This window comes from Rossellomorea sp. RS05, from assembly GCF_039822645.1.
GTDB classification, from domain to species: Bacteria; Bacillota; Bacilli; order Bacillales; family Bacillaceae_B; genus Rossellomorea; species Rossellomorea marisflavi_B.
Map to the genome: position 1 here is coordinate 57,672 of NZ_JBDKWY010000001.1, position 55,470 is coordinate 113,141.

The following is a 55,470-nucleotide window of genomic DNA, read 5'->3' on the forward strand; positions in this document are numbered from 1 at the left end:
GGCGCAGGAAGCCCTGTCAGAAATGAGGGCATTGATCTGGCAATTGAAGCCTCACGGACTTGAGAATGGACTTGTCCAAGCGGTCAGGGGCTATGCGGATATGCTCGGGCTGAAGTTAGATACGGAGATTCAGGGTCTGGCATGTTTGGACTCCAAATATGAAGAAGCGCTTTGGAGGGTAAGCCAGGAAGCACTGAATAATTGCAAGAAGCATGCAGGTGTCCAGTCAGTGCGATACCGGTTGACGAGATTGCCAGAACTTGTGGAGCTGAACATCGAGGATTGTGGCTATGGTTTCCATTACGATCCATCCAATTCCCTGCCGTCCGTGGGCCTTCAGGGAATGAAGGAGCGGATCAAGGCGGTCGGGGGCAGCCTCACAATCGATTCAGAACTCGGAAAGGGTACGGTCCTCTCCGTGAAGATACCATGTTAGGAGGTAGAAGGGATTGATCAAGATATTGATTGTTGATGATCACCACGTTGTCAGGAGAGGGCTTGCCTTCTTCTTGAAAACGCAGAAGGATATGGACATCATCGGAGAAGCGAAAAACGGGAAGGAAGCTGTTGAAATGGCATCAGCCCTTGATCCAGATATCATCCTCATGGATCTAATGATGCCGGAGATGGATGGAATCGAAGCAACTAGAAGAATCAAGGCTGTCCACCCTGGAATACAGATCATGATGCTCACGAGCTTTTCTGATCAGGACCAGGTTGTTCCCGCCATCGAAGCAGGGGCAGGAGGATATCAACTCAAGGATATTGAGCCTGATGAGCTGGTCAAAAGCATCAGAAAGCTCTTATCCGGAGAAAATTCCCTTCATCCGAAAGCAACGAACCATCTTTTGACTAGAATCACCAAAAAAGAACCGCCCAATAAAATCCATGAGCTCACAAGAAGGGAATCAGAGGTGCTCAAGGAACTGACCAAAGGGAAGAGCAATAAAGAAATCGCCTCGAGCCTGTTTATCACAGAGAAGACGGTGAAGACCCATATCTCCAATATCTTCTCTAAGCTTGAGGTGACCGACAGGACGCAGGCAGCCCTCTACGCCGTTAAAAATCAGCTTGCATGGAAGGATGAATGAATTTTGAATATCACAGTCATCAACGGAACACCCCGGAAACATGGAAGGACAGGCATCGTTGCCCGTTACATAGCAAAACAATACGGATGTAGCATGATCGACCTCAGTGACGGAACCATCCCACTTTACACCGGTGATCGAGAGCAGTCCGAGCTTGAAGCGATACGGTCGTTGAAGCAGGAGGTCCAGGAGGCGGATGCTGTCATCCTTTGCTCTCCCGAATATCACAGCGGAATGAGCGGTGCCCTCAAGAACGCCATGGACTTCATGGGTAGCGATCAATTCGCCCATAAGCCCGTCGCCATCATCGCATGTGCAGGTGGTGGGAAGGGGGGAATCAACTGTCTGACGAATCTCCGAACTGTGAGCAGGGGCGTGTATGCCAACGTTATTCCGAAGCAACTGGTTCTGGATCCTCACTGTTTTGACCGTGAAAAGGATACGCTTTTACCAGATTCTGAAGTATTGGTAAAAGACATGATGCAGGAACTGAAGGTTTATGCAGAGGTTCATGTATCCATCCGTGAGAAGCTCATTAAGCCTTAAAGAAAAAACCGGCCCGTAGTGTCAGGCCGGCCGGTGGAATTCCCTTATTTACATTTTGACAACATCGACTTCGAGTGGTTGCTCTTCACTGTAGGTGATGTTGGCATGTTCGATATAGCGTAAAAGCGTATACAGGTTGCGTTCGACAACCGTATAGTCGTGCGAAAAGTGATAGGCATGCAGGAAATGTTCGATCCTCTTTGAGAGAAGATCATCCTTCGACCTCACCATCAAGATCAGGAGGTTATCCCATTCCGATCGGTGAGTGTAGTACAACGCCCTGTCGTAGTCCACTTTATCCACTCCGGTTCCCTCCTTCTGAAGGGGTACTGTTAGTGTATGGAGAGATGCAAGGAACTTCCTCAGCAAAACTTGGCACTGTGGATTCTTCTGGTTCTCCTTATATTGGGTGAATAAAGATCCCTTCCTACCCTCATTCTAAAGGGAAAAGGAACAAGAGGTGAAACACATGAAGAAGCCCTTTCTCATCCTATGCCTTCTGTCTCTTCTGCTTCCAAGCGTAGCCCATGCAACAGAAGTGGATTATAAAAAGTTCGGCAGGATCGCAACTGTCGTCGTCAAAGAAGACTACCCGGGTCAGTCCGTCAAAGATTATCTTTACTTGGGCAGGAAGCAGCTGACGAATGAAAAGGTGTCCGATACATTCGAGTTCACCGTACAGGAAAATAACAGGGACAAAAGGGTATTGATCATCATCGTACATGACCTTACAAATGAGAAAACGCTGAACATCACGGTGCATGAATGAAATTCCTCCCATTTCGGGAGGTTTTTTTTACGTCTCCTAATAGGTATTCAGGAAAAATAATCCTGCTTTGAGAATAGAATGTATGATATAATGGTCGTTATCAATGAAAAGAAGGGAGATTGGCAATCCGATGTGAGTTCAGCTTTTTTTCTAGCCTGAAAATTGAATAATGGGAGGAAAAAAGATGAAATCCATCGCATTTCGACATCTCTGGTTCGGTCAGGCGTTAGCCAATCTTGGCGACGTCTTATATATTGTGGGACTGATTTCGGCCGTCTATACCATGACGGGTTCGGCCGTTTATATGACTGCTGTTCCACTGATCATCACCTTTTCACGTTTCGTCAGTTCAGTGGTGGCACCGCTCCTCATGAACAGAACGACACTCAGGGCATTGCTTGCCTGGTCGCAGGCTGCAAAGACTGCTTTGTTGTTCATTGTTCTGTTCGCGCTCCAAAGTCTTTCCGTTTGGCCGTTGCTTATGCTGGGTGCAGGGATCGCCTTCCTTGATGGTTGGGCCCTACCGGCGCGGAATGCATTCGTTCCCTATCTTGTTAAAAGGGAAGAGTTGATGGGGGCAAACGGTTTTTTATCCACCGTCGATCAGATCATCCAGTTCTCTAGTTGGGCCCTTGGGGGAGTGTTGCTCTCGCTTATCGGGGTTGATTATCTCTTTGTCACCGTGTTCATTCTGTTCCTTGTCAGTACGGTCTATATGTTCCGGCTCCCTGCAGCCCTGAGGACCAACCTGGAAGAACGAAAATCATGGTGGGCGCAGCTCGGTGAAGGCTGGGTTCTGGTGAAAGAGAAAAGAGGGCTTGTATCAGTGTTTTGTGTGTATGCCCTTGAGTCCATCGCCGCCACCGTGTGGATCGCGGCTGTTCTCTACCTGTATGTCGATCGCCAGCTTGGTAAGGGGGAAGAATGGTGGGGATTCATCAACAGCGCCTTCTTTATCGGTCTGCTTCTTGCATCCATCGTCATCTTCCGCTATCACGGGCTGTTCAGCAGAAAGCGGGCATCGATTCTTCCACTGACCATCATTATGACATCGGTCATCACCCTTTTCTTTGCCTGGAATGAACTGGCCATTTTGGCCCTCGTCCTTTCTCTGTTGTTCGGTTTATTCGATCAGCTGAAAACGATCATACTCCAGACGTATCTTCAGGAGAGTGCACCACCAGATGAATTGGGCAAAATCTATGCAGCCCAGGGAACGTTGACGACCTTGCTGTTCGGTCTTTCTTCCGCAGGTGCAGGTTTACTCGTGGAGAAATGGTCGATACCGGCGGTCTTCACTGTCTCAGGCATCCTTCTTGCTCTTTCAATCATTCCGATGACGGTATTCTTGAAGGATGAATAAGCTTCACCCACGTGTCGTGTCGGCACGTGGTTTTTTCGTCTGTCAGAGGTCAATTGCTCCCAGTTCCTTTCATCAAATGGCCGACCTTATCATACAGTTAGATAAGAGTGATATTAAGGGGGATGGCGATGAATTTAGAGGAACAGCGACAGTTGCAGTATGCAATCGCTGAAATTACCGAGATTGCTTCTGGATTTGGATTGGACTTTTACCCAATGAGATACGAAATTTGTCCTGCCGACATCATTTATACATTCGGTGCTTACGGGATGCCGACCCGTTTCTCCCATTGGAGCTTCGGCAAGCAGTTCCATAAAATGAAGCTTCAGTATGATCTGGGGCTGAGCAAAATTTATGAGTTAGTCATCAATTCGGATCCATGCTATGCCTTCCTGCTCGATTCGAATGCTTTGATACAGAATAAATTGATTGTCGCTCATGTGCTTGCACACTGTGATTTCTTCAAGAACAATGTGAGGTTCCGAAACACGAAGCGGGATATGGTCGAGAGCATGTCGGCGACGGCGGAGCGCGTGAGACAGTATGAAATCGAACACGGGAAGCAGGAGGTCGAGAACTTCCTTGATGCAGTTCTTGCAGTGGATGAACATATCGATCCTTCCCTTATGCGGCCAAATCTTTCATGGACGATGGATGATGTGGAATGGGTAGAGGAAGAATCGGCCCCTGTCACACCCTACGATGATCTTTGGTCCCTGGATGAAAAGCCAAAAAAGATCCAGACGAAAAAGGTGAAAAAGAAATTCCCGCCTCAACCCGAAAAGGATATCCTGCTCTTCATTGAACAGTACAGCCGTGAGCTTACCGATTGGCAGCGTGATATCTTGACGATGATGAGGGAGGAGATGCTCTACTTCTGGCCACAGCTCGAAACGAAAATCATGAATGAGGGCTGGGCTTCCTATTGGCATCAGCGCATCATCAGGGAAATGGACCTCACATCGGGTGAATCCATCGAGTTTGCCAAGTTGAATGCAGGGGTCGTCCAGCCGTCACGGACTCAGATCAACCCTTATTACCTCGGCTTAAAGATCTTTGAAGATATCGAGGACCGCTATGATCATCCGACAGAGGAGATGAAGAAGCGGGGTGTGAAGGAAAACTCGGGAAGGGAAAAAATGTTTGAGGTGAGGGAGATCGAATCCGACATCTCATTCCTGAGGAATTACCTTACGAAAGACCTCGTGACAAGGGAGGATATGTATCTCTTCCAAAAGCAGGGTAAGGACTACAAGATCGTAGACAAAGAGTGGACCCATGTAAGGGATCAGCTTGTCGGGATGAGGGTGAACGGTGGATTCCCATACATCACAGTCGATGACGGAGATTATATGAAGAGCGGCGAGCTGTACCTGAAGCACTGGTTTGAGGACGTGGAACTCGATATTAAATATTTGGAGAAAGTCCTTCCCTATCTTCATCAGCTTTGGGGAAGACCGGTCCATATGGAAACCCGGGTGGAAGGAAGGAATATGCAGTTCACCTATGATGGTCGGAGCGTACAGAGAAAATACCTATAAGAGATTGGGACAAAACAAAAAAGATCATGACGAACAATATCAGTATGGCTTCTTTATACCGCTCATGATTTCCGTGCAAGACTTCGCTTTCCGCAGGTAGCCCGTGAGCCTCCTCGGCAAGCCTGCGGGGTCTCACATCCGCTACTTTTCCCGCAGGAGTCTTCGTCTTGCATTCCAATCAACCGCTAGGAACAAATAAATAGTAATGGTCATGAAACAAATCAAAACCCGAACTATCTCAGGCAAGATAGTTCGGGTTTTACTATAACTAAAACACTCTTGTCCCAGCCTCTTATTCCATATCATCATGCACAGACCGACCTGGATTTTTGTTCTAAAACCATGTCCTCCTTTATAAAATGAATCAAGGAGGCGATTGTATGGCTGAAGTCGAAGTATTCATTGGAGACCTGGAAGATCCTGCTTTTCAGTATGAAGGCGGTGATTGGAATCATAATTATCCGAAAAGGATCAGTCCGTTTCTTCCTGATGGATCCGATCTTTTCTACAAGATCCTGGATGGTATTTACAAAAAAGAGTTGGTGGGAAGACAAACGGATTGGGGAAGCCACACGTGCCTGCTCTATCCTTATGAAATGATCCAGGTGCTGTCAGGCCATTACGCCCACAGGAGAAAAGGGGAAGATGTAGAAAGACTGTTCAGGATGATACTGGATCTTGATCCGGGAATCCAATACGGGCTGGTAGCCTGTGAAATGGGGTAAGGTGAATCTTTTCACCCAGTGGAAAATCAACCTCTAATAAGTTCGGAGAAATGAAGGGATATTTTACTCCACCAATCCATATTGCTTGGTTTGAAACCTTCCATAATTGGGGTATACACCTCAATTGGAGGGGTTGAAAATGTTACACCAAGAAAATGAACTAAGTACAATCAAAAATTCAAAAAAAGACTTCTACATTCAACAGCTCTTACGAATTGGAGTTTATAAATATAAAGATAAACAGCTGTATGAATTGCCAATGGGAGAGCTTCAGGAAGTGTATCTCGACTTCTATGTAGCTCCTGATAATATTAGGAGGAAATAAAAATGACGATCTGTAGAGATCGTCATTTTTATTTTGGTTTTTCGTCTTATGCTTGTCGGGTCAGAACGAGCCCCCTCCGCTTTTCTTCTTGTCTAGCTCCGGGGCTTGAGGCTCGAGGTCATAAGCCAAGCCACCCAAAAAGGCAAAGAACGCCTTTCTGGATGGCTCGACTTATGCTTGTCGCCTCAGAACGAGCCCCCATCCGCTTTTCTTCTTGCCTAGCTCCGGCGGGTTGACCCTCGAGGTCATAAGTTAAGAACCCCAAAAGGCAAAGAGGGCCTTTCAGGGTTCTCGTCTTATGCTTGTCGGGTCAGAGCAACCCGTCTCCGCTTTTCTTTATGTCCAGCTCCGGGGGCTTGAGGCTCGAGGTCATAAGCCAAGCCACCCAAAAAGGCAAAGAACGCCTTTCCGGGTGGCTCGTCTTATGCTTGTCGCCTCAGAACTAGCCCCCTCCGCTTTTCTTAAGGTACTTCGTGGCCCATTGAGGCGTGGAGGATTTCGAACCACTGGTCGTGGTTTAAGGTGATGTTCAGTGAGTTGATGGCTGATTGGATTCGTTCTTTTTTGCCCGAACCGACGATCGGCATGATGCGGGCAGGATGGGTGAGAAGCCAAGCATAAAGGATTTCGTCGATTCCGTTGGCGTCTGTTTCGCCCTGTACTTTTTCAAGTGCAGCACGCAGGCGGTCGGCTTTTTCATCGCCTTGCTTGAAGATGGCTCCTCCAGCAAGAGGTGACCAGGCCATTGGCGGCACCTTCTTCTCCTGACAAAGGTTCAACGTGCCGTCTTCGATGTTTTCAAGCTCGTAAGCAGATAGTTCAATCTGGTTAGTCACGAGAGGGAACGGAAGATGTGCCTGCAACATGGACCACTGGTGATGTTTGAAATTCGAGACACCGAAATGTTTGACCTTACCGGCGTCTTTTAACTGAGTGAAGGCGTCTGCTACTTGTTCCGGATCCATGAATGGATCGGGACGGTGAATCAACAGGACATCGATATAGTCAGTTGACAGGTTCTTGAGTGACTGATCCACAGATTCAAGGATATGGGATTTAGACGTATTGTAATGGTGGGTACGATGCTGCGGTCGTTGTTCGGAAGGAATGACGATTCCGCATTTAGTGACGATCTCCATGTGGTCCCGCAAAGAAGGCTTCAGTGAAAGGGCCTCTCCGAACAGCTCTTCACATTTGTACGAACCGTATAGATCTGCGTGATCAAATGTCGTAATGCCTTGTTCAAGATCATGCTCGATCAATGAAAGGGTTTCTTCTTTTGTATAATCCCAGTCTGCAAGTCTCCAGAAACCATGGATGATCCTTGAGAAACTTAGGTCTTCTGTGATTTTGATTCTTTCCATCGCGCATTCCTCATTTCATGCAATTGGTATGTATGGTGGTTAGACAGTCATACTAATGAATATCTTACTACACAGACGGGTGGAACACGAAATGCTAGACTTTTTTACCGCATTTTTTTCTGAAGAAGATGCAGAAGAGTTCAAGGTGAAAAAGATAAGTGGAAGCGTGTGGGCTGCTCATGGTCCCGAGGGCATCTTTTATATCAAGCGGAGGACGCAGATGAAGTTGGAAGAGAAGCTCACCTCCTATCTTCATGAGCGGTCCATCCGGGTGGAGATGCCTCATCCCGCAAGGCATGGAGGAAACATGTTCTGGGCGGATGGATGCGGGTACGCCTTATACGCATGCATTCCCGGAATCCGACCGGGATGGGAAGTTCCGATCATGTCAGCTGTCGGAAACACGTTGGCCAAGCTTCATTCAAGTTTCATGCACTTTCCGTTCGAAGGAGTCAAATCGTGGGATATTTCCCTTCATACGTGGGAGTGGATCCTTCAATGCAGCCATTCTCCTGTTGCCAAGTGGGCGCGGTCCGTTGTGAAGCATTTTTGCAGTTTGGACCTTGAAGGAGGAAAGCAGCTGGTGCACGGTGATGTTCACCCCGGGAATCTCCTTGTCGATGAAGAAGGGAGTGTTGGCATCATCGACTTTCAGCGGCTCCGTGTTGCCAACCGCATGGCTGACATTGCCTATTTCTGCGCACACCTCATCATTCATAACGGTATATCATGGCCGTTGATCACCGCATTCTTAAAGGGGTACGGTGCTGAGTCAACATTCAGGGAGGGAGACGGCGCACGATTCATGCATCATCTTACCATGTTCATCGTTCAATATACCTTTTATCTACGTAGGGAACCCTTCGTTGCATTTTCCCAGCTCATAGAGGTATCCGAAGCGGTTGAAGATCTGATGTCCCCCTCAAGAAATGCTTGAAAACCATAAGATACTATGGCAAAGTAGGAATGAAAGATAACGCCCGATATCGTGATTATTGTAGGGGGACCGGTGTGGCCGGTTGAGAGTGCATCCATCAGATGCTGACCCTTTGAACCTGAACTGGCTCATACCAGCGTAGGAAACAGATCGTAGACAGAATTCTTGTTTAATGATGCGTCCTAGGCTCATGAGCCTCGGGCGTTTTTTTTCTGTACATATTTTGTGAAGGGGCGTATGCATCTTGAGAAAATGGCTCATGGTCGTAAGTTCAATCCTTCTGCTGACTGCTTGCAGTGCAGGAGGAGCTGAAAAAGACAAGCTCAAAAAGGTATCGGTCGTCCTTGATTGGACTCCGAATACGAACCATACCGGTTTGTATGTGGCAAAAGAAAAAGGATATTTTGAAAAGCAAGGACTGGATGTCGACATCATCATGCCAGGAGAGGCTGGTGCTGACCAACTGGTGGCATCGGGAAAGGCGGACTTTGGTGTAGGGTATCAGGAAGGTGTCACACAGGCAAGGGTACAGGATGTACCGATCGTCTCGATTGCGGCCATCATCCAGCATAATACATCCGGATTCGCAGCACCGAAAGACAAAGGGATCACCAAGCCTGAAGATTTCGAAGGCAAGACCTACGGTGGATGGGGTTCTCCCGTAGAGGAAGCGGTCATGGGCTCGATCATGAAACAGGAAGGAGCCGACGTGAAGAAGGTCAACTTCGTGAATATGGGGGACACAGACTTCTTTACGGCTGTAAAAAGGGATATCGACTTTGCCTGGATCTTTTATGGCTGGACGGGAATCGAAGCCGAACTCCGGGGGGAAGAACTTGATATGATGTATGTCAAAGATTACTCGGATAAACTTGATTACTATACTCCTGTCCTCACGACGAACGAATCCCACATAAAGGATGACCCTGACACGGTCAAAGCATTCCTGAAGGCAGCAACGGAAGGATATGAGTACAGTGTCGAGCATCCGGATGAAGCAGGCAAGATCCTTCTGAAAGAAGCACCCGACCTTGATGAAGAGCTCGTCATGAAAAGCCAAGAATGGCTTGCACCGAAATACAAAGACGATGCGGATAGATGGGGAGAGCAGAAAGCGGAAGTATGGAAGAACTACGCTGATTGGATGTTCGATAATGGACTTCTCGAAAAGAAACTTGATAGTCAAAAAGCATACACAAATGAATTTTTACCTGGAGAGTGAGCATAAATGGCAAATGCATTGGTCAGTATTCAAATCATCCCGAAAACGAAGAATGGTGAAGATGTCATCCCTTATGTGGACGACGCGATCGCAGTCATAGAAGAATCGGGAGTGAACTATGAAGTGAATCCTTTAGAAACGACAATGGAAGGTGAACTCAGCGAGTTGTTCAAGATCGTGGAGCGCATGAATGAGAAGATGATCGCAAGGGGAAGCGTGAATGTCATCTCTCAGATCAAGGTTCTCTATCAGCCTCAAGGAATCGAAATGACGGATCTTACCGGTAAATACCGTTCATGATGAACGGAATCAGGAAGGGATGGCGGCCGGTTTCGGCCCTCATCCTTTTATTCATCTTCTGGCAGGTGGCGGTAACGGTGTTCACCATCCCCCAATGGCTGCTGCCATCCCCTATGAAGGTCATTTCCGAAGGCTTGTCTTCCTGGGACTCCTTCCACATCCATCTTACTTCGACAGTCGGGCTCTCCGTTTCCGGGTTCTTGATCGGATGTGCGGCGGGGATCGCTGTGGCTGTCACACTGCATCTTCTTCCAGGGGTGAGGGAGGCAGTCTATCCGCTGATGATCTTATCGCAAAACGTCCCCATCATCGTCCTTGCACCTCTACTGGTCATATGGTTCGGTTTTGGCCTGCTGCCTAAATTCCTGGTGATCACGCTTGTGTGCTTCTTTCCGATAGCAGTCTCCACCATGGACGGGTTCAGGCAGACGCGACGCCATTATATTCACTATATGAAAATGGCTGGGGCCACCAAGGGGCAGATCTTCAGGAAGGTGGAGTGGCCCCATGCCCTTCCATCCATCTTCTCAGGTCTGAAGATTGCGGCTACATACAGCGTCATGGGAGCTGTCATTTCTGAGTGGCTTGGGTCTCAGAAGGGAATCGGTGTCTATATGACGCTTGCTTCCTCGGCATTCAGGACCGATCGTGTATTTGTGGCGATCTTCGCCATCATGATCTTGAGCTTGTTGTTTTTCACGTTCATCGTCCTACTGGAGAGATGGTGTGTGAAAGGGAAGAAGGAGGAGTTGAAATGAGTCAGCTACACATCAAGTCTTTATCGAAGCAATTCGATCATCACCCTGTCCTTCGGGATCTATCCCTTCAGGTTGAAGAAGGGGAGTTCGTGTCCATCCTTGGCCCTTCAGGCAGCGGGAAAACTACACTCTTTCATTTGATCGGCGGGATGATGGAACCTGAAGAAGGCTCCATCATTCTCAACGGGAAGAATATCAACGGTAAGACCGGGTTCATCAGCTACATGCCGCAGGATCATGCGTTATTACCGTGGAGAACGGTTCTCGGAAATGTGATCCTGGGTCAGGAAATTCACGGGAGGAAAGACGAGGAACAGGCTAGAAAGTGGATCGGGCGTGCAGGACTTTCAGGTTATGAGGGGGCGTATCCCGATGAGCTCTCCGGTGGGATGAAGCAAAGGGTCGCTTTCATCAGGGCCTTGATGAGTCCGCAATCCCTGCTGTGCCTTGATGAGCCGTTCTCCAGTCTGGATGAGTTCATAAGGCTCGACATGCAAAAATGGCTCATGGATATCTGGGAAGAGGATAAGAGATCAGTTCTCTTCATCACCCATAACATTGACGAAGCCCTTTTCCTATCCGACCGGATTATTGTTTTATCAGGTAAACCGTCAAGCGTACAGAAGGAATTCCGGGTGCCCTATCTACGCCCAAGGGATGAACAAATTATTTTAAGCGCGGAATTCCTCGAGTACAAAAAAGAAATCTTCCGGGAGTTGACGAAGTATGTTCAACATGATTGATGCACACATCCACTGGGATGCCTATTCTCCCGGGAAACGCACGGGAATCCTTGATTCTCTCGATACACATGGGATTAGAGCGATGATTGCCGTGTCGATGAACTTGAAGTCGAGCCGGGAGACGCTGGATCTCTCCGTGATGGACAGCCGGGTGAAAGCGGCAGCCGGGTTTCATCCGGAACAGGAGCTGCCTTTCGAGGAAGAAATTGAGGAATTATTCACCTTCCTCGATCAGCATGCCAGCTCACTGGTGGCTGTGGGGGAGGTGGGTCTTCCTTATTACAGGATGCAGGATGATGTCGATCTTGAGCTCAAACCTTATGAAGAATTACTGGAGAGGTTCATTGTGAAAGCGAAGGCCCTTAAAAAGCCTATTGTGCTCCACTGCATCTACGAGCATGCCGACATTGCTTCCGATCTGTTGGAACGTCATTCTGTCGAGAAGGCGCACTTCCATTGGTTTAAAGGGGACGAAGCGATTCTTGAGAGGGTGCTCTCCAATGGATATAAAGTATCGGTCACACCGGATGTGATGTATGAAGATGGAATTCAAAAGATCGTGCAAAAATCTCCGCTTGATGCCATCATGGTGGAAACCGACGGCCCCTGGCCGTTTGAAGGGCCATTTAAAGGGCAGATGACCCACCCCGGTATGATGGGCCGGACCATCAAGTGCATCGCTTCAATGAAAAATATGGACGAAAGCGAAGCTGCCGAGAGGATTTTCACCCAAACAAAACGATTTTACGGGCTCTCCATTTGAATGGAGAGCTTTTTTGGCATAAGCAGGTATTACCAACATATTTGATCCCGGGTAGGAAAAAATGAAAAGGAATACGAAGGAAATGGGTGAACCCTATGGAAATCAAAAATCAGGATTCCGTCTATCAGGCGGGGGATGTTGTCTATGTGATCTACCGCAATCCCCATACTCAAAGTGTGGCGAATGTCCAGGCTGCAGCAGTGGTGAATGATCCGGACCATCCCGAAGAACTTGCTCTGTTCATGTACGAAACTTATTATCCTTTGACGAATGAAGTTGCAGTTTACGCATCGGAAGCAGATGCTGAAGCGGCCTACACACAATCATTCGGTCAGATGTAGGAGGACAAGATGCTGAAACCATTCATGCCCCAGCTGGTCTACTTTGAACCGGGCGCTCTAGAGTACCCCCTTGGGAAACAGCTTAAAGAGAAATTTGAGAAATTGAACGTGGAAATCCGCTACACCACTTCCCACAACCAGGTGCGGAATTTGCCGGGGGATAACCACTTCCAAAAATACAGGATCGCAAAATCCACCTTGGTAGTCGGGGTAAGGAAGACCCTGAAGTTCGACACCTCGAAACCTTCCGCAGAATATGCGATCCCATTTGCCACAGGGTGTATGGGGCACTGCCATTATTGCTATCTTCAAACGACGATGGGGAGCAAACCGTATATCAGGACCTACGTGAATGTGGATGAGATCTTTGAAGCGGCTGATCAATATATCAAGGAGCGCACGCCTGAATTCACCCGTTTCGAGGCTGCCTGTACGTCCGATATCGTGGGTATTGACCATATTACGCATACACTGAAGCGTGCAATCGAGCACTTTGGGCAATCAGAACACGGTAAGCTGCGATTCGTGACGAAATTCCACCATGTGGATCACCTTCTGGATGCGAACCATAATGGGAAGACACGCTTCAGATTCAGCATCAACGCCGATTATGTGATCAAGAATTTTGAACCCGGTACATCGAGATTGGATCAACGAATCGAGGCCGCTGCGAAAGTAGCAGAAGCAGGGTACCCGCTAGGCTTCATCGTAGCGCCCATCTATCTTCACGAAGGATGGGAAGAAGGGTACAAAACCATGTTTGAACATCTTGAAGCCACTCTGCCCTCATCGGCTAAAAAAGATCTCACATTTGAGTTCATCCAGCATCGATTTACAAAGCCGGCTAAACGGGTGATCGAAAAAAATTACCCAATGACGAAACTTGAACTCAATGAAGAAGAACGTCGCTATAAGTGGGGGAAATATGGCATAGGAAAGTATATTTATCAGAAAGACGAAGAACAGGATATTAAAGATCATCTATACGGTTATATGGAAAAGGCTTTTCCTCAAGCAAAACTGGAATACTTCACATAAAAAATGAGATTGGGACAAAACAAAAAAGGTCATGACGAACAATATCAGTATGGCTTCATTATACCGCTCATGATTTCCGTGCAAGGCTTCGCTTTCCGCGGGTAGCCCGTGAGCCTCCTCGGCAAGCCTGCGGGGTCTCAGATCAGCTACTCTTCCCGCTGGAGTCTTCGTCTTGCACTCCAATCAACCGCTAGGAACAAATAAATAGTAATGGACATGAAACAAATCAAAAACCCGAACTATATCAGGCAAGATAGTTCGGGTTTTACTATGACTAAAACACTCTTGTCCCAGCCTCAATTCATTCGGATGGAAGGTAGAAGGGATTCAAGATCCCTGACCTTCATGGCAATCTCGTCACAGATTTCTTGGAAAAATACCCACTCCTCCAATTCGGAGGTGGAACGTTTTTCCGGGTTGGGGAGATTCCAATGGATGACTTTTTCGTCCCATTCTTCCGGGAACTTGATGGCGTCGTCCAATTCTTCGTCGTAGATCGTGACGATCAGGGAGGCACCAGCGAGTTCGTCAATTTGAATGGGGTCCCTTTTTAGGGTGTCTATATCAATGTTATATTCCTTCATGGCAAGGGTACTAAAGCTTATTTCATGGTGTTTTCTCGTTAATCCAGCACTTTTAAAAGCCCAGCCGGACATGTCAAGCCTTCCAGCCCAACCTTCAGCGATGGAGCTTCGATCCTGGCCAGGTGAAAGAAAGTAAACGGTATTTTTCATTCTATCATGTTCCTTTCTCGAATCATCATGCTGTTAGTATAGAATATACCCGATTAACCTAAATTTAATCATATCCGGTGTTTTGTATATTATTCCAATGATAAAAGGTATATTGGAATATTTTTGTGTGCATCCATCCGTGTATGGAAAGTCAATAGGGATAAGGATTTATTGGTTGTAATGACAGATGAAGTGATGGTGGATGGTCAATTATAGTAATTTAGTATAGTTTCTCCCAACATTGCATTTCCCTATGGAATGTTAAAGCGGTTTCAGATAATATGAGGTGGGGTAAAGAAATTAGAATTATCTTTAATTTATGTTTGGGAGGCAGAAAATGAAGCTGAATCTAACCGCAAAAATCATCATAGCCCTGATTCTGGGTGCAATTGTAGGATTGATATTAAACATCTTTGCAAAGGATCTGTTTAACATACTCGATCCTTACCTATTAACTCCGTTAGGGAAGATATTCCTTAACCTGATCAGCATGCTTGTCGTACCGATTGTATTCTTGTCCATCGTCCTTGGGACCGCGGGTCTGGGGGATCCGAAGAAACTCGGGCGAATCGGTTTGAAAACCGTAGTATTCTTCCTTACGACGACATGTATTGCTATCATCATCGGTTTGGCACTTGCTTATGCCATTCAGCCTGGTTTGGTAGACGGAATCGATAAATCACAGGCCGAAGGGTTTGAAACCGAGGAAGCTCCACCTGTGAGCGAAACTCTTCTCAATATCATACCGCGGAATCCGATCGCCGCCATGAGCGAAGGGGACATGCTTCAAATTATTGCCTTTGCCATCTTCATCGGCCTTGGGCTGACGGCACTGGGTGATAAGACAAAAGGGATATTAAAGCTTTTCGAGCAGGGAAATGACTTGATGATGTATCTTGTGGGAATCGTCATGAAGTTTGCGCCCTATGGAACATTCGGCCTTATTGCATCTGCCATTGGAAGCCAGGGGACGAGTGCATTAAAAGCCATGTGGCTGTATTTTGTCGTGGTACTCATCGCCCTGATTGTTCATGGTGTCGCTGTTTACGGTTCGGCAGTCGCTGTTCTTGCAAAGAAGAATCCTTGGTGGTTCTTCAAGAACTTCAGTCCTGCCATGAGTGTCGCATTCAGTACATCCAGCAGTAATGCAACACTTCCGGTGTCAATGGAAACAGCTCAGAAAAATCTAAATGTCTCCAAGAGCATCAGCTCTTTCGTTCAACCATTAGGTGCAACAATCAACATGGATGGTACAGCCATCATGCAAGGGGTAGCAACCGTATTTATTGCTCAGGTATATGGGATTGATCTGACAATGACGCAGCTGCTAACTGTCGTCTTGACTGCTGTTTTAGCAAGTATCGGAACAGCCGGAGTACCGGGTGTCGGGCTCATCATGTTGACCATGGTACTGAGCAGTGTGAACCTTCCGGTTGCGGGTATCGGGTTGATCCTCGGGATTGACCGTCTCCTGGATATGGCAAGGACGGCTATCAATATCACGGGTGATGCAGCATGTGCCGTGTATGTGAATGAGGCTGAAAAAAAACGTATTATTAAGGAGCAACGAGGGGATATCGCTTAACTTTTAAACCTGAGAAGGATATCGTAAAAGATATCCTTCTCAGGTTTTTTGAGTGTATAAAAACCTGGATAATAATGAATAAATATAAATTTTTTGCATTTTTAGGATGATTCGGTGTTTAAAATTATCGCAATGTTTGGTAGTGTGTAACTATTCTCTATTTTCAGGATGGGAATGCAAGGTAGCTTTTTAAGCAAAAGGGAGGTGAATGGAATGGAGGGGTTTACGCTGGCCACATGGTTTTGGTTGCTTGTGCCCATGCCTCTATTAATTATTTTGTCGATGGTATCCTGGATCCTACAAAAGAAGAAGGAGTAGATTATGTCTATCAATATTGAAACGCTAGTAACACTCATTATCTATTTAGTCGTCATGTTGATCATCGGATACATAGCGGGTAAGATGACCAGTGATTTATCGGATTATGTTCTGGGAGGAAGGCGGCTTACTCCTGGTATTGCAGCTTTGAGTGCAGGAGCATCCGATATGAGTGGATGGCTTATGCTGGGTCTGCCGGGGGCGGTTTACCTGTTTGGTATCGGGCAGATTTGGCTTCCACTCGGGCTGTCTATCGGAGCCTATTTGAATTGGCAGATAGTGGCCAAGCCGTTACGCGTATATACCGAGGTGGCAAATGACTCGATTACAGTGCCGGATTACTTTGAAAATCGGTTCCACGACACCAGTAAGACTCTCAGGGTCGTTTCAGCTGTCATTATCCTCATATTCTTTACCTTTTACACTTCTTCCAGTTTGGTAGGTGGGGCCATCCTATTGCAAGAGTCCTTTAATATGGATTATAAGTTAGCTTTATGGGTGGGGGCAGCGGTCATTTTGTCCTATACCATTTTTGGGGGGTTCCTGGCCGCAAGCTGGACAGACTTCCTTCAGGGAGTTTTGATGTTCTTAGCCTTGATCATCATTCCGGTTGTGGTCATTTACCAGCTCGGGGGATGGAGTGAGACCGTCCAACTTGTGGGGAGTATCAACCTCGCGCATCTTGATGTCTACACCGGGGCGACACTTGCCTCAGTGATTTCCCTGTTAGCTTGGGGATTGGGCTATTTTGGACAGCCTCACATCATCGTCCGCTTTATGGGAATCAGATCGACACGTGATATCCCTAAGGCACGGTTTATCGGGATGACTTGGATGATTCTGTCCCTTTTAGGTGCTGTGTTCATCGGATTTGTGGGAATTGCCTACTTTGCCGATAACCCCCTTGAAAATCCAGAAACCGTATTCATCATGTTTTCACAGATCTTATTCAATCCTTGGGTGGCAGGGATCCTATTAGCCGCCATCCTTTCTGCCATTATGAGCACAGTTGATTCTCAGTTGCTCGTATCGTCCAGTGCACTTGCACAAGACTTCTATAAAGCAATCTTTCGGAAGAATGCTAGTAAGAAGGAAGAAATGTTTGTAGGCAGGATTTCAGTTGTGGTGATTGCTATCATCGCGATCTTCATGGGCTATAATCCGGATAGTAAAGTCCTTGATCTGGTGAGCTATGCCTGGGCAGGCTTCGGTGCGGCATTCGGACCTCTAATCGTCATCAGCCTGTTTTGGAAAAGGATGACGAAGAATGGTGCACTCGCTGGAATGATTGTGGGTGCCTTAACCGTGATTCTTTGGGCCATCCCCAAAGGAGGCTTCTTGGGAATCTATGAACTGCTTCCTGGATTTGTCCTTTCATCCCTGGCCATCATCTTGGTCAGTTTGTTAGGAAGACCACCATCTAAGGGCGTGAAGGATGAATTCGATATCGTAAAAAAACGACTAAAAGAAGACTGAAGATGCACAAAAGCCAGGAGGACCGTACTAACGGCTTCCTGGCTTTAGCTGATTATTGGGACTGCTATTTGATTTTCTGGTATCGGGCGAGTGCTCGTTCCCTGGCAGCTTTATGGTCGACGATCGGTTCCGGATAGGTAGTTCCAAGGTGAACCCCTGCCTTGTCCAATACATGTTTTGGTGCTTTAGAGGGTTCGTGTATAAATTTAGCAGGAAGATCCTGTAGCTCAGCTACCCACATTTTAATGTAATCACCTTCAGTATCAAACTTCTCACTTTGCAAAGTTGGATTGAAAATGCGAAAGTAAGGGGACGAATCAAGTCCGGATCCTGCCACCCATTGCCAACCCATGGTATTATTGGCTATATCTGCATCGATCAAGGTATCCATAAACCATTTCGCTCCTTCCTGCCATGTAATCAGCAGGTGCTTTGTCAGAAAAGATGCAGCTATCATGCGTACTCGATTATGCATGAAGCCAGTAGCCCAAAGCTCCCTCATGCCGGCATCAACGATTGGATACCCTGTTTTTCCTTTCGTCCACTGAATGAACGCTTCGTCATCCGCTTGCCAATTAAAATGGTCAAACTTATCATTCAATGGCTTTTCGGTTGAAGAGGGGAAGTGTAAGAGGACAGAATAAGAGAACTCACGCCAAATCAGCTGGCGAATGAAAGGTTCAACCGGTTCGCTTCTTTTCAAGAGAGAATGGTACATACTCCGTGAAGAAATAACACCTAGAGCTAGATAGGGAGAAAGGGTGGAGTGTGAGCCGTTCGCAGGGAAATCTCTCCTTTGCTCATATGTTTTCAATCTGTTTTTGGTGAAGGAATTGAAACGTTTGATAGCGGCTTTATCACCAGGCTCCCACATGCTTTCCATGACGTGATACCAATTAATATCTGGGAGAAGTCCCAGTCCTTCAAGGGAAATCCCCCAAGATTGATCCGGGACACTCAACTCCTTTATCCTCGGCAGTGGTTTTGGGACCTCATGCTTCCTGAATTCATTGTAGAAAGAGGTGAACACTTTATAGGGAGTATCGTCTTTTTTCTTAATGGTCCAAGGAGGGAGAAGAAGACTTCCTTCAAAGGTTTGTACTTCGATCCCCTTGTCATGAAGTTCCTTTGCGATGACCAGATCCCTCTCATACGTATCAGGTTCATATATCCTGTTCCAATAAACGGCATCTGCCCCGCATTGGTGAACCCACTCCCAGAGTCTTTCTTTATAATCCCCTTTGTCATACCAAATCCGCCCCCCAATCTGTTTCATGGAGGCATCCAGCGCTTTAAGATTTTGGTGGACCCACCATCCTTTAGCTCCGCCCGGTGTATGACCATGATCTGCTATATAGAGTGGAAGTACGGGTCCTTTCTTTAATGCGTGCGTAAGTGCAGGATGATCATGGAGACGAAGATCATCCCTGAGTACCACAATTGTCAATTTATCCATAGTACGATTTACCTCCTGTTGACTACTTCCCTTCATTTTATTTTTCAGTATAGTGAAGGAGGACCTATAAGACAAAATCGGATGGGCTTCAAAAGTTCATGAGAACGGTAAAGGGAATAAAAAATGGAATGGGTCATCCACCCATTCCATCTTGTTTACTTCACGACTAGAACGTTTGTATCGCAGTTTTTTACGACTTTTTCACTGACGCTTCCAAGCATCAGTTTCTTCATTCCGCTTTTTCCGCTGCTTCCAAGAATGACAAGATCAATATGGTTCTCCCCTGCATATTCGCAGATTCGTTTGTCTTCCGAGCCTGCAAGATGAATGTAATCGGCTTCGATTTTGTGAGGAGCGAGCTTTTCCTGCACGTTCTTCAGGACTGGGTGGATTTCGCGGCCTTCCGTAATAGCTTGGCGCTCCGCTACACCATCGTAGACATTCGGATCAGGGGGCGGAGCGCTGTTCCCTACGATCTGCTGGTCGAGACCCGGGGATGCACTTGCCATCATATGGGGGGGGGTGGTGAAATGATCGACTGCCTGATTGGGCATTTTTTCATCTGTTACGTGTAATATGGTCATTTTTGTATCCAGAGAATGGTTCTTGAGCTTTAGTGCCTCGTCCAGTGCCCTTTTGCTACCATCTGATTCGTCGTAAGCGACTAAAATATGTTGGTACATCATCATCACCTCAAGTTGTGGAATAGTAGTCCTTTACCCTGTTTGGGATGATTTAATCTAGATTGAATCAAAAAAGGAGAAGCAGGGTTTCCGGCTTCTCCAACAACCTTATAAAAGGCTGATAATCCAACCGATCACGACGATGGCCCCGATGACCATTAGGATTGTACGTACCATGGAAGTCTCACCTCTGTTTGTTCGTTTTATCATTTCGCTTATCGTTAAGATACCCCAACAACTACAGATGAAACATGTTCAATCTTTCATTTAAGTGAAAATAATATTGACATTATTCAGAAATTGGAGTAGCTTAAAGTAGGAGACAACACTTAAAAATCAGAAAGGAGTGGCCGTGATGGAGAAAATCAATTCAGCAATTCAACAAACTGCATACTCTTCATCACCTAACCGCTGACTCCTGATTGAATACGAATGAGAGCACAGGTTATGTCGAATGACCTGTGCTTTTTAACGTCCGCTGATGGATGGACAAAAGGCGCTAATCCTTTTGTCCATCCATTTTTTGTTGTTTTCAGGGGACACCCTGTGGCATATACCAATTTTTAGAGGAGGAAAAGGAAATGAACAATGAACATCATTCAGTCACCTTGTCACCAGTGGAGACTGAAGGCGGCTAGCAGGAATCGGATAAGAAGACGGAGGTCAGGATATGTTCAGTATTTTTAAGAAGTTATCATGGTTTTTTAAAGAGAATTGGAAAAGGTATACCGTTGCCATCATTTTATTAACGATCGTGGGAGTACTCGATGTCCTGCCACCCAAGCTGGTTGGAGATGCCATTGATGATATCCAAATAGGTGCCCTCATGTGGGAAGATATTTGGCAGTATGTAGGGCTGTTGATTGGAATCACCTTCGTCTCATACGGAATGACGTACATCTGGATGTATCAGCTTTTCGGAGGGGCGTTCCTTGTGGAAAGGAAACTCCGCTCTCAATTTGTCGGGCATCTTTTGAAGATGACCCCGACCTTCTTCGAAAAAAATCGCACGGGTGATTTGATGGCAAGGGCGACGAATGACCTGCAGGCCATTTCAGTCACTGCAGGTTTTGGGGTGTTGACACTAATTGACTCAAGCATCTTTATGCTGACGATCCTGTTCACCATGGGGTTCCTAGTAAGCTGGAAATTGACTCTTGCAGCCATCTTGCCGCTTCCGTTCATGGCCCTGCTCATGAAAATTTATGGAGCAAGAATCCATACCAGATTCACGGAGGCGCAGGATGCATTCGGGGAACTGAACGATAAGGTACTCGAATCGGTGTCGGGGGTACGGGTTATACGAGCCTATGTGCAGGAGCGGGCTGATGAGAAGCGTTTTTCCGACATGACCGAGGACGTATACACCAAAAATATCGCCGTGGCACGAATCGATTCCTTGTTTGACCCTACCATCAAGGTCCTCGTAGGGATGAGCTATCTAATAGGTCTCGGGTACGGTGCGTATCTGGTTTTCCACCAGTCCATCACCCTTGGACAGCTCGTATCCTTTAATGTGTACCTTGGAATGTTGATCTGGCCAATGTTCGCCATCGGGGAGCTCATTAACATCATGCAAAGGGGAAATGCTTCACTCGACCGCGTTCAGGAGACGCTCTCTTACGAACTGGATGTCGAGGATACAGGTCATGTTGAAAAATATTCAGAACCGGATGGAATTGAATTTCACAAACTGTCCTTCCGCTATCCAGCTTCTGATACCATTAATCTAAAAGAGGTGGACGTCCTGATCAGGAAAGGAACCACCCTTGGAATCGTAGGGAAGACAGGAAGCGGGAAGACGACCTTCATCAGACAAATCCTGAGGGAGTATCCCGAAGGGGAGGGCTCACTGAAGATAGGCGGAATCAGGATTCAAGATCTCCCTATGGCCCTGCTGAGGGATTGGACCGGATATGTACCGCAGGACCATATCCTCTTCTCTAAAACAGTCAGGGAAAACATCCTATATGGAAAAGAGGGAGCAACTGAAGAAGAATTGGAGAGGGCCATCTTCCAAGCAGATTTCAAAAAGGATCTTTACACGCTCCCAGAGGGACTAGAAACCATTGTCGGTGAAAAAGGGGTAGCCCTATCAGGTGGACAAAAGCAGCGGATCTCCATTGCAAGGGCCCTGATCAAAGATCCCGAGATCCTTTTGCTTGATGACGCACTATCGGCCGTGGATGCTAAAACCGAAGCAACCATCATCCAGAATCTGAGGGAGGAACGCCGAGGCAAGACAACGATCATGGCGACTCATAGGATTTCAGCAGTAGAAGAAGCCGACTGGATTCTTGTTCTGGATTCCGGGAAAGTGGCGGAAGAGGGAACCCATGCTGATCTGCTTGAAGCGGGTGGTTGGTATAAACAGCAGTATGATCGGCAGCAGGCTGCTGATCCAGAAATGAAGGGGGTGGGGGCATGAACGTAGGGAAAAGGCTCTTCGACTACGCCCTCCTGTATAAAAAAATAATCATCGCAGCCCTGCTGATGCTCACGGTCTCTGTAGGGGCGGAACTTGCAGGTCCATTCATTGCCAAACAAATGATCGATGAACATATTCTTGGAATAGAGGATGCCTGGTTTGAAACCGGAAAACATGAAGATGCGGTGCTTTACAACGGAAAATGGTATACGAGAGAGAAGTACAGGCAAGGGTCCGATGGCAGTGTAAGCGAAGCAAGGGTCCTGCAAGTCGGAAGGTCCTTCTATTTTGTACCTGGTCCCGTCCCTTCTGATGGAGAGCGTGCCGTTTCCAACGGAAACCTCACTATCAGGAAGGGCGGGGAATCATCGATCTACGATGCAAAGAAATTATCGGGAAGTGAGCTTCTAGCTTTCTATCAGCCGGAAATCCCAAGGATCATCAAGCTGATCGCTTTTTATTTCGGATTGCTGCTTTTTGCGTCTTTCTTCCAGTACGGTCAGCATTTCTTCCTTCAAAAAGCGGCAAATCGGGTCATTCAGAAAATGAGAAATGATGTATTTAACCATATCCAGCGTCTGCCGATCCAGTACTTTGATAATCTGCCGGCAGGAAAAGTCGTGGCACGAATCACCAATGATACAGAAGCGATTCGCAATCTGTATGTGACCGTGTTGTCTACGTTCTTTACGAGCGTCATCTACATTGTTGGAATTTACATCGCATTATTCATACTGGATCCCGGACTGGCATCGATCTGTCTCATTCTCATGCCGATACTGGTTTTATGGACCTATTTATATAGAAGATATGCATCTTCCTATAACCATATCATCAGGAGCAAAGTAAGTGAGATCAATGCAATCATCAATGAGTCTATCCAGGGAATGCCGATCATTCAGGCGTTTCGAAGGGAAAATAGGACGAAAGAAGAATTCGAGGAATTGAATGACACGCACTACCGATACCAGAATAAACTCCTCAGCTTGAACTCTCTTACGTCACATAATCTATCGGCGGTCCTAAGGAATATTGTCTTTGTCGCATTCATTTGGTATTTCGGAGGGGGGGCGCTCGAAGTGGGATCTGTCATCACACTCGGTGTGCTCTATGCCTTTGTCGATTATATTAATCGACTGTTCCAGCCGATTACAGGCATAGTCAATCAACTTTCAAATTTGGAGCAGGCTCTTGTGGCAGGTGAACGCGTTTTCAAACTCCTTGAAGAGAAGGGGACCAACGTCGAAGATGAAAGGATCGGACGGTACTGGGGGGATGTAGAATTCGAGCATGTATCATTCGGATATAAAAAGGGTGAATACGTGCTAAAAGACATTCACTTTTCTGCAAAAAAGGGAGAGACTGTTGCCCTTGTGGGTCATACAGGTTCCGGTAAAAGTTCCATCATGAATCTCCTCTTCCGGTTCTATGATGTCAATGAAGGCTCCATCAAAATTGACGGAAAGGATATTCAGGAGTGGCCTATCCAGGCTGTGAGGGAACATATGGGGATCGTACTTCAGGATCCTTACCTGTTCACTGGGACCATAGCCTCCAACGTCAGTCTAGATCACCCCTCTATTTCACGCCAAAAGGTTGAGGATGCCCTGAAAGCAGTCGGTGGGGAGAAGGCTTTCGCTTCATTAACCAACGGATACAATGAACCGGTTATTGAAAAGGGGAGTACCCTTTCCTCAGGTCAGAGGCAGCTGATCTCCTTTGCACGTGCTCTGGCATTTGATCCGGCTATACTGATACTCGACGAAGCAACCTCGAGTATCGATACAGAAACGGAATCGGTTATCCAGGAAGCGATGGAAGTGGTGAAGAAAGGAAGGACGACGTTTATCATCGCTCACCGTCTATCCACTATTAAAAGCGCAGATCAAATCCTAGTCCTTGACCGGGGAGCCATCGTAGAAAAAGGAACCCATGATCAGTTGATAGAGAGAAAAGGGAAATACTATCAAATGTATCATCTTCAGACCGGAGCATCCGAGGAAGCGGCGGGATAGAAAAATAGCGGCATCCGGTAATTCGGGTGCCGCATTTCTTTTAATAAGAGATACCAACGCGCTTTTTAATGTACCATCTTTCTTCGAGGACCTGAACCATGAAATCAGCCGTATCGTAGACGGAGATGCTTGTCCCGTTTTCGGGCAGGACTTCTTCCGTCGTACGGAAGCGACCGACCCGTTCCCCCTCTGGAAGGTAGGTTGGGCAGACGATTGTCCAGTCCATTCCGGAAGCCTTCAGCATCAGATAAGCAGACAGATGATCCTCTGCGGCTGTTGTACTCCTCCTCTTTGATTCACTGGACTGGAAGCGGTATAATCCATTCGAATTGGAAGCGTTAAGGATTCCGGCCGTCCCGCAAGTGATGATGCGGCTGATGCCTTCTTTCCTCATGGCATCAAGTATGATAGGCATGCTTCGGGATAGTACGTCCTCCTTATCAGTATTCAGACAACTTATGACCGCTTCACACCCCTTGACGGTGGAGGCTACGGCTTCACTGTCCAAAACATTTCCCAAGATGTCAGTGCCTTCATTCCTGTTCTTACGCACGAGGCACCGGGCATCATGACCGATGTGATCATAGACGACTCTTCCCACCCTGCCTGTCGCACCGAATAATGCAATCTTCATGTAATCTCCTCCTGACCCTTCAATGTAAATATTGTTACATGATAAACCATTCCGCGTCCAATACTAAGAAGGGACGAATGCCTGAAACATTTCCGTTGACTTTTCAGTCATAGCGTTTTATGATGACATTCGTACAGAAGTAAATCCGATAAGATTAGTGGGGGTTATCATATGAAAAAATGGAGAATTTCCATCGTTCTGATTGCCGTGCTCAGCCTAGTGCTGACAGCGTGCTCGAGCGGTGATTCGAAGAGCGGTTCAGACGAAGAAGCGCTTTATAACAAAGTGAAGGAAGATGGGAAGATCCTCATCGGGACAGAGGGTACATATCCGCCGTTCACCTTCCATGATGATTCAGGCAAGCTGACAGGCTTCGACGTCGAACTGGCACGTGAAGTGGCAAAACGCCTTGGTGTAAAAGCAGAATTTCAGGAAACACAATGGGATGCCATGTTTGAAGGTCTCAACAGTAAACGTTTCGATATGATTGCGAACCAAGTGGGAGTCCGGGAAGATCGTCAGAAGAAATACGATTTCTCCACTCCGTACATCGAATCAAGTGCTGTAGTGGTTGCCAAAAAAGATAACAAAAACGTAAAGTCATTTGAAGATATCAAGGGGTTAAAATCGGCTCAGTCCCTTACAAGCAACTATCGTGACATTGCCGAGAAAAACGGTGCCGAAATTCAAGGTGTCGAAGGTCTTTCCCAATCGATCGAGTTGATCGAGCAGGGACGGGTGGATGTAACAGTGAATGACAAAATCTCAGTTCTTGACTACTTGAATAAGAAGAAAGGCGCCAATGTGAAAATTGTTGCTGAAGCGGGAGAAGCAAGCGAAAGTGCCTTCATGTTCCGAAAAGGCGACGACAAATTGGTGAAAGAAGTAAACAAAGCGTTAGAGGATATGAAAGAGGACGGAACATACAAGAAAATCTCTGAGAAATGGTTCGGAGAAGATGTATCTCCTAAGCACTAGCATTTACCAGGATCCTCAGGCAATGATTGATATACTACAAAGCTCCCTGCTTCCTTTGATCAAGGGAGCTTTGTATTATTCCATCCCTCTGACGCTCATATCATTTGCCGTGGGTATGATTCTGGCCATCTTGACTGCATTAGCGAGACTTTCAAAGTACAAAGTGCTCCAAATCATCGCAAGGGTCTATGTATCTGCAATCCGGGGTACACCTCTATTGGTGCAATTATTCATTATTTTTTATGGACTGCCGAATCTTGGGATCAGATTCCCTGCCTTCTTGGCAGCAGTCATCGCCTTCTCCTTGAATAAGGGGGCATATTCATCTGAAATCATCCGTGCTGCCATCCAATCAATTCCGAAGGGTCAATGGGAAGCAGGTTCGTCCATCGGTATGACCTATGGTCAGACGTTGTGGCGCATCATCCTTCCCCAAGCAGCTAGAGTCTCGATTCCACCGCTTGCCAATTCATTCATTTCACTTGTGAAGGATACATCTCTTGCGTCGCTCATCCTCGTGACTGAGATGTTCAGAATTGCACAGCAGATTGCAGCCACGAACTATGAATTCCTGCTGATCTATATGGAAGCGGCACTCCTATACTGGGTATTGTGCTTCATCCTATCCGTCATACAGGGCCGCATCGAGAATCGACTCGATCGATATATAGCGAAATAATTGTTAGATAAAGGAGATTTATCATGATTTCCATAAAAGGATTAACCAAACGATTCGATGATCTTGAAGTGCTTAAAGGCATGAGCGCCGAGATTAACAAGGGTGAAGTCGTCGTACTTGTAGGCCCATCGGGGTCAGGGAAGACGACATTCCTTCGCTGCCTCAATGCCCTTGAGATACCGAATGAAGGAGTCGTATCCATCGGGGGAACGACCATCGACTTCAAAGGTCGCGTGGCCAAAAATGAACTCCTTGAAATGAGAAGAAGGACCGGTATGGTCTTCCAAAGCTATAACCTTTTCCCTCATAAAACCGCCTTGGAAAACGTCATGGAAGGTCCGGTGGTCGTTCAAGGGAAAAGCCGAGAGGAAGCAAAAGCACAGGCTGTAAAACTGCTTGAGAAGGTAGGCTTAGGAGATAAGGTCGACTTCTATCCTTATCAACTTTCAGGCGGTCAACAGCAAAGGGTCGGGATTGCAAGGGCTCTCGCAATCGAACCAGAGGTCATGCTTTTCGATGAACCGACCTCAGCGCTTGATCCGGAGCTTGTAGCCGACGTTCTTGCCGTCATGAAGGAGCTTGCCGAAGAGGGTATGACCATGGTGGTCGTCACGCATGAAATGCGATTTGCCAAAGATGTGGCTGACCGCGTCATCTTCATGGATGGTGGCCATATCCTTGAAGAAGGCCCTCCTGAGCAGGTACTTGACAATCCGAAGAATGAACGGACGCGTCAGTTCTTGAATCTGATACATTGATACTCATCCGCTCTCTGTCCGCTATGGACAGGGAGCGTTTTTTTGTGCAGATGGGAACGAATATTCATCAACCCTGTCCATAATAGGTTAGTTCGTTGAAATTAGTGGAAATATGAATATATGACCAGAAAAGGAGGAATCAAGATGGATTACAGGATCGAGAAGGATACCATCGGGGAAATGAAAGTACCCGCAGATAAATACTGGGGGGCTCAGACCCAACGGAGCAAGGAGAACTTCCCCATCGGAGGGGAGAAGATGCCACTTGAAGTTACATATGCTTTCGCCCATCTGAAAAAAGCCGCAGCGAGGGCGAATCAGGCATTGGGAAAACTATCGGTCACCAAGGCTGATGCCATTGCAAGGGCGTGTGAAAACATCCTTTCGGGGGATCTCGATGATCACTTCCCCCTTGTGGTCTGGCAGACCGGAAGCGGTACCCAGTCGAATATGAATGTCAATGAAGTGGTGGCATACAGGGCGAATGAAACCTTGGCAGGGGAAGAGAGGGTTCATCCCAATGATGATGTCAACATGTCACAGAGCTCCAATGATACGTTCCCGACGGCCATGCATGTTGCGGCATTAATGGAACTGGATAAACGTCTCCTGCCAGCCCTGGATCAATTGATTGCAACGCTTAGGGAAAAAGAAGAGAGGTTCCAGGATATCATCAAGATCGGGCGGACCCATCTCCAGGATGCGACTCCCTTGACCCTGGGACAGGAGATCAGCGGCTGGAGGGCTATGATGGAGAAATCCAAGGCGATGATCGTGGAGTCATCACGTCATCTGTTGCCCCTCGCAATCGGGGGGACCGCCGTTGGAACGGGCATCAATGCAGACCCGACATTCGGAAGCCGGGTCGCACAGGAGCTGGAATCACAAACGGGGTATGCCTTTCAGTCGTCGGACAATAAATTCCATGCGCTCACTTCTCATGATGAGCTCGTCTTCGTCCACGGTGCATTGAAGGCACTCGCTGCAGATCTCATGAAAGTGGCCAATGATGTCCGATGGCTTTCAAGTGGTCCCAGAAGCGGGATAGGAGAATTGACCATCCCTGCAAATGAGCCGGGAAGCTCCATCATGCCTGGCAAGGTGAATCCTACTCAGAGTGAAGCTGTCACCATGGTAGCAACACAAGTTTTCGGGAATGATGCAGCTATCGGATTTGCAGCTAGCCAGGGAAACTTTGAATTGAATGTATTCAAGCCGGTCATCATCTATAATGCACTGCAGTCCATCCGCCTTTTGGGAGATGGGATCCAATCATTCAATGACCGCTGCATCGAAGGATTGGAGGCGAATCTCGATGTAATTGAAGGGTTTGTATCCCGTTCCCTGATGCTTGTAACCGCCCTCAACCCCCATATTGGATATGAGAAGGCGGCAGAGATCGCCAAAAAGGCCCACCAAGAAGGATGGACCTTGAAAGAATCTGCTCTGAAAAGCGGATATGTGACGGAAGAACAGTATGATGAATGGATCAATCCTGAAGACATGGTGAACAAATAAAAAAACCCCCGGAAATACCGGGGGACTGTGCATTATTTGTAGCTTCCGCCAAGTTGTTGTTCAGCCATTTGAACAAGGCGTTTCGTGATTTCTCCACCTACAGAACCGTTAGCGCGTGCAGTAGTGTCTGCTCCTAATTGTACGCCGAATTCTGAAGCGATTTCGTACTTCATTTGGTCGATTGCTTGCTGAGCTCCAGGAGCAACCAGTTGGTTAGATGAGTTGTTACGAGATTGTGCCATGTTGTTCATCTCCTTAAAGTATAAGAATTTTATTGGCTGGGTCAGCTGGGTTTGCACCAGCTCGCATTCCATGAGCGACCATCTGGTATGGTGTAACCCAATGAAGTAATTCATCCCGTTACTTGTATTATGGTTCAATCTGCATTTTATATACGGAAAATAAAAAAAGAAATCTTTTCCTTTTAAACTCCCTTTAATTTCTCCTCATAAAAGCGTGCTTTTGTTTGAAGGCTAACAGTATACGAAGATTGAAAGTATGGTGAACCACATGAAAGCTTGTGCTTTATGCAATGGAATCGTCTCCTATAAGGGAATGTGTGCAAAATGCGGTGATACAACGGTGGATCAAGGCAGATACCATGACTACTATGATGAGTACAGCCCTTATATGGACATTCAGGAGATTCAGCTTGCCGACGGGATTCCGAACAGCAGCTGTACGGATACATGCCTGCATCTTTTCACTTGTAAGAGGTGTGGCGAGGAAGAAGGAAGAAGCATTGACATGGTGGAGTTTTGACCATTGAAAAAGGAGTCCCGGGTAATAGGGACTCCTTTTTGTTTTTATCGAATGCGTTCTTCAGATTCTGCATCGAAGAAATGCGCTTTATTCATATCCAGTGCCATGGTGATCGTTTCCCCAGCTTGGATATCTGTGCGTGAATCCACCCTTGCGACAAAATCCTGTCCTTCGAGCTGGGAGTACAGCATCGTTTCTGCACCGGTCAGCTCTGATACTTCAATCTTGACTGATATCTTTGCACCCTCTGCAGTATCGATGAAAAGGGGCTCATCATGGATATCTTCAGGACGGACACCCAGGGTGATGGACTTTCCTACTTGACCCTGTTCCCGGAGGACTTTCATTTTTCCTTCCGGAACGAGGACCTTTGTCTTCCCGCATACAAAGTAGTTTTCTTCCAGTTTTCCTTGGAAGAAGTTCATGGCCGGTGAGCCGATGAAGCCGCCTACGAATACATTCTCAGGCTTATCATACACTTCTTTGGGTGAGCCGACCTGCTGAATGACTCCATCTTTCATGACGACGATCCGGGTCGCCATGGTCATGGCCTCCGTCTGATCATGCGTTACATAAATGGTTGTCGTTTGAAGACGCTGATGGAGCTTGGCGATTTCTGCACGCATCTGTACACGCAGTTTCGCGTCAAGGTTGGATAGAGGTTCATCCATGAGGAAGACCTTGGCATCTCGGACAATGGCACGACCCAATGCGACACGCTGGCGCTGACCACCGGACAATGCCTTCGGCTTACGATCAAGAAGGGCTTCAAGGCCGAGGATCTTGGCAGCTTCCTGGACGCGTCGGTCGATTTCCTTCTTGTCGAACTTCCTTAGTTTAAGGCCGAATGCCATATTATCATATACGCTCATATGAGGGTAGAGAGCATAGTTCTGGAACACCATGGCGATATCGCGATCCTTTGGTGCAACGTCATTCACCCGTTTTCCGTCGATGGAGAAATCTCCTTGAGAAATCTCTTCCAGTCCGGCAATCATGCGAAGGGTCGTCGACTTTCCGCAACCTGATGGTCCGACGAAGACGATGAACTCCTTATCCTTGATATGTAGATTGAAGTCGGTGACCGCTGTCACCTTTTTATCATAGATCTTATAGATACTGTCCAGTTTCAATTCAGCCATTTTCAATCTCCCCTTTTCTTTTGTAATCGTTTTCAACTTATTATTCATTGTAGGGGAATTTAGGGGGGATCGATATGGTCAATGTGCACAAAATTCACTCTTCTTCCTTGTTCACCTTGTCGTGGAGATGATCCAGGCAGGCAAGATAGGCAAGGATTGCACCCTGAAAGCTTCGTATATCGATACCTGTCTTGTCGATAAAACGTTCGATACGGTACTGAACCGAATTGCGGTGCATGAAAAGCTTCTTCGCGGTCTGGCTTACATTGGCCTGATTTTCAAGGAATACCTTGATGATCTGTGTCCAATCAGGATCTTCTTCCAGTATGGTGATCACATGTCCGAGGAGATGTGTTTTCCACTCAGGTGGCATACAGTGGAGCAGGAAGGATGGCAGGAGTGATTCAACCGAGTGAATGACGGAATGACTAAGCGATGCAGGCATGGTGAACAATTCCCGCTCGAAGGAAAAAGCTTCAGGGAAGGTGGGGCCAAGCGTATGGAACTGTCCCGTGAAGAACAGGGTCGAGACGAAAAAATCCGACTCAATCACATGGGAGATCGTGAACAGCTGCTCATGATCTAGCACTTCGTTGCTTTTTCGTTCAATGAACAGACCTGTCCCGTCACTGAACAAGACCGACTGGACTCCTTCTGGGAGCAGATGGTGAAAGGCTTCCTTCATCATGGAGTGCTCGATTTCACCGTTCATGGAGAATTGGATGATCCTGTATTCATCCTGGGAGATACGTGGTTGATGTCCACCTTCATAGAGGAAAGAAAACCATTCCCGGTCTTCGAATGAGCCGTTGAGTAGGGTAACGGGGGAACCGACTTCGATGAACAAACATTTCAGGAGCTCCACTTCTTCTTCGGTAATTTTATTTCGATCGATTCCAATGAACGTGTCTTCTTCTTCATTTGTAAACCAGGCCTTCCCGAAATCGAGTGTACCCGGTCGGGAGGACCTGACAGCTGCTTCAGGATACTTTTTGAGTAGAGATTTCAGCATGGGGTATGTACCGTCCTTTATTCAGTATATTCCCATTGTACTGAATAAAAAGGACGATGCAAAGAGTCGTGAATTGCAAATATTTTTTGATTGGAATACTATTGTAAGAGGAATTTATCGTGATGAGGTGTACACAATGGAATATACAAAAGAAGTCACAAATCGAATGAAACGCTTGGAAGGACAAGTACGCGGTGTATTGAAGATGATGGATGATGGGAAGGATTGCAAAGAAGTCGTCACTCAGCTTTCCGCCGTCAGGACTGCCGTGGACCGCACGATCGGACTTGTTGTCGCGAAGAACCTTGAAGCATGCATCAAGGATTCAGAAGAGAAAGGCATGAATACGGAAGAGGCCATTCAGGAGGCAGTGAACCTTTTGGTGAGAAGCCGCTGATTATCAATGAAAGCTGCCGTTTGAAAAAAACGGCAGCTTTTTTTTATGGCCTTGGAGGTTCCTCATGGCTGGGCATATCGATCGCTTCTTCAATGTTTGCGATCTGATCGCGCAGGTGAACAGATCCCCCGGACATCCCCTCATTGATGAAACGGTCCACGTCCACAAATGCTTTATCGCGTCCTTCATTCGTGCTATCCGGAAGAAATTCATGTTTCTTATCCATTAGATCGCCTCCTATGGATAGTGTTTAAAAAACGGATGATAATTATTCATCATTCATAGACGTGGAAAAGCATGAGATCGTGGATCTGTTTGGCACATTTCTCATCCAGAGCAGGCTTGCAATCAATCCGGCCGTCTTTATGGTAGATCCCTTCATGCTTGACGCCGCCGTAGAAAAATGAAATATACCAGCCCGGTAACTCTTTGTTTTCATACATGCTCCTGTATTGAAAATGTTGAATCATGCAGCATCACTCCTTAATGATAGTGTAAACGGTTTCTATTGCACTGAAAAGAGTGAAATGGAAAGGAGAGCCTGTCCTTCCCATTGATCGCGTCATCCTATTCACCCGACTCATAAATCCACCTGAGTCTTAATACACTTTATGGAATGGACAAAGGAGGTACGGGGGCATGAATGAATTTCTCCGGGATATACAAAAAGCCATAAGCGACGAATGGACAGCCTATCATTTCTATAAAGAATTGCAGAGTCGAACGAATAATCCATTATTTGTGGAGTTCATCAGCTCAGCCCGACAAGATGAGAAAAAGCATTATGATCTATTTCAGTATCTGCATTATCTGTTTACAGGAGAATATTATGAACATAAAAAAGAAAAGGTCGAGTTCACAACCTTTAAAGAAGGGATTCTGCGTGCACTGAAGGACGAGCTGGACTGTGCTTCATACTATCGGGATCTTCTGATGGATATACCGAATCAGCAGGCGTATAAACCGCTCTTTATAGCCATGACTGATGAGACGGCACACTCGACCCGTTTCCAAACGATTTATCAGTCCTTGCGCTGAGGACGGGAGGAGGCAAGGGAGAAAAATGTATCCACAAGCTTCTTGCGTCGGGTGGTTTCAATATCTAGTTCATCGAATATCATCGGCTTGGAGTTGATTTCAAATAAAACGAAGCCTTCCTCTTTCCTTGGAGCGATATCAGCGGAAAACTCCCCAATGAACCCCAGTGATTCGGTGAGCGTTTCCCCGCAGATCTTCATGATGGAATCGAGCACTAGCTTTGTGTCCTCTTTGGCAACATCGTCAAGGGAAATGATTGTTCCCCCTGAGGGGACGTGGGTGGTCACTTCCTGTCGGTGCGACATCCGCACCCCGATTCCCGTCACACTGAATCCATCCTCCGAGGAGAGGACAAGCACTCTGTAGTCATATCGGTGTCCGTTCAGTGACCGACACTGAATGGCCTCCTGGACGATCCAGTCTTTTTCTTCGAACCATTCGGGGTACGCATGCGCCAACCGCTCAGCAGAGGAGAAGTGCTCGATTTTTTTGATGCTGCGGCAAATCACCCCCCCATCTTCATGGACCTCGACCTTGCGGATGCCTTTACCTTTGGATGAAAGGGAATGTTTGATATAGATCTGTTTATGTTCTGTCAAAAATTCCTTCAGATGGACGGAATCCCGGATCTGTTCAGTAGCGGGGAGATGGGGACGTAGTTCTTCCCTTTCGCGGAGGATCTGATAAATATCCCATTTGTTGAAAAAGTGGGGATTGAAGAAAGGAATCTTATGATCTTTACTCCATGAGGTTACATTCAGAAACGCTTCATTTTGTTCGCCCGCCGGAGTGGGAATCCGGTTATAAATGACGTTTGGAAGGGGAAAGTGGCAGGTCACCCATCTGTCTAGCGCATCACTAAAGGCAATGCCGGAAACCGTGTTGCACTCGATATCTACGGGTGAAAAAACAAAACACATGGCCCCAGCATCCTGGATGATTTCCTGAAGGGTTTTAAAGAGTTCGAAATTCCCGCGGTAGCGATTACCCCGGTCCTTATCTGCCAGGATGCCTATGAGGGGGATCACCCCACCTTTTGGAGAGCCAATGGGAAAGGCGTAGGAGTCTTCGGATTTTTTTGATTGCAGAAGAAAGGAATCCAGACCGAACGCATAGGTGGATATACTCCTTTCGTCATGGCAGAAGATTCTTCTCCTTCGATCATACAGGATTCTCATGGCACCAATTCCTCGATGGTTATGCGAGAGAGGAATACACCAAAGGAGAGGGCAAGCTTTCTTGTGAGGATATCTTCGGCTTTCAGGGAGGGGTGGGTGAAGATCGAGCGGCCGGGTTTTGAATTGGCTTCGAACATCCAGATCCGTCCACTCTCGTCGAATCCGAGGTCGAATCCGATTTCTCCCACATAGCCCTCCATATTTGCTTCGATGGAATGCGACAGTCGAATGGCTGCATCCTTGAGCCGGGTTTCTATCACATGCCTTTCATCTTCCGCAAAGAGCTCGCTCAGTACCTTCACTTCCCCTCCGGATTTTGCGTGGGTGGTCACACTTCCGGAACCTGCGACTTTGGCTGCGATGGCCGATACGTGCCACCGTCCTTCATCATCTTTATTCGTATGGACCCTGAAGTCCAGCGGCCGATGGTCATCTTCAATCAGATCGATTCCCTGTTGGATGATGAAGGAATCGAGTTTCCGACCCTTCAGGACCGATTGAACAAGGGATTCAAGGTTCTTAAACCGGAGTAGGCGAACCTGCTGGTCGCCGTCCTTGAATCTGCAAAAATATCCATCCTTCCCCCGGTCATACGTGATTTTATGAATTCCGTTCCCGAGACTTCCATTTGCAGGCTTCACGTACACATGCCGGTATGTTGCAAGCATCCGCTCAAGATCACTGATGGATTGGAACTGATGGGTTTCTGGGAGGAAGGATGCGGCTTCTTCAACCCCTGCCAATCTCTCGAAAAGATCAAGTTTGTTGAAAAAGCCGGGATTATACCACGGAATCCCGTATTCTCCTTGAAGTCGCTCCTTTAGTGAAAGGAAGGAACGTTTTTTTTCGCTCCTGCGGTTGGGGAGGCGGTCGTAGATGACGGTAGGGAACGGGATGAAGTGCCGCTCCCATTGATCGCCAAAGTGAAAAAGGGCATGGATGAGTCCGTCCTCCCACTGGATGTCATGTTCCCCGAACACAAACGGTATGACTCCGAGCGTACCCTGTACAGCAAGCAACCGCTGGAACATGCGTGAGCGTTCCCCGACGGGGTTCATCTTGAACTGCGTGAATCCGGCCGTGAATATGCCGATCAATGCGCCAAGATAAAGCTCCTCCTCTACCTGATGAAGGTGGAGGCTGCCCACTCCGCGAGGGAGATGCAGGGCATCGGCAAGGGGGGAGCTGATGCCGATGACGTTTCGTCCATTGGGGTGTGTCCTGCATTCTGCTTCGACCTTCCTTGTCCCGAGAGTGATGCTTCCCGGTATTGAATCCCTATTGAAAGAAACAGGAAGGTAGAGGAGGAGACGCTCTTCTTGAAAAACTTCAACTTTAAAAGGTTTTAACATCAGTGATCACTCCTCGTGGGTGCAGACTGTGATGATAGATTCATGCAGTGGTCTAAGGGGATGCGGGATAGCTCAGAAGAATCGACCCCGCCGGTCTGCATGAGTTTATGTCCTGGTTTTGAGTTGATATCGAGCAGCCAAATGGAATGATCAGCACCAATCGTGATATCGATGCCCAGTTCCAGCAACGGGGAAAACCGTTCTTCCAATTCCAGGGGCAGAATGGACAGGATTTCTTTCAGCTCTTCTTCCATCACTGCCCAAGGCGGTCCGGGATGCGCGGCTTTCCACTCATTATAGGGAACATACTCGGCGCCGGAGGATACATTGGTCAAAATGCCTTCTGGATGTCCGTATCGGAAGGCGCGGTGATATTCCTGCCAGTTTCCACTTGGATCTTTCGCCATGTGAATCCGTAGATCATAAGGTCGATCTTGAACTTGATTCTCCAGGCGTCTTTGGATCAGAAAGGTATGTTTCTTCATTAAACGAAGGGTGAATCGCTTGAATTCATCCCGGTTGTGGAATGTATGGGAAAGGATTCCATCCTTTTTCGTCGTTCTGACGATAATTGAAGGACCGTTAGTACGAAGGTGATAGATGCCGAATCCATGGGCTCCGTCCACAGGCTTGATGATGGCTTCTTCTTCGCGATTCAGGAAGGCGGTAAGGTCCTCGACCTCCTTTAGAAGACGTGTGCCGGGGAGATACGGTGCAAGAGGACCCTTCCGAAGCTCCTCATAGAGGACCCATTTGTTCGGCAAACCGTAGCCGAGGAATGTAACGTGGGGCTGTTGCTTCAACCATTGGACCACAGCCTTTGCCTGCTGTTGCTTTCCTGCTTGATAATAGGTGCGGTCATATAAGTATTCCGGGATTCGAAAGGCATCTTCCTTCCATACCCCGGATTCCCGGCAGTACGTATAGCCTTCAATTCCTTCTGTGAAAGGAGAGAGGTCCTCCGGAGAAAACATATGCAGGCAAATCGGATAAGACAAGGATTCCTTGCCTATCCCTGAATAAAACGGATTGGCAGGGGCGGGGTTCAACGTCAGGATGCCAAGATGATTCATTTTTCTTCCTCCTCTTCTTTCCATATGGAAAGGCTATGTTGATACAATCCACGAACCGAGGGTCTTACCGCTTCAGAATGCTGACTGGAGAGTTTACTTGGTTTGGAGTTCACTTCGATGATCCATGGTTTACCATCAGCATCGACGCCGAGGTCGATGCCAAACTCGGAAAAATGGCCGTCGAGCACCTCGGAAAGATACACAGCTGTACTCAGGCTGATAGCCTTCATATTCTCGTAAATGCCTTTAGAAAGAGGCTGGATGTCGTTCAGGATGGTACGTGGTTTCGCCGTTTGTCCCCCACGATCGACATTCGAGACGAATTCGCCGTCTCCGGCAACCCTCGCAACCGATGAGAGGACCGTCCACTCCTGACCGATGCGGTGGCAGAGGAAACGAAAGTCCAAGGGCCGGCCATTGAACTGACAGAAAGGGATCGTCTCCTGGATGAGATAGGTGGAATTTTTGCACCATGCACGAACTTTTTTCTCCAGTGAGCGGTAGTTCTTGAACGTCTGGTGGCTGTCTCCCGGAAATGAATTCTGTCTTACTTCCCATCCGTCCCCTGAGGTCACCCTGATGATGTTCCTTCCCTTGCTGCCATGAATGTTCTTGATGAACACATCTCCATATGTTGAGAGCATCCCTTCCAACTCATCAACACCAGTGGCAGAAGCGGGGATATGATCCTGAAGGAGCGGATGGTTGCCCAGCGCTTGATCCACTTCTGACTTAGAGAGAAACCGTGTATTGAAAATAGTGCCCCCCGCTTGTTCCAAACAGGTGACAGCGTGCTTGAATGGGCCTGTGGTCTCAAGTTGCCTGGAAGGAATGCGATTATATAAGACGCTTGGGGAAGGAACAGAACAAGCCTCCCAATCACCTTCTGAATTGAGTAGTCCGGTCCCGTCCTTTTGGAGAAAAGAGGAAACAGGAAGCAAATAAAGCAAGCCTCCATTTTGATGGAAGAAGCGTTGGCATTCATGGGCATAGTCACTTAGAAATCCTGCCGTTTTGTTGATGAGGATTGCTGTGATCGGTCCAATCCCGATCCCGGCACGGAGCCGATCGACGTGTATATGAAAGACCCGGTCATGTAAGGCATGCGACCAGGGCAAGAAAGAGGTCAGAATCAGGTCATCCGTCGGGGAGGGAAAGCATTCCACCATGGTGGAAGTCGTACCAACTGTAAGCGTGATCCCATCTTCGAGCATCCAGTCCTCCAAAAGAGTGTCAGGGATGTATATATGAGGTTCCTTCCTTTTTTCGCAAATAATGCGGCATTTCATCCATATCACCCATTCCTCGTTTGCATAACACGTCAAAATGCCCCTATAATGACTTATTGGGCTATTGCTGATATAGCATACTATGTAGGCAGTCACAAAAGGTTCAAATGAACAGGAAAAGGCAGGTGCATATATGAGATGAATGCGTTCATCCTCATTCTTTTCATGGTGGCAGTGGGTGCCCTGATCGGTGGAGTCACGAACCATTTGGCCATCAAGATGCTCTTCAGACCGTATCGGGCTTATTATATCGGGAAATTCCGTATCCCTTTTACTCCAGGTCTCATTCCGAGGAGAAGGGACGAACTGGCTGTATCAATGGGTAATACCGTAGTAGATCACCTTCTCACTCCGGATAGCCTTCAAAAAAAACTTCTCAATCCGGCTTTTAAGGGAGAAACGGTAAAGTATTTGAAAGCAGAACTCACCCCGTTCTTCCAATCAGAGAAACCGATTGGTGAATGGATCGAAGAGTTCAATATTCCCGTGAACACCATGATGATCCATGATTACCTTGATAAGTGGATTGAAACGAAAGTGATTGAAACAAGGCTAAGCTATGCGGACCGTTCCTTAGGGGAGGCCATGCCTCTTGAATGGAAGGAGAAAGCAGAAGAAAAGATTCCTGACATCGTGGCGATGATCGCAGGGAAGGCCGAGGACTATTTTACAAGTCCCGAAGGCAAAGCAAAGGTAAAGGTAATGATCGATGACTTCCTGAAAGAGAGGGGGAGGCTCGGGAATATGATCGGGATGTTCTTGGGGAATACGTCTGTTGCCGATAAAGTGCAGCCAGAGATCGTCAAGTTCATCAAACATCCTGGTACACAAGAAATCCTCTTGAATCTAATAAGAAGTGAATGGGAGAAACTCCAGGGAAAAACCGTCGGTGAATTGACCGAAAGCTTCTCAGATGAGGCCCTGGTCTCATCGGTTCAAAGCTATGCAAAACGGGTTCTGAAGGTGGATGAGTTCTTTTCACGCCCCCTTGGAAGTGTTCTGTCCCGCCATGAAGAGACATTTTTCACCAAGCTCCTTCCTGCATGGGTGGACCAAGGTACCGATCTTCTCGGGCGCAAACTCCCAGGGGTGATGGAGAGGATGAATCTTCAGGAAATCGTTCAGGAGCAAGTGTCTACCTTCTCCGTGGAAAGACTTGAGGAGCTCGTCCTCGGTATTTCCAAGCGTGAGTTCAAAATGATCACGTACCTCGGTGCCCTGTTGGGTGGAATCATCGGGATCATCCAAGGAATCTTTGCTCTGTTGATTGGATGACGGAAAAAGGGTCATTCCTAGTATTCGGACACATAGTTTGTTATAGTGGGGATGAAGAAAGACAGACAGATATTTTAGGAGGCTAAACCTTGGCTATCAACTTATACGATCAAGCAAATGAATTGGAGCGCGCACTCCGTCAAAGTGACGAGTTCCAACAGTTGAAAAACATGTATGATGAAGTGAACAGTGACGAATCTGCAAGCAAGATGTTTGAGAACTTCCGCAACATCCAGATGCAGCTTCAACAAAAACAAATGAGCGGTGAAGAAATCACTCAAGAAGAAGTAGAACAGGCTCAAAAAGCGGCCCAGCTCGTCCAGCAGCACGACAAAATCTCAAAACTCATGGAAGCAGAACAACGCATGAGCATGGTGATCACCGATTTGAATAAAGTCATCATGAAACCACTGGAAGAACTATACGGTTCCGTACAGCAATAATACATGAAATCCCGCCGGCAGACCCGGCGGGATTTTTCTGTGAGTGGATGCAAATTTCAGGCCTCCTTGACCTCCTTGTCATAATTGTCTATTCCTCTTCATAAATGTAAAGAAAGCAGTAGACAACACTTAGGAGGACATCATGATGATCTATAGAATGCTTGCTCTCAATATCGACGGTACAATCGTGAATCGAAGCGGAAAGATTGCAAAGGAAACGAAGGAGGCAATTGAATACGTTCAACATAAAGGGGTTCCTGTCACGCTTGTGACGAGCAGGAGCTTCAACTCGGCAAAGAAAGTGGCTAAATCTCTGAATCTCACAGGTCCCATCATCACTCATGGGGGTGCCTATATCGCCGCTGAACTCGAAAAGCCACTCTATGTCAAAAAGATATCCGAGACCATCACCTATGAAATCGCCCACTTCCTTGAAGGATTCCCTTGTCAGATCCAGATGGCCCATGAAAGGCAGTCGATCATCGGGAAAACCAATTCGCCGTCCAAGGAGCTTGCCCGCTTATCGTGGCAGCGGGAATCACGTCTTCTTTATAGCAAGCAATATGTTGACTCCATCAGTGAGCACCTTGCAGCAAATCCGATGACCGTTCCGAAAATCTCCGTGGTCCTTGAGCGGAAGGAAGATGTGTGGGATATCATCGCCGCACTCACAGCCATGTACGATGAGGTAGATGCCATTCAGACTTCGGAAAATAGTCTGGATATCGTTCCGAAGGGCGTGTCAAAACTTCGCGGTCTCATGTATCTGACCGAACGCTATGAGTTGAAGAAGGAGCAGGTCGTCATGGTCGGTGCGGGAGTGGATGATATGGACGCAATGAGGTGCTGCGGTCTCGGTGTCGCCATGGGAGGGGCTTCTGCAGAAGTGAGGAAGGCAGCGGACTGGGTGACGAGGAGCCAGCATGAAAAGGGGATCCCGTACTTCATCAGTGAGGTGTTCAGGAAGCAACATCCGATTCCTTTCCTTAAGAAGATGAATATCATAAAATCTTGATTGCCAAGGCCGGTTCCAATAGGGATCGGTCTTTTTCGTACCATCAACGACATTGACCATTCCCATCCCGTTCTTGTACACTTATAAATGCTTATCCAATTGTGAAAGGTGATTACAACGTGAATGTGTTAATTAAAGGCATTGAAGACGAGCGATTTGAACGACCTCTTCGATTGATTGCCAATTTATTTTTTGAAGAAACCAAAATCCATTTTGGTGAGTGCGATCACCCCGATTTGGAAATCCATATACATGTATCGGACGCTGAGACAATACAGGCCAGTGCGGAAATCAAATCAGACCAGTCTCCGAAAGCCGATTATAAAAAAGACTGGTTGCCGTACGACACAGAGAAGGAGCGATTCAGACAGCTGAAGACCGCCGTTTCTCATGTGTACCTGAACGTCCTGCAGGATCTGACAGGCATCCAACAGAAATGGGGGATCCTGACAGGTGTCAGACCGACAAAATTGATCCACAAGCAGAACATGCTCGGGCTTCAGGCAGAAGAGATCCACCATAAGCTGAAGGAAGAGTATTTGATCACCGATGAAAAGATCGATCTTATGCAAAACATCGTGGATCGCCAGCTGTCCGTCGTTCCCGACCTGTATGACGTGAGGGATGAGGTAAGCATCTACATAGGGATCCCGTTTTGCCCGACCAAATGCGCTTACTGTACCTTCCCGGCCTACGCCATCCAGGGCAAGCAGGGCAGGGTGGATTCGTTCCTCGCCGGCCTGCATTATGAAATCCGGGAAATGGGACGGTGGATGAAGGAAAAAGGCGTGAAGATCACGACGATTTACTTCGGAGGCGGTACGCCGACTTCCATCACAGCGGAAGAGATGGATGCCTTATATGAAGAAATGTACGACTCTTTCCCGGATGTGGACAAGGTGCGGGAAGTGACGGTGGAAGCAGGAAGACCCGATACCATCACGCCTGATAAACTGAAGGTATTGAACAAATGGAATATCGACCGGATCTCCATCAACCCACAATCCTACACCCAGGAAACGCTGAAGGCGATCGGAAGGCATCACACGGTGGAAGAGACGATTGATAAGTTCCATATGGCCAGGGAAATGGGCATGAATAACATCAATATGGACCTCATCATCGGGCTGCCGGGCGAAGAGCTTCCTGAACTGCAGCATTCCCTTGATGAAACCGAGAAGCTGATGCCGGAATCGTTGACCGTCCACACCCTTTCGTTCAAACGTGCATCAGAGATGACAAAGAATAAGGATAAATATAAGGTGGCCGATCGTCACGAGATCGGACGGATGATGAATCTCGCCGAGGAGTGGACTTCTGCTCACGGATACGAGCCCTATTACCTGTACCGTCAAAAGAACATCCTTGGAAATCTTGAGAACGTCGGTTATGCCCTGCCGGGTCAGGATAGTATTTATAACATCATGATCATGGAAGAAGTGCAGACCATCATCGGGATCGGCTGCGGTGCGGCAAGTAAATTCATCGACCCTGAAACGGGGAAGATCACCCATTTTGCCAATCCGAAGGAACCGAATGCGTATAATCTGACATTCAAAGAGTACACAGACAAAAAAATCGACATCCTCGATGGATTGTTTTCTTGAGAGACTGGGACAAACATGTTTCAGTCAAGGTAAAACCCGAATTCATTTGCCTGCGATAAGGTATATGAATTCGGGTTTTTTTATTTGTTTCACGAACAATGTATTCTAATGTATCCAGCGGTTGATTGGTTCATGTGCAGTATAAAGAAGCTGCGCGGACGTGTCCGTCATAAAAGGATCCCTTTTTCGCTTTGTCCCACCCCCTTTGGTTTTTAGAGAATTGTCGAAATCATGGGGGAGAAAGAGGATTCGGATCAAGGAAATCGAATAAGTAAGAAGGATGGTTTTGTAAGCGATTACTTCGTCGTGACGATCCCGCATGCGCTTCATCTGTACCAGTCCATATAAAGACAAAGGGGAGATACGTTTATGATGCAGACGCCTTTACTTCTAACAGCGATGATGGAACGAGCAGAAAAGTTTTATCCCAAAAAGCACATCGTTTCAAGGACCGAATCGGGTATTCACCGCTTCACCTATAAAGAATGGGGGAAAAGGACGAGGAGACTCGGCAGCGTCCTGGAGAAGCTAGGGGTCAAGGAAGGAAATAAGGTGGGCACCCTTGCGTGGAATCATCACCGTCACCTCGAAGCCTATTTCGCAATCCCGTGCATGGGCGCAGTGCTTCACACCATCAACATCAGGCTGTCCCCTCAGCATATCGTGTATATCATCAATCATGCAAAAGACACTGTTCTTCTTGTGGATTCCGATCTTCTACCACTGGTGGAAAAAATCAGGGATCAGATCCCCCATGTCGAGTCCATCATTGTCATGACGGACGGCGAAAAGCCTGATTCGACCATCGAAGATCTGCATCATTATGAAGAGCTGCTCGAGAAAGGTGACCCGACATTCTCCTTCAGGCATGATCTCGACGAAAACGCGCCTGCCGGTATGTGCTATACTTCTGCGACAACAGGGAATCCGAAAGGGGTCGTGTACTCCCACCGGGGCATTGTCCTCCATACCATGGCCCTCGGACTTGCCGATACAACCGGGATCATGGAGAGGGATGTGGCCCTGCCTGTCGTACCGATGTTCCATGTGAATGCATGGGGTCTCCCGTTCGCAGCCGTATGGTTCGGAACAACTCAAGTGTTGCCAGGCCCCTACTTCACCCCTGGGCTCCTCGCCCAACTGATGGAAAAAGAAAAGGTTACCGTTGCTGCTGGTGTACCCACCATATGGCTGGGACTCTTGAGAGAACTCGAAGAGAACCGCTATGATCTATCCTCCGTCCGTTACCTCCTTTGCGGCGGCTCCGCAGCGCCGAGGGGAATGATCAAGACCTTTGAAGAAAAGCACGGAATTCCATTCATGCATGCCTACGGGATGACTGAGACCAGCCCCCTCGCTGTCGTGGCATCGATGAAGAGTCAGCATGACGTGTTATCGAATGAAGAGCGGTATGATGTCAAAGCCAAACAAGGAATCCTTGTCCCGGGACTGGAGATGAAGATTCTCGGGAAAAACGGGGAAGTGGAGTGGAACGGCCTGGAGATGGGAGAACTTGCCCTCAGGGGGCCATGGATTGCATCAGAGTATTACGAGGATGATCGGACAGAGGATGCTTTCAGGGATGGCTGGCTCCACACTGGAGATGTGGTGGTGATCGATGAAGGAGGGTATATCAAGATCGTGGATCGGACGAAGGATCTGATCAAATCAGGAGGAGAATGGATCTCATCTGTTGACCTGGAAAATGCCCTGATGTCTCACGAAGACATCTTTGAAGCTGCAGTTGTTGCAGTACCTCATGAGGAGTGGCAGGAACGTCCTGTCGCATGTGTCGTCTTGAAAGATGCCGAGAAGCGGACGGTCACGCAGGAAGAAATCATCGACTTCCTGCGTCCACAGTTCGCGAAGTGGTGGCTGCCAGACAAAGTGATCTTCATGAAGGAAATTCCGAAGACATCGGTGGGGAAATTCCTAAAGATGGCCCTGAGAGATGAAATTCATAATAAAATAAGCCAGGAGGAGTAATCATGAGCGTACAAAAACAAGGTGAATTAGTGAAGGTTCAGATAGAAGGAAAAGTGGCGAGAGTCGTCTTGAACCGGCCGGAGTCGTTGAATGCACTCGACCTCGATTTGATGAGAGGGCTGTTGTCTGCCCTGAAGGAGATCAGGAGGGACCCAGATTTGGCGATTGTCGTACTGACGGGGGAAGGAAAAGGTTTTTCATCTGGAGGAGACATCAAATCCATGCTTTCCCTTGGGAATGAAGGCGATTTTTCCGAAGTGATGGATGTGATCAATGAGCTTGCAATGACTCTCTACACCCTTCCGAAGATCGTCGTGGCGGGTATCCACGGTGCAGCCGCGGGCCTCGGGTTCAGCTTGGCGTTGACGGCCGATTATATTCTTTGCGAGGAAGACAGCAAGCTTGCCATGAATTTCATCGGGATCGGACTCATCCCCGATGGTGGCAGCCACTTCCTCCTTCAAGAGAGGCTCGGCACCCATAAGGCGAAAAGGATGATCTGGAATGGAAAAGTGATGCTCGGTCAAGAGGCCCTCATGAAAGGACTGGTAGACGAGGCTCTTCCATCGGGGAAACTGGAAGAAGGATTGGAACGATATATCGAGCAGTGTGTTCAATCTCCAGTGAAGGCGCTCTTGAAAACAAAGGAAATTTATACCGAGTTGAATAAAGAGAGGCTTCAGGAAGCATTGCTCAAAGAAAAAGATGGTCAATGGCTCATGAGACAAACATCAGATCACCATGAAGGAATCAAGGCATTCATCGAAAAGAGAAGGCCGTCATTCAAAGGGGAATAACGGAAAAGAGGGTGCCGCATGGCGCCCTCTTTTGTTATACGTGGAATAATAGAAGCTTTCCCAGTGGGGAAGTGAAACGATGGGTGTGATCAAGATACCCTTTCTCTACCAACATACTTTCCCCAACCTTCTTCGCTTCCTCGTCCGTTGCAGCCTGGACACTCTCATCCAGAAGTTTTGACCCATTCTTCTCGAATACTGTAAGTTTATACGTTTTCATGGCTCTACCCCTTTGCATTATGATCACTTTTTATTTTTTCATATTTTTCAAATAATGAAAAGTGGAATTTTCCTGTACCCATAAATAATTCACAGATGAAATGATGGCATCCGTTGGGGTATAATGGGTAGTATTAGAACATATATTCGTAATTTTGGAGGGGAACCATGAAGAAAATCCGGTTTCTGCACGCTGCCGATCTGCATTTGGACAGTCCGTTCAAAGGGTTGAAGAACTTGCCCGCAGCGAGGTTCAAACACATACAGGGAAGCACCTTTGCTTCTTTTGAAAGACTGATTGACGAGGCACTTAAAAGGGAGGTCGACTTTGTGCTCATCAGCGGGGATCTCTTTGATGAAGAGGATCGAAGTATCCGGGCGCAGGCGAGGCTCGTGCAACAGTTCGAACGTCTAAAGGAGAAGGAGAAGGAGATCCCCGTTTTCATCATCCATGGAAACCATGATCACCTTGGGGGATTCAGGGTCCAACTGGACATGCCTCCCCATGTACATATCTTCTCTGAACGACCTGAGTGGAAACAGGTAAGGACGAAGGATGGGGCAGATGTCTCAATCGCGGGATTCAGCTATGGAAGCCGTCATATTCACGAGAGGGTGATTACAGAATATCCAAAAGCCGAAGGCGGCGGCTACAGGATTGCTCTTCTTCATGGAAGTGAAGGGAGCATCGAGGCTGACCATGAACCTTATGCCCCCTTCACCATCAAGGAACTGCTAGATAAGGGATATGATTACTGGGCACTGGGTCATATCCACAAGCGTCAGATCCTCCATCAAGATCCTTACATTGTGTATCCGGGGAATATTCAAGGAAGGCACCGGAAAGAAACCGGCCCTAAAGGCTGTTACGAAGTCGAGCTGGAAGGGGACCGTACCGAACTGACCTTCATACCCGTACAGGAAGTAGAATGGATACAAAAATCTGTATCACTCGATGGGGTCACCCGTTTTGGTGAGCTGTACAATCGGATCAGGGAAGCAGTGGATTCGTGCGGGGAAGATATGATCGAACTCCGTCTGGAAGGAAAGGGCAGCTTGGGGGAAGAGGAATGGAGGAGGATCCAGAACGGTGAGTTACTGGATACGATTCAATCGGCAATGGAGGATGAACAAGGGATCAAATGGGTGCATCGTGTGTCCTTTGCAGAAGAGAAATGGGTTCTTGATGAGCGCGACCCATTCAGCCAAATCATGTTTGAGATGCTTGATGAGCTGGAGCAGGGCGACTGGGCATCGTCCCTGTCAGAGCTGATGGATCATCCGTTGATCTATAGGCATGGTCTTCAGGTGGATCAGGAGGTCTTTCACGATGTCAGAAAGCTCCTCGGCACCCCGGGCAAGGAAGGAAGGTGATTGCATGAAGATTAAGGGAATCCATATCTATGCCTATGGAAAACTGATTAATCAGCACTATACCATGGAAGAATTACAGGTGATCTTTGGACAAAACGAGGCAGGGAAATCGACGATCATGTCTTTCATCCACAGCGTCCTCTTCGGCTTTCCTACCAAGCAACATTCACTCCCACGCTACGAACCGAAAACATCATCAGACTATGGAGGAGTTCTCAGGGTGTGCACTCCTTCCGGAGAGGAGATCCGGATTGAAAGGAAGAGGGGGGGACCAGCCACGGGGACTGTGACTCTTCAATATGAAGATGGGAGGGTAGAAGGGGAGGAAGGGCTTCACCGGCTACTCGGTACCATCGACCGGAAAACCTACGGGAACATTTTTTCCTTTGACCTTGAGGGTCTTCAGGGAATCCACCGATTGAAAAAGGAAGACCTTAACCGCTTCTTATTCTCAGCAGGATCCACCGGAACGGATGCCCTCATGCAGATGGAGCAGGCCTGGCAAAAAGAACAGGAACAGCTCTTCAAACGCTCCGGGCGCAAACCTGTGATCAATCTCCTACTCTCTGAGCTCGTGTCACTTGAAAAGAAACTGAAAGAAGCGAAAGGTCGCAATGACCGCTATGCTCCCCTTCATGTAGAAAAAGAGCAAATCGGTAAAAGACTGGAATTTCTTGAACATGAGCTGAAGATCCTGCAGGAAAGAAAACATACCCTTTTGCAGATCCGGGAAAACTGGGATGCTCTCAGTGAAAGAGTGTATACATTGGATAGGATCGGACAAATTGGTGACTTCCCGTTTCCTGAAAAGGGTCTGCACCGCCTCGATGAGTGCAGGCGGGAGGTCCGGAAGGTGGAAGCCCAGCTTGAAACCCTGCAGCTCAAAAAGGATACCTTTTTGGAAAGGGTGGAACAGGACGCAGAGATTGAAGAGGAAGAACGGAGCTTCCTGGAAGAAAAGTTGGCATCTCAGGGGAACTTTCAAAAATGGATCCATGATCTTGAGGATCATTGGAGGGAAGTCGAAGCGATTGAAAGTGGCATCCGAGGAATCAGAAGGGAGCTCCAACTGAGTTTGGAAGGAAAGGAGGCTGCTTCCGTCAACATCAGCTTCTCGATGAATGAGAGAATCAACGACGCAATCGAAGAAAAGACGGAAATCCTTCATGAACGGGAGCATAATCGGAAGAAAAGGGCGGAAGCACAAGCAACCAGAGATCGAACCGAGCGGGAATGTGACGCTGCGGAGAATCGATTGATGGGGGAGGAGGCCTTTCAGGATCTCCAGCGGAAAATCAAAAAAGGGATGTCCGAGGCCCAGAGAAACTGGTTCAGGGAACGATTGGAAGAAGAGGAGAGGATGCTTGCGAGCGACTGTAAGACATTGGGCGGACAGAAGAAGATCACGTTATCCCTTCTTTTGATCGGATTGATCCTGACGCTATGGGGGATCTGGACGGGAACATGGATCATGGGCCTTGCCCTGCTGCCGGGCGCCATGAGCATATTATCCTTTAGGCAGTCCCGATCGCGCTTGATTGAACGTGAGAATAGGATCCAATCCATGGAACGACCCGAAGGAGAGGTATCGTCCGACTCCCAGCGCCTCTATGATGAACAGCTTGAGTACCGCAGTCAATGGAAGCAGCTCATTCTGAAGCTTGAAGAGACGGAAGGTACGCTCGCAGGTATCGTGGAAGAGGAGAGCCGGCTTGTGAACAGGCTGCAGGATGTAGATGACAGGATTGCCGCTATCGTTTCAGAGCTTGGACTACCTGTTGATTTCCAATGGAAATGGCTGAGGGAAGCCTATATAAGGCTGAAGGAACTCGTGACCCTTCATGACAGGTTGCTCATCCTCCAGGACGAAATCCGCGGAGCTGAGACCAAGATCCAAGCCTATACAGGGGAGTGTCGGGAGTGGTTCAATCGCCACGGAATCGAAGCTGTACCACTGGAGGAGATCCACAGTAAGATGAAGGAGCTTCTGAAGGAGATGGACAAAGAAGATCTGAAGAGGAATCACGCCAAGGAAGAGCTCAACCAGATCCGGATGGATATGCAAAGCCTTGAAATCGAACGAACCAAGCTGGAAGACGAGGTGGAGGGTCTTTTCTCCTTTGCAGGAACCACTTCGGAGGAAGCCTATAGGAAGACAGGTCAGCTTGCCGAAGAGAAACGGGAGCTGTTGCATGCCTATAGATTTATGGAAAAACGATTCCAGCCTGATATCCTGTCTGCTTTTACTGAATTTCAATCTAAAGATCTTGTCGAAAAGGAAATCATTCTTGCTTCCACTGAGATCGACGAATGCTCCCGCAGTATCTCCACCCTGCAGGAGGAGGCAGCGACACTTGCATATGAACTTCAAGTTCTAGAGGAAGGAACCGAACATTCTATCCTATTGCAACAGTTCGAAGGGAAGAAAGCCGAAATCCACGAGAAGATCCAGCGATGGTCGACTGTCACCCTGGCGAGGAAGGCTTTGGAAAATACGATGGAGCACTATCAGCAGACAAAGATGCCGAGGCTGATCGGGGAGGCAGAGCAATACTTCCTTAAGCTCACGAATGGCCGATATCGTAAGATCAGCGTAACCGATGACGAAATGATCACGGTTGCCAGGGAAGACGGTCAGGTGTTTCAGGCTGTGGAACTCAGTCAGGGAACGAAGGAGCAACTGTATATCGCCATCCGTTTTGCCCTGATCTCTTCCCTGAAAGAAATCTATGATCTTCCCGTCATCATCGATGATGCGGCGGTGAACTTTGATGAAGGCAGAACCCGGGCATTCATTGAAGCGCTGGATAAGCTGTCGGAGAATCATCAAATCCTGTATTTCACCTGTCATCAGGCTGTGGTGGACACCTTCCAGGCACCAGGAGTGATAAATTTGGATGATCAGACAATTGAGACGGGTCTCGACGAGTCAAGTCGGGTGCCTCTGTGATATACTTGAAACAGTAAACTGAAAGAGAACGGGGGAACAACCATGTCCGGAATTACGACCTATGCAGTCGGTGAGACCATCGATTTGCATTTATTGATCAAACAGATGACAAAAGGCACAACCAATACAGGCAAGCCATTCCTGACCATCATCCTGCAGGATAAGAGCGGGGATATCGAAGCGAAGCTGTGGGATGCCTCAGATCAGGATGAAAAAGCTTACCAGCCGGAGACAATTGTCAAGGTAGTCGGAGATATCCACAACTATCGGGGGAAGAACCAACTGAAAATCAAACAGATTCGTCCCGTGTCGCCGGGGGATGGTTTTTCCATTGCTGATTTCCTGGAGACTGCTCCGGTAAGCATAGATGAAATGAGCAGTAAGATCACCCAATATATCTTTGAAATGCGCAATCCGAATATTCAGCGGATCACCCGTCATCTGATCAAAAAATATCAGAAGGACTTCCTTGAATATCCTGCAGCAACGAAGAATCACCATGAATTCGTATCTGGCCTAGCCTATCATGTCGTTTCCATGCTTGATCTTTCAAAAGCCATCGCAGGATTATACCCGACGCTTGATTCCGACCTGTTGTATGCAGGTGTGATCCTCCATGATCTTGGCAAGGTGATTGAACTGTCCGGCCCGACTTCGACCACCTACACAATCGAGGGGAACCTGATCGGGCACATCTCCATCATGGTGAATGAAATCGGGAAAGCGGCCGATGAGCTTGGCATAGAAGGAGAAGAGGTCATGATCCTTCAGCATTTGGTCCTTAGCCACCATGGCAAGGCAGAATGGGGCAGCCCGAAACCCCCATTGATCCGCGAAGCAGAGATCCTTCACTATATCGATAACGTGGATGCGAAGATGAACATGCTCGACAGGGTCCTATCGAGGACGAAACCTGGGGAGTATACGGAGAGGGTCTTTGCCCTTGACAACCGCTCCTTCTATAAACCGACATTCCATGAATGAACATGAAGTCCGGTCCTTCGACCGGGCTTTTTGCTGTCTGAAAAAAGATTGTCATAAGCAGGCAATCCTCTTCATATGGTGAAGTAAGGACAAACCTATAAGGAGTTGAAGCAGATGACATTACCGATTTGGATGTATTTCATTGTGGCAGGGATCTTTGTCAGTGCGTTCATGACCATCAAGTCGGCAAGGCAGGAAAAGGCCCAGGAGGATGAATGGATTGCGAAAGAGGGCGAGGTCTATATGACCCGCATGGAAGAAGAGAAAGAGCGGCGGCGCGTGTCCTCTTGATCGAATAGTCATTAAAGAAAAAAGACAGTCGGAGAATAATCTCCGGACTGTCTTTTTTGGGTTCATTCTTTTGTATCGGATTCGGTCGTTGCATTGCCTTCAGGGGCAGCAGCATCCGGTGCTGGCGTACCGTTCAGGACTTGTTCGAATGCATCTTTGAGATCTTTATCCTTGATCTTAAGATCTGCTTTTTCGATTTCGTCCTTCATGGATTCCTGGATTTTAGACTGGTCCACTTTTGAAAGTTTAAGCTCTTGCTCAAGATCTTTTTTCATATCTTTGAACGGTTTCTTTTCTTTCGTATCGGTCACTTCAATGATGTGGTAGCCATAATCTGTCTTCACAGGATCGCTGACCTCACCTTTTTTCAGGGAGTCAAGGGCTTTTGAGAACTCAGGTACAAAGCTTTGGCGTCCGGCATTATCAACCCATCCAAGGCTGCCACCGTTAGCTGCAGAAGCGGTATCGGTTGAATACTCGCTTGCAAGATCTTCGAATTTACCACCATCGGCCAATTTCTTTTTGACTTCCTTCGCAGTCTTTTCGTCTTCCACAAGGATGTGCCTTACTTCAATCGGAGCTTTCCAATTTTCGTAATAATCCTTGAGTTCCTTGTCAGTGACCTTTATATCTGATGTAGCCGCCTTCTCTTGAAGAAGCTGAAGCTTCAAATACTCTTTAAAGGATTTTTCATCAAGGTTGTACTGTTGAAGGAACATATCGAATTGATCACCGAGCTGTTCTTTCGCTTCGTCCATCTTTTTGTTGATTTCATCTTTAGAAACATCATACTTCTCATCCAGAACTTTTGTATAAACGAGTTCCTGCAGGGCTTGTTCCATTTGTGGAGTGAACTTTTGTTTCGCTGAATCATACAGTTCATCCTTGGTGATATCCCCGGCTTTCGTTGTCGCAACTACATCTTTATCGTCTGCCCCATTACCGCTGCATCCTGCTAGTCCCACGGCACCGGCAACAAGTGATACGGAAAGGATCCACTTCTTCATGGTGATCAACTCCTAAGCTATTTTCAGTTATGCTTGGCTAAAATCTACAACCCATACTATATCACACTTTTTGGATGAAAAAAAATAATTTCCAAACTATTCTTGATAAAAATAGGCAGATAACATACCCAATTCCCAGATTCGTTCATATGATATCAGCGAAGAGAGAAAAGGAGGTAATGATCATGAGCTGTGGATACAATTCAGGATTTGCATTGCTTGTTGTATTGTTCATCTTATTAATCATCGTTGGTGCCGCGTTTATTTGCTAATAAGAAATATGACAATAGCCTAAAACCATTAGACGTGTACTTGAATATAATGCATTAGCGCTTCAAAGGAGGTGGAACGTAATGGGTAACGCATACGGCGGAGGTTTCGCGTTAATTGTTGTACTGTTCATCTTGTTGATCATTGTAGGTGCAGCTTGGCTATAAGATAGCCAAAAATACTAGGAATTGACGGATCAGGGTCAAAGAGGGGGCATTACTTGCAGCAACGTCCCCTTTTTGCCTATCTCATCCGATGCTTCTCATACATGAAAGGAGGAAGCGCATATGTCAGGTGCTTGCGGGTATGGCGGAGGTTTCGCTCTAATCGTTGTTCTATTCATCTTGCTTATCATCATCGGTGCAGCATACGTTTGCTAATAAAGTGAATTGAACCGAAAGGGCTTGTTAGGCTGCTGTGAATATTCACGGCAGTTTTTCAAAAGAAGGGAAGCACGCAAAGGGAAGGATTGATTCCTCTTGCAGGCTTCTATTTTTAGCTAAAATAAAGCAAGCCCCCCGAAGAGTCGTTGAAGACGATCCGGGGGGCTTGTTTTTTGAATTGGTAAGGATGTTGGTTACGCTTTTCTTTAACCAGCTCAGGCGGGTTCACCCTCGAGGTCATAAGTCAAGCCACCCAAAAAGGCCAAGAACGCCTTTCTGGGTGACTCGTCTTATGCTTGTCGGGTCAGAGCGACCCGCCTCCGCTTTTCTTTGTCTATGTAAATAAGATTTCCACATAAGATGAAATCAGCAGTATGGTGATGAGGATGTTGATGGTTGCGTATACTTTCGGCTGACGTTCTTCGGGTATTTCCTTTTGTGCACAGAGTGCGAAGGTCATTCTGTTGATGTTGAACAGAATGAACAGTGCGAATACGATAAACATGATAAATACGGTGATCATCCAGGTCCCTCCCCGTTCTCTCCTATAAGCTATACAATACCAAATTAATGGGGTGATTGGTAGGGCGAGTATTGACGAAAAATTGGAAACTAAGCTCTTTTCGTATTCGTGTTCGTGTATAAAGCCTCTGCTTTTGATGAAGAGCAGGAATACGAAAATAGCCTAGTGAGGGGGGCGACCCCTCATTGTTCAATCAATATCTCATATCCATCCTCATTTTCCTCGATCATCGCCCTCCTCGGAGAAAAGAGCAGTGTCCTTACACAAAGAAAATCGATTAAGCAGATGCCCGTATGGAAGGCAGTCAACATGATGAAGTAATGGGAGTAATGAGGAAAATGGAAGCAACCGAACATCAGGAATGAATTGAGTACAAAGAATGGGGCGGTTAATGCCATCCCGTATCTCCATTTGGTGATGGGCACATTCAATCTGAGCGTTACGGTCGGTAAGATCCCTATCTGTCTTCTCAGCGTGCATGTCATATTCCGTGCACAGTGCAAGACCGGCAGTGCGTGGCAGATCTTATGCAGGGGATAGATGCTCAACAAGCCTGCAAAAAAGAGCAGGATATGATGATCATAAAATACACGATGGTTCAATACATTAATCGGTACGTATATAAATGAGAATACCATCATCATCACGATGGATGAAAGTAAAAAGACTCGATGATATCCGAAATGTCTTTCTTTATCAACAGACTTCCAGCAGTGCATTACGTGTTTCCTCCAAAAGGCGTTCGGTATGGTGAAAAGCGCCTTACATACTGTATTATGATTAGTGCTGAAAATCAATACTTTTTTAGGGGAGGAAAAAAATAAAACCGTGATGCCTTCAGGGGAGTCTGCACGGGCTTGTTTAGTGGAGAAGTGACGATTAAAAGAGACAAGTGTACGGAATGTCTTGTACAATGGAAAAGAGAAACTATGCATATGGAATGGTGATTGGAATGGATGATTTGTTAAGAAGAGTGGAAAAGCTGGAATATTATCAAAGGCTCATGTTGGAGATGATGCCGGGGCATACCACTTTATTTTACAGGGAGGTCATGAAGGCAGGGCTTGATGAGGAGGATGTAAGAGCATTCTTCCAGTTATGTGAGGGATTGAACAATAAATGCCAAAAACAAAAAGCGGAAGGGTTTGTCTATTTTACTCCGCTTTTTAAAGAATTTGAACGTAGGATCGATCGCAGGCTTACTGTCGAGCGGGTCATCGAGGGGTGCCTCAACCAAGGATTATATCCTTCTCTCATGACCCAGCTCAGGAAATGTCTTTAGAACTCTCTAAGTCATCTTCTTCCTGGAAAAGTTCAGTCAGTTTTCCATTGTCATCGGAGAAGTCATTTTTAATGTTGTCGAACGACTTTTCGAAAATCTCCATGAAATCATTCCCATAGATGTTGCGCACCACGCTCATCATTTCGATCATTTCCGGGAATTTTCCGTAAAGCTCCCTGAGGGGAGAGACCCCTTGGAAAATAGCGTGATGGTCAGGATCGTAATTCTTCATAGAATCGAGAAGAATGCGTTCTCCTTTCTCCGTCAGCCTGATATACGTGTTGCGTTTATCGTTTTCCCTTTTTGAAAACTCCAGCAGTTCCCGCTCCTCTAATTTCTTGGAAAAATTAAATGCCGTGGATACATGCATGACACCGAATTTGGCTACATCTGATATGGAAGCACCTTTTAGATGATAAGCGATCCAGAGAATATGGTGTTCATTGATGTTGAGATCATACGGCTTGATCCATTGCTGCCAGTCCTTTTCGATGGCTTTCCACAGCGCTTTGCTGAGCTGTGCCATCCGCTGGCTGAAGAGCATTGCCTCTTTTAATGTGAATTCTCTTTCCTTCATCTCTTTCACCCACTTTACTAAAAAATCTTTTCCCCTTTTCTTTTTCCTTTGAAGCACCAGGTTGTTAAAAAGAAAGCGCTTATATTTTATTATGCCAATAAAGTAATGAATAATAAAGTCTAAATTCACAAAATTTTTAGAAGTTCATGCAGGGAA

At 47.2% G+C, this 55,470-nt stretch carries 61 protein-coding genes and 1 riboswitch (1 of these 62 cut by a window edge); of the genes, 41 read left to right on the forward strand and 20 right to left on the reverse strand.

From position 1 onward, the window contains the following. The 3 genes in view from ABJ225_RS00355 to ABJ225_RS00365 are tightly spaced (at most 13 nt apart) and all read left to right on the forward strand, a layout consistent with a single transcriptional unit that may run on beyond the window. Window positions 1–436: the end of a GAF domain-containing sensor histidine kinase gene (locus tag ABJ225_RS00355; protein ID WP_347317884.1), read on the forward strand. Its footprint begins 674 nt before the window's first position; 436 of the gene's 1,110 nt are visible here — the last part of the coding sequence; its start codon lies off the left edge, out of view; it ends in the stop codon at window positions 434–436. 13 nt (window positions 437–449) lie between these two features. Further along, the gene (locus ABJ225_RS00360; RefSeq protein WP_056538166.1) at window positions 450–1,091 is read left to right on the forward strand and encodes a response regulator; all 642 of its coding nucleotides are present in this window, start codon (window positions 450–452) and stop codon (window positions 1,089–1,091) included. Window positions 1,092–1,094: 3 nt separating this feature from the next. Next, window positions 1,095–1,637 (forward strand): NADPH-dependent FMN reductase, encoded by a 543-nt coding sequence (locus ABJ225_RS00365; protein ID WP_347317886.1) that lies wholly within the window; start codon window positions 1,095–1,097, stop codon window positions 1,635–1,637. Between the two features lie 48 nt (window positions 1,638–1,685). Here the strand turns inward: ABJ225_RS00365 and ABJ225_RS00370 are convergent, their stop codons facing one another. Continuing rightward, window positions 1,686–1,940 (reverse strand): YhdB family protein, encoded by a 255-nt coding sequence (locus tag ABJ225_RS00370; RefSeq protein WP_056538670.1) that lies wholly within the window; start codon window positions 1,938–1,940, stop codon window positions 1,686–1,688. 166 nt (window positions 1,941–2,106) lie between these two features. On the opposite strand from ABJ225_RS00370, the gene ABJ225_RS00375 reads away from it, so the two are divergent. The 5 genes from ABJ225_RS00375 to ABJ225_RS00395 all read left to right on the forward strand — a co-directional run bounded on the left by ABJ225_RS00375 (window position 2,107) and on the right by ABJ225_RS00395 (window position 6,360). Then, the gene (locus ABJ225_RS00375; protein WP_056538160.1) at window positions 2,107–2,406 is read left to right on the forward strand and encodes a DUF3889 domain-containing protein; all 300 of its coding nucleotides are present in this window, start codon (window positions 2,107–2,109) and stop codon (window positions 2,404–2,406) included. A gap of 184 nt (window positions 2,407–2,590) precedes the next feature. Then, window positions 2,591–3,769 carry an MFS transporter gene (locus ABJ225_RS00380; protein ID WP_347317889.1) on the forward strand — a complete coding sequence of 393 codons (1,179 nt, stop codon included), beginning with the start codon at window positions 2,591–2,593 and terminating at the stop codon, window positions 3,767–3,769. Between the two features lie 128 nt (window positions 3,770–3,897). Next, window positions 3,898–5,310 carry a SpoVR family protein gene (locus tag ABJ225_RS00385; RefSeq protein ID WP_056538151.1) on the forward strand — a complete coding sequence of 471 codons (1,413 nt, stop codon included), beginning with the start codon at window positions 3,898–3,900 and terminating at the stop codon, window positions 5,308–5,310. 380 nt (window positions 5,311–5,690) lie between these two features. After that, window positions 5,691–6,035, forward strand: a complete 345-nt coding sequence (locus tag ABJ225_RS00390; RefSeq protein ID WP_053427657.1) for a hypothetical protein — start codon at window positions 5,691–5,693, stop codon at window positions 6,033–6,035. Window positions 6,036–6,174: 139 nt separating this feature from the next. Continuing rightward, window positions 6,175–6,360, forward strand: a complete 186-nt coding sequence (locus ABJ225_RS00395) for a Fur-regulated basic protein FbpA (RefSeq protein WP_347317891.1) — start codon at window positions 6,175–6,177, stop codon at window positions 6,358–6,360. Between the two features lie 461 nt (window positions 6,361–6,821). On the opposite strand, the gene ABJ225_RS00400 is transcribed toward ABJ225_RS00395, so the two are convergent. Then, complete coding sequence (locus tag ABJ225_RS00400) at window positions 6,822–7,724, reverse strand: aldo/keto reductase (RefSeq protein ID WP_347317893.1); 903 nt, start codon at window positions 7,722–7,724, stop codon at window positions 6,822–6,824. A 91-nt stretch (window positions 7,725–7,815) separates the two neighbouring features. On the opposite strand from ABJ225_RS00400, the gene ABJ225_RS00405 reads away from it, so the two are divergent. From ABJ225_RS00405 to splB, 8 genes are all read left to right on the forward strand, one after another. Continuing rightward, the gene (locus ABJ225_RS00405) at window positions 7,816–8,661 is read left to right on the forward strand and encodes a phosphotransferase enzyme family protein (RefSeq protein ID WP_347317895.1); all 846 of its coding nucleotides are present in this window, start codon (window positions 7,816–7,818) and stop codon (window positions 8,659–8,661) included. A 52-nt stretch (window positions 8,662–8,713) separates the two neighbouring features. Beyond that, window positions 8,714–8,823, forward strand: a riboswitch (TPP riboswitch). 82 nt (window positions 8,824–8,905) lie between these two features. Then, window positions 8,906–9,883, forward strand: a complete 978-nt coding sequence (locus tag ABJ225_RS00410; RefSeq protein ID WP_347317897.1) for an ABC transporter substrate-binding protein — start codon at window positions 8,906–8,908, stop codon at window positions 9,881–9,883. A 6-nt stretch (window positions 9,884–9,889) separates the two neighbouring features. Then, entirely contained in the window at window positions 9,890–10,183 is a 294-nt protein-coding gene (locus ABJ225_RS00415; protein WP_056538140.1) for a thiamine-binding protein, read from the forward strand. After that, entirely contained in the window at window positions 10,180–10,941 is a 762-nt protein-coding gene (locus tag ABJ225_RS00420) for an ABC transporter permease (protein ID WP_347317899.1), read from the forward strand. The genes ABJ225_RS00415 and ABJ225_RS00420 overlap by 4 nt, the downstream gene beginning before the upstream one ends. Next, complete coding sequence (locus tag ABJ225_RS00425; protein ID WP_347317901.1) at window positions 10,938–11,684, forward strand: ABC transporter ATP-binding protein; 747 nt, start codon at window positions 10,938–10,940, stop codon at window positions 11,682–11,684. Before ABJ225_RS00420 ends, ABJ225_RS00425 begins: the two co-directional genes overlap by 4 nt. Next, window positions 11,668–12,447 carry a TatD family hydrolase gene (locus ABJ225_RS00430; protein WP_347317903.1) on the forward strand — a complete coding sequence of 260 codons (780 nt, stop codon included), beginning with the start codon at window positions 11,668–11,670 and terminating at the stop codon, window positions 12,445–12,447. The genes ABJ225_RS00425 and ABJ225_RS00430 overlap by 17 nt, the downstream gene beginning before the upstream one ends. Window positions 12,448–12,542: 95 nt before the next feature. Next, entirely contained in the window at window positions 12,543–12,788 is a 246-nt protein-coding gene (locus ABJ225_RS00435) for a transcriptional regulator SplA domain-containing protein (RefSeq protein WP_347317905.1), read from the forward strand. 9 nt (window positions 12,789–12,797) lie between these two features. Beyond that, window positions 12,798–13,826, forward strand: a complete 1,029-nt coding sequence (splB, locus tag ABJ225_RS00440) for a spore photoproduct lyase (RefSeq protein WP_347317907.1) — start codon at window positions 12,798–12,800, stop codon at window positions 13,824–13,826. A gap of 296 nt (window positions 13,827–14,122) precedes the next feature. On the opposite strand, the gene ABJ225_RS00445 is transcribed toward splB, so the two are convergent. Continuing rightward, complete coding sequence (locus ABJ225_RS00445; RefSeq protein ID WP_218245677.1) at window positions 14,123–14,410, reverse strand: low molecular weight phosphatase family protein; 288 nt, start codon at window positions 14,408–14,410, stop codon at window positions 14,123–14,125. Window positions 14,411–14,897: 487 nt separating this feature from the next. Here ABJ225_RS00445 and ABJ225_RS00450 point away from each other — a divergent pair, with 487 nt between their 5' ends. Together ABJ225_RS00450 and putP are read left to right on the forward strand one after the other, a co-directional pair. Next, entirely contained in the window at window positions 14,898–16,145 is a 1,248-nt protein-coding gene (locus ABJ225_RS00450; protein ID WP_218245678.1) for a dicarboxylate/amino acid:cation symporter, read from the forward strand. A 321-nt stretch (window positions 16,146–16,466) separates the two neighbouring features. Continuing rightward, the gene (gene putP, locus ABJ225_RS00455) at window positions 16,467–17,939 is read left to right on the forward strand and encodes a sodium/proline symporter PutP (RefSeq protein WP_347317910.1); all 1,473 of its coding nucleotides are present in this window, start codon (window positions 16,467–16,469) and stop codon (window positions 17,937–17,939) included. Between the two features lie 64 nt (window positions 17,940–18,003). Here putP and ABJ225_RS00460 read toward each other — a convergent pair whose 3' ends face one another. Beyond that, complete coding sequence (locus ABJ225_RS00460) at window positions 18,004–19,395, reverse strand: cryptochrome/photolyase family protein (protein WP_347317912.1); 1,392 nt, start codon at window positions 19,393–19,395, stop codon at window positions 18,004–18,006. A 155-nt stretch (window positions 19,396–19,550) separates the two neighbouring features. Continuing rightward, the gene (locus ABJ225_RS00465) at window positions 19,551–20,081 is read right to left on the reverse strand and encodes a universal stress protein (RefSeq protein WP_218245680.1); all 531 of its coding nucleotides are present in this window, start codon (window positions 20,079–20,081) and stop codon (window positions 19,551–19,553) included. A gap of 667 nt (window positions 20,082–20,748) precedes the next feature. On the opposite strand from ABJ225_RS00465, the gene ABJ225_RS00470 reads away from it, so the two are divergent. Together ABJ225_RS00470 and ABJ225_RS00475 are read left to right on the forward strand one after the other, a co-directional pair. Continuing rightward, a complete protein-coding gene (locus tag ABJ225_RS00470) occupies window positions 20,749–22,506 on the forward strand; it encodes an ABC transporter ATP-binding protein (protein WP_347317914.1) in 1,758 nt (585 codons plus the stop codon). After that, window positions 22,503–24,521, forward strand: a complete 2,019-nt coding sequence (locus tag ABJ225_RS00475) for an ABC transporter ATP-binding protein (protein ID WP_347317916.1) — start codon at window positions 22,503–22,505, stop codon at window positions 24,519–24,521. Before ABJ225_RS00470 ends, ABJ225_RS00475 begins: the two co-directional genes overlap by 4 nt. Window positions 24,522–24,561: 40 nt before the next feature. On the opposite strand, the gene ABJ225_RS00480 is transcribed toward ABJ225_RS00475, so the two are convergent. Continuing rightward, window positions 24,562–25,155 carry an NAD(P)-dependent oxidoreductase gene (locus ABJ225_RS00480; protein ID WP_347317918.1) on the reverse strand — a complete coding sequence of 198 codons (594 nt, stop codon included), beginning with the start codon at window positions 25,153–25,155 and terminating at the stop codon, window positions 24,562–24,564. Between the two features lie 171 nt (window positions 25,156–25,326). Between ABJ225_RS00480 and ABJ225_RS00485 the strand changes: the two genes are divergently transcribed. From ABJ225_RS00485 to fumC, 4 genes are all read left to right on the forward strand, one after another. Continuing rightward, window positions 25,327–26,133 carry an amino acid ABC transporter substrate-binding protein gene (locus tag ABJ225_RS00485; protein ID WP_218245684.1) on the forward strand — a complete coding sequence of 269 codons (807 nt, stop codon included), beginning with the start codon at window positions 25,327–25,329 and terminating at the stop codon, window positions 26,131–26,133. Further along, entirely contained in the window at window positions 26,114–26,812 is a 699-nt protein-coding gene (locus ABJ225_RS00490; protein WP_053427637.1) for an amino acid ABC transporter permease, read from the forward strand. Before ABJ225_RS00485 ends, ABJ225_RS00490 begins: the two co-directional genes overlap by 20 nt. 23 nt (window positions 26,813–26,835) lie before the next feature. Then, window positions 26,836–27,570: an amino acid ABC transporter ATP-binding protein gene (locus ABJ225_RS00495; RefSeq protein WP_053427636.1), complete on the forward strand. Its 735-nt coding sequence runs from the start codon at window positions 26,836–26,838 to the stop codon at window positions 27,568–27,570. Between the two features lie 144 nt (window positions 27,571–27,714). Beyond that, entirely contained in the window at window positions 27,715–29,088 is a 1,374-nt protein-coding gene (gene fumC / locus ABJ225_RS00500; RefSeq protein ID WP_048012921.1) for a class II fumarate hydratase, read from the forward strand. A 32-nt stretch (window positions 29,089–29,120) separates the two neighbouring features. On the opposite strand, the gene ABJ225_RS00505 is transcribed toward fumC, so the two are convergent. Then, a complete protein-coding gene (locus ABJ225_RS00505; RefSeq protein ID WP_142130215.1) occupies window positions 29,121–29,330 on the reverse strand; it encodes an alpha/beta-type small acid-soluble spore protein in 210 nt (69 codons plus the stop codon). Window positions 29,331–29,598: 268 nt separating this feature from the next. Here ABJ225_RS00505 and ABJ225_RS00510 point away from each other — a divergent pair, with 268 nt between their 5' ends. Next, entirely contained in the window at window positions 29,599–29,850 is a 252-nt protein-coding gene (locus ABJ225_RS00510; RefSeq protein ID WP_048004557.1) for a hypothetical protein, read from the forward strand. A 44-nt stretch (window positions 29,851–29,894) separates the two neighbouring features. Here the strand turns inward: ABJ225_RS00510 and ABJ225_RS00515 are convergent, their stop codons facing one another. Both ABJ225_RS00515 and ABJ225_RS00520 read right to left on the reverse strand, forming a co-directional pair. Next, entirely contained in the window at window positions 29,895–30,992 is a 1,098-nt protein-coding gene (locus ABJ225_RS00515; RefSeq protein ID WP_079515749.1) for an ABC transporter ATP-binding protein, read from the reverse strand. 94 nt (window positions 30,993–31,086) lie between these two features. Beyond that, a complete protein-coding gene (locus ABJ225_RS00520; RefSeq protein WP_218245686.1) occupies window positions 31,087–32,004 on the reverse strand; it encodes a PucR family transcriptional regulator in 918 nt (305 codons plus the stop codon). A 136-nt stretch (window positions 32,005–32,140) separates the two neighbouring features. On the opposite strand from ABJ225_RS00520, the gene ABJ225_RS00525 reads away from it, so the two are divergent. Next, complete coding sequence (locus ABJ225_RS00525) at window positions 32,141–32,401, forward strand: metal-sensitive transcriptional regulator (RefSeq protein ID WP_053427843.1); 261 nt, start codon at window positions 32,141–32,143, stop codon at window positions 32,399–32,401. Window positions 32,402–32,444: 43 nt separating this feature from the next. Here ABJ225_RS00525 and ABJ225_RS00530 read toward each other — a convergent pair whose 3' ends face one another. Then, on the reverse strand, window positions 32,445–32,627 hold the full coding sequence (locus tag ABJ225_RS00530) for a hypothetical protein (RefSeq protein WP_056538083.1): 183 nt from the start codon (window positions 32,625–32,627) through the stop codon (window positions 32,445–32,447). A gap of 49 nt (window positions 32,628–32,676) precedes the next feature. Then, on the reverse strand, window positions 32,677–32,871 hold the full coding sequence (locus tag ABJ225_RS00535) for a DUF5342 family protein (RefSeq protein WP_218245687.1): 195 nt from the start codon (window positions 32,869–32,871) through the stop codon (window positions 32,677–32,679). Window positions 32,872–33,040: 169 nt separating this feature from the next. Between ABJ225_RS00535 and ABJ225_RS00540 the strand changes: the two genes are divergently transcribed. Beyond that, window positions 33,041–33,439: a ferritin-like domain-containing protein gene (locus tag ABJ225_RS00540; RefSeq protein WP_218245688.1), complete on the forward strand. Its 399-nt coding sequence runs from the start codon at window positions 33,041–33,043 to the stop codon at window positions 33,437–33,439. Here ABJ225_RS00540 and ABJ225_RS00545 read toward each other — a convergent pair. Genes ABJ225_RS00545 through ABJ225_RS00560 form a run of 4 tightly spaced genes read right to left on the reverse strand, consistent with a single transcriptional unit; the run spans window position 33,424 to window position 38,268 of the window. Beyond that, window positions 33,424–34,617 (reverse strand): YheC/YheD family endospore coat-associated protein, encoded by a 1,194-nt coding sequence (locus ABJ225_RS00545; RefSeq protein WP_218245689.1) that lies wholly within the window; start codon window positions 34,615–34,617, stop codon window positions 33,424–33,426. The two genes, ABJ225_RS00540 and ABJ225_RS00545, sit on opposite strands and share 16 nt — an antisense overlap. Then, entirely contained in the window at window positions 34,614–35,969 is a 1,356-nt protein-coding gene (locus ABJ225_RS00550; protein WP_218245690.1) for a YheC/YheD family endospore coat-associated protein, read from the reverse strand. The genes ABJ225_RS00545 and ABJ225_RS00550 overlap by 4 nt, the downstream gene beginning before the upstream one ends. After that, the gene (locus ABJ225_RS00555; RefSeq protein WP_218245691.1) at window positions 35,969–37,042 is read right to left on the reverse strand and encodes a YheC/YheD family protein; all 1,074 of its coding nucleotides are present in this window, start codon (window positions 37,040–37,042) and stop codon (window positions 35,969–35,971) included. Before ABJ225_RS00555 ends, ABJ225_RS00550 begins: the two co-directional genes overlap by 1 nt. After that, complete coding sequence (locus ABJ225_RS00560) at window positions 37,039–38,268, reverse strand: YheC/YheD family endospore coat-associated protein (RefSeq protein WP_218245692.1); 1,230 nt, start codon at window positions 38,266–38,268, stop codon at window positions 37,039–37,041. The genes ABJ225_RS00555 and ABJ225_RS00560 overlap by 4 nt, the downstream gene beginning before the upstream one ends. 201 nt (window positions 38,269–38,469) lie before the next feature. Here ABJ225_RS00560 and ABJ225_RS00565 point away from each other — a divergent pair, with 201 nt between their 5' ends. The 6 genes from ABJ225_RS00565 to ABJ225_RS00590 all read left to right on the forward strand — a co-directional run bounded on the left by ABJ225_RS00565 (window position 38,470) and on the right by ABJ225_RS00590 (window position 45,454). Next, on the forward strand, window positions 38,470–39,606 hold the full coding sequence (locus ABJ225_RS00565) for a DUF445 domain-containing protein (protein WP_218245693.1): 1,137 nt from the start codon (window positions 38,470–38,472) through the stop codon (window positions 39,604–39,606). An 89-nt stretch (window positions 39,607–39,695) separates the two neighbouring features. Beyond that, window positions 39,696–40,049 (forward strand): YlbF/YmcA family competence regulator, encoded by a 354-nt coding sequence (locus ABJ225_RS00570; RefSeq protein WP_053427625.1) that lies wholly within the window; start codon window positions 39,696–39,698, stop codon window positions 40,047–40,049. 145 nt (window positions 40,050–40,194) lie between these two features. Beyond that, window positions 40,195–41,064: a Cof-type HAD-IIB family hydrolase gene (locus tag ABJ225_RS00575; RefSeq protein ID WP_218245694.1), complete on the forward strand. Its 870-nt coding sequence runs from the start codon at window positions 40,195–40,197 to the stop codon at window positions 41,062–41,064. 119 nt (window positions 41,065–41,183) lie between these two features. Next, window positions 41,184–42,671, forward strand: a complete 1,488-nt coding sequence (locus ABJ225_RS00580) for a coproporphyrinogen III oxidase (protein ID WP_218245695.1) — start codon at window positions 41,184–41,186, stop codon at window positions 42,669–42,671. Window positions 42,672–43,040: 369 nt separating this feature from the next. Further along, window positions 43,041–44,657 (forward strand): long-chain fatty acid--CoA ligase, encoded by a 1,617-nt coding sequence (locus ABJ225_RS00585; protein WP_347317926.1) that lies wholly within the window; start codon window positions 43,041–43,043, stop codon window positions 44,655–44,657. A 2-nt stretch (window positions 44,658–44,659) separates the two neighbouring features. Beyond that, window positions 44,660–45,454: an enoyl-CoA hydratase gene (locus ABJ225_RS00590; protein WP_347317928.1), complete on the forward strand. Its 795-nt coding sequence runs from the start codon at window positions 44,660–44,662 to the stop codon at window positions 45,452–45,454. Between the two features lie 34 nt (window positions 45,455–45,488). Here the strand turns inward: ABJ225_RS00590 and ABJ225_RS00595 are convergent, their stop codons facing one another. Beyond that, window positions 45,489–45,674 (reverse strand): YhzD family protein, encoded by a 186-nt coding sequence (locus ABJ225_RS00595; protein ID WP_079515760.1) that lies wholly within the window; start codon window positions 45,672–45,674, stop codon window positions 45,489–45,491. 167 nt (window positions 45,675–45,841) lie between these two features. Between ABJ225_RS00595 and ABJ225_RS00600 the strand changes: the two genes are divergently transcribed. The 4 genes from ABJ225_RS00600 (at window position 45,842) to ABJ225_RS00615 (ending at window position 51,272) form a co-directional block, all read left to right on the forward strand. After that, window positions 45,842–47,047 (forward strand): metallophosphoesterase family protein, encoded by a 1,206-nt coding sequence (locus ABJ225_RS00600; protein WP_347317930.1) that lies wholly within the window; start codon window positions 45,842–45,844, stop codon window positions 47,045–47,047. Window positions 47,048–47,051: 4 nt separating this feature from the next. Further along, the gene (locus ABJ225_RS00605) at window positions 47,052–49,997 is read left to right on the forward strand and encodes an ATP-binding protein (RefSeq protein WP_218245700.1); all 2,946 of its coding nucleotides are present in this window, start codon (window positions 47,052–47,054) and stop codon (window positions 49,995–49,997) included. Window positions 49,998–50,039: 42 nt separating this feature from the next. Further along, window positions 50,040–50,981, forward strand: a complete 942-nt coding sequence (gene yhaM / locus ABJ225_RS00610) for a 3'-5' exoribonuclease YhaM (protein ID WP_056538029.1) — start codon at window positions 50,040–50,042, stop codon at window positions 50,979–50,981. Between the two features lie 114 nt (window positions 50,982–51,095). Then, entirely contained in the window at window positions 51,096–51,272 is a 177-nt protein-coding gene (locus ABJ225_RS00615) for a sporulation YhaL family protein (RefSeq protein WP_079515763.1), read from the forward strand. 62 nt (window positions 51,273–51,334) lie between these two features. Here the strand turns inward: ABJ225_RS00615 and ABJ225_RS00620 are convergent, their stop codons facing one another. After that, window positions 51,335–52,279: a peptidylprolyl isomerase gene (locus tag ABJ225_RS00620; protein ID WP_079515764.1), complete on the reverse strand. Its 945-nt coding sequence runs from the start codon at window positions 52,277–52,279 to the stop codon at window positions 51,335–51,337. Between the two features lie 185 nt (window positions 52,280–52,464). Between ABJ225_RS00620 and ABJ225_RS00625 the strand changes: the two genes are divergently transcribed. From ABJ225_RS00625 to ABJ225_RS00635, 3 genes are all read left to right on the forward strand, one after another. Beyond that, window positions 52,465–52,551, forward strand: coding sequence for a YjcZ family sporulation protein (locus ABJ225_RS00625; RefSeq protein ID WP_048004408.1), 87 nt, complete (start codon window positions 52,465–52,467; stop codon window positions 52,549–52,551). Window positions 52,552–52,632: 81 nt separating this feature from the next. Then, complete coding sequence (locus ABJ225_RS00630) at window positions 52,633–52,716, forward strand: YjcZ family sporulation protein (RefSeq protein ID WP_032089274.1); 84 nt, start codon at window positions 52,633–52,635, stop codon at window positions 52,714–52,716. 120 nt (window positions 52,717–52,836) lie between these two features. Continuing rightward, the gene (locus ABJ225_RS00635; protein WP_079515766.1) at window positions 52,837–52,929 is read left to right on the forward strand and encodes a YjcZ family sporulation protein; all 93 of its coding nucleotides are present in this window, start codon (window positions 52,837–52,839) and stop codon (window positions 52,927–52,929) included. Window positions 52,930–53,266: 337 nt separating this feature from the next. Here the strand turns inward: ABJ225_RS00635 and ABJ225_RS00640 are convergent, their stop codons facing one another. Both ABJ225_RS00640 and ABJ225_RS00645 read right to left on the reverse strand, forming a co-directional pair. Then, a complete protein-coding gene (locus ABJ225_RS00640; protein ID WP_053427615.1) occupies window positions 53,267–53,455 on the reverse strand; it encodes a hypothetical protein in 189 nt (62 codons plus the stop codon). Between the two features lie 182 nt (window positions 53,456–53,637). Next, window positions 53,638–54,174: a DUF3267 domain-containing protein gene (locus tag ABJ225_RS00645; protein ID WP_053427614.1), complete on the reverse strand. Its 537-nt coding sequence runs from the start codon at window positions 54,172–54,174 to the stop codon at window positions 53,638–53,640. 194 nt (window positions 54,175–54,368) lie between these two features. On the opposite strand from ABJ225_RS00645, the gene ABJ225_RS00650 reads away from it, so the two are divergent. Continuing rightward, window positions 54,369–54,737 carry a DUF1878 family protein gene (locus ABJ225_RS00650; RefSeq protein WP_235563606.1) on the forward strand — a complete coding sequence of 123 codons (369 nt, stop codon included), beginning with the start codon at window positions 54,369–54,371 and terminating at the stop codon, window positions 54,735–54,737. On the opposite strand, the gene ABJ225_RS00655 is transcribed toward ABJ225_RS00650, so the two are convergent. Then, the gene (locus tag ABJ225_RS00655) at window positions 54,721–55,314 is read right to left on the reverse strand and encodes an HTH-type transcriptional regulator Hpr (RefSeq protein WP_048004405.1); all 594 of its coding nucleotides are present in this window, start codon (window positions 55,312–55,314) and stop codon (window positions 54,721–54,723) included. The genes ABJ225_RS00650 and ABJ225_RS00655 overlap by 17 nt on opposite strands. Between the last annotated feature and the right edge of the window lie 156 nt (window positions 55,315–55,470).

Excerpts from the sequence above, each read along its gene's own strand:
- ABJ225_RS00605 (WP_218245700.1), top strand. The coding sequence starts at position 47,052 with ATGAAGATTAAGGGAATCCATATCTATGCCTATGGAAAACTGATTAAT.
- ABJ225_RS00430 (WP_347317903.1), top strand. The coding sequence starts at position 11,668 with ATGTTCAACATGATTGATGCACACATCCACTGGGATGCCTATTCTCCC.
- ABJ225_RS00565 (WP_218245693.1), top strand. The coding sequence starts at position 38,470 with ATGAATGCGTTCATCCTCATTCTTTTCATGGTGGCAGTGGGTGCCCTG.
- ABJ225_RS00475 (WP_347317916.1), top strand. The coding sequence starts at position 22,503 with ATGAACGTAGGGAAAAGGCTCTTCGACTACGCCCTCCTGTATAAAAAA.
- ABJ225_RS00595 (WP_079515760.1), bottom strand. The coding sequence starts at position 45,674 with ATGAAAACGTATAAACTTACAGTATTCGAGAAGAATGGGTCAAAACTT.
- ABJ225_RS00615 (WP_079515763.1), top strand. The coding sequence starts at position 51,096 with ATGACATTACCGATTTGGATGTATTTCATTGTGGCAGGGATCTTTGTC.
- ABJ225_RS00530 (WP_056538083.1), bottom strand. The coding sequence starts at position 32,627 with ATGGATAAGAAACATGAATTTCTTCCGGATAGCACGAATGAAGGACGC.
- ABJ225_RS00590 (WP_347317928.1), top strand. The coding sequence starts at position 44,660 with ATGAGCGTACAAAAACAAGGTGAATTAGTGAAGGTTCAGATAGAAGGA.
- ABJ225_RS00450 (WP_218245678.1), top strand. The coding sequence starts at position 14,898 with ATGAAGCTGAATCTAACCGCAAAAATCATCATAGCCCTGATTCTGGGT.
- ABJ225_RS00525 (WP_053427843.1), top strand. The coding sequence starts at position 32,141 with ATGGAATATACAAAAGAAGTCACAAATCGAATGAAACGCTTGGAAGGA.
- ABJ225_RS00395 (WP_347317891.1), top strand. The coding sequence starts at position 6,175 with ATGTTACACCAAGAAAATGAACTAAGTACAATCAAAAATTCAAAAAAA.
- ABJ225_RS00465 (WP_218245680.1), bottom strand. The coding sequence starts at position 20,081 with ATGATGTACCAACATATTTTAGTCGCTTACGACGAATCAGATGGTAGC.
- ABJ225_RS00625 (WP_048004408.1), top strand. The coding sequence starts at position 52,465 with ATGAGCTGTGGATACAATTCAGGATTTGCATTGCTTGTTGTATTGTTC.
- ABJ225_RS00415 (WP_056538140.1), top strand. The coding sequence starts at position 9,890 with ATGGCAAATGCATTGGTCAGTATTCAAATCATCCCGAAAACGAAGAAT.
- ABJ225_RS00400 (WP_347317893.1), bottom strand. The coding sequence starts at position 7,724 with ATGGAAAGAATCAAAATCACAGAAGACCTAAGTTTCTCAAGGATCATC.
- ABJ225_RS00650 (WP_235563606.1), top strand. The coding sequence starts at position 54,369 with ATGGAAAAGAGAAACTATGCATATGGAATGGTGATTGGAATGGATGAT.
- ABJ225_RS00535 (WP_218245687.1), bottom strand. The coding sequence starts at position 32,871 with ATGATTCAACATTTTCAATACAGGAGCATGTATGAAAACAAAGAGTTA.
- ABJ225_RS00585 (WP_347317926.1), top strand. The coding sequence starts at position 43,041 with ATGATGCAGACGCCTTTACTTCTAACAGCGATGATGGAACGAGCAGAA.
- ABJ225_RS00505 (WP_142130215.1), bottom strand. The coding sequence starts at position 29,330 with ATGGCACAATCTCGTAACAACTCATCTAACCAACTGGTTGCTCCTGGA.
- ABJ225_RS00470 (WP_347317914.1), top strand. The coding sequence starts at position 20,749 with ATGTTCAGTATTTTTAAGAAGTTATCATGGTTTTTTAAAGAGAATTGG.
- ABJ225_RS00425 (WP_347317901.1), top strand. The coding sequence starts at position 10,938 with ATGAGTCAGCTACACATCAAGTCTTTATCGAAGCAATTCGATCATCAC.
- ABJ225_RS00640 (WP_053427615.1), bottom strand. The coding sequence starts at position 53,455 with ATGATCACCGTATTTATCATGTTTATCGTATTCGCACTGTTCATTCTG.
- ABJ225_RS00645 (WP_053427614.1), bottom strand. The coding sequence starts at position 54,174 with ATGCACTGCTGGAAGTCTGTTGATAAAGAAAGACATTTCGGATATCAT.
- ABJ225_RS00540 (WP_218245688.1), top strand. The coding sequence starts at position 33,041 with ATGAATGAATTTCTCCGGGATATACAAAAAGCCATAAGCGACGAATGG.
- splB (WP_347317907.1), top strand. The coding sequence starts at position 12,798 with ATGCTGAAACCATTCATGCCCCAGCTGGTCTACTTTGAACCGGGCGCT.
- ABJ225_RS00655 (WP_048004405.1), bottom strand. The coding sequence starts at position 55,314 with ATGAAGGAAAGAGAATTCACATTAAAAGAGGCAATGCTCTTCAGCCAG.
- ABJ225_RS00480 (WP_347317918.1), bottom strand. The coding sequence starts at position 25,155 with ATGAAGATTGCATTATTCGGTGCGACAGGCAGGGTGGGAAGAGTCGTC.
- ABJ225_RS00385 (WP_056538151.1), top strand. The coding sequence starts at position 3,898 with ATGAATTTAGAGGAACAGCGACAGTTGCAGTATGCAATCGCTGAAATT.
- yhaM (WP_056538029.1), top strand. The coding sequence starts at position 50,040 with ATGTCCGGAATTACGACCTATGCAGTCGGTGAGACCATCGATTTGCAT.
- ABJ225_RS00600 (WP_347317930.1), top strand. The coding sequence starts at position 45,842 with ATGAAGAAAATCCGGTTTCTGCACGCTGCCGATCTGCATTTGGACAGT.
- ABJ225_RS00620 (WP_079515764.1), bottom strand. The coding sequence starts at position 52,279 with ATGAAGAAGTGGATCCTTTCCGTATCACTTGTTGCCGGTGCCGTGGGA.
- ABJ225_RS00520 (WP_218245686.1), bottom strand. The coding sequence starts at position 32,004 with ATGCTGAAATCTCTACTCAAAAAGTATCCTGAAGCAGCTGTCAGGTCC.
- ABJ225_RS00555 (WP_218245691.1), bottom strand. The coding sequence starts at position 37,042 with ATGAATCATCTTGGCATCCTGACGTTGAACCCCGCCCCTGCCAATCCG.
- ABJ225_RS00515 (WP_079515749.1), bottom strand. The coding sequence starts at position 30,992 with ATGGCTGAATTGAAACTGGACAGTATCTATAAGATCTATGATAAAAAG.
- ABJ225_RS00545 (WP_218245689.1), bottom strand. The coding sequence starts at position 34,617 with ATGAGAATCCTGTATGATCGAAGGAGAAGAATCTTCTGCCATGACGAA.
- ABJ225_RS00635 (WP_079515766.1), top strand. The coding sequence starts at position 52,837 with ATGTCAGGTGCTTGCGGGTATGGCGGAGGTTTCGCTCTAATCGTTGTT.
- ABJ225_RS00485 (WP_218245684.1), top strand. The coding sequence starts at position 25,327 with ATGAAAAAATGGAGAATTTCCATCGTTCTGATTGCCGTGCTCAGCCTA.
- ABJ225_RS00460 (WP_347317912.1), bottom strand. The coding sequence starts at position 19,395 with ATGGATAAATTGACAATTGTGGTACTCAGGGATGATCTTCGTCTCCAT.
- ABJ225_RS00575 (WP_218245694.1), top strand. The coding sequence starts at position 40,195 with ATGATCTATAGAATGCTTGCTCTCAATATCGACGGTACAATCGTGAAT.
- ABJ225_RS00435 (WP_347317905.1), top strand. The coding sequence starts at position 12,543 with ATGGAAATCAAAAATCAGGATTCCGTCTATCAGGCGGGGGATGTTGTC.
- ABJ225_RS00375 (WP_056538160.1), top strand. The coding sequence starts at position 2,107 with ATGAAGAAGCCCTTTCTCATCCTATGCCTTCTGTCTCTTCTGCTTCCA.
- ABJ225_RS00510 (WP_048004557.1), top strand. The coding sequence starts at position 29,599 with ATGAAAGCTTGTGCTTTATGCAATGGAATCGTCTCCTATAAGGGAATG.
- ABJ225_RS00380 (WP_347317889.1), top strand. The coding sequence starts at position 2,591 with ATGAAATCCATCGCATTTCGACATCTCTGGTTCGGTCAGGCGTTAGCC.
- ABJ225_RS00420 (WP_347317899.1), top strand. The coding sequence starts at position 10,180 with ATGATGAACGGAATCAGGAAGGGATGGCGGCCGGTTTCGGCCCTCATC.
- ABJ225_RS00390 (WP_053427657.1), top strand. The coding sequence starts at position 5,691 with ATGGCTGAAGTCGAAGTATTCATTGGAGACCTGGAAGATCCTGCTTTT.
- ABJ225_RS00550 (WP_218245690.1), bottom strand. The coding sequence starts at position 35,969 with ATGTTAAAACCTTTTAAAGTTGAAGTTTTTCAAGAAGAGCGTCTCCTC.
- ABJ225_RS00445 (WP_218245677.1), bottom strand. The coding sequence starts at position 14,410 with ATGAAGGAATATAACATTGATATAGACACCCTAAAAAGGGACCCCATT.
- fumC (WP_048012921.1), top strand. The coding sequence starts at position 27,715 with ATGGATTACAGGATCGAGAAGGATACCATCGGGGAAATGAAAGTACCC.
- ABJ225_RS00490 (WP_053427637.1), top strand. The coding sequence starts at position 26,114 with ATGTATCTCCTAAGCACTAGCATTTACCAGGATCCTCAGGCAATGATT.
- ABJ225_RS00630 (WP_032089274.1), top strand. The coding sequence starts at position 52,633 with ATGGGTAACGCATACGGCGGAGGTTTCGCGTTAATTGTTGTACTGTTC.
- ABJ225_RS00405 (WP_347317895.1), top strand. The coding sequence starts at position 7,816 with ATGCTAGACTTTTTTACCGCATTTTTTTCTGAAGAAGATGCAGAAGAG.
- putP (WP_347317910.1), top strand. The coding sequence starts at position 16,467 with ATGTCTATCAATATTGAAACGCTAGTAACACTCATTATCTATTTAGTC.
- ABJ225_RS00495 (WP_053427636.1), top strand. The coding sequence starts at position 26,836 with ATGATTTCCATAAAAGGATTAACCAAACGATTCGATGATCTTGAAGTG.